The sequence below is a fragment of the Bradyrhizobium sp. dw_78 genome (genome assembly GCF_018449525.1).
Classification (GTDB): domain Bacteria; phylum Pseudomonadota; class Alphaproteobacteria; order Rhizobiales; family Xanthobacteraceae; genus Bradyrhizobium.
Genome location: NZ_JAAVUS010000005.1, coordinates 90,001 through 146,729, shown reverse-complemented (window position 1 = coordinate 146,729; position 56,729 = coordinate 90,001). Strand labels below are relative to the sequence as shown.

The following is a 56,729-nucleotide window of genomic DNA, read 5'->3' as shown; positions in this document are numbered from 1 at the left end:
TCTGGCCCTGGACCTTGCCCCAAAGCTGGAAACCTTCGGGCAGTTCCTGGGTATGCGAGAGATCGGCATTGAAATGCGAGAAGCTCGGCGAGGCATCGAAGCGCTTATTGTCGAACTCGGCCGCGGTGCTGCTCAGCGTGCCGATATTGGACGTCATCGACGCATTGAACTGGGTGGTGAATTTGTCGCCCTGGAAGGTCGCGCCGTAGCTGGCGACGATCGGGTAATAGGTCACCGGTGAAGAGAACGAGTCGGTGCCTAAAGCCACGGTCTGATCGAAGTGCTTGTAGTCGAGACCGACCGACAGCGTGTGGAACAAGCCATCCCGTGTCGGCAGCGTCATCACCGCGCGGCCGCCGATGATCTGGCCGGGGCCGACGATGTTGGTGCCGCCGACGCTGGCGACATTGCTGCTCGACTTGACGCCGTAAACCAGAAGATTGAGCCAATCGACGTCCGGCACGCGCGCGAGATATGAGCCGGAGAACACTTCGGCATCTTCAGGGCGTTCGGGCGCCACTTGGTAACTGAAGCTCAGGGAATGACCGAGCTGCCACAGATCGTCGTAGTGGACCGTCGCATTGATGCGCGTATCGGTCGTGCTCGGCGATTGCCGGTTGTTGTATTCGAGGGTGCCGTGAATCGGCGCCGTGTCCTCGACGTTCAAATCGACGTCGATCGTGCCGGGCGCGACGCCGGCGCGCAGCGCCGGCGTGACCCGCCGGTCCGGCCACTGGTTGAGCGCGACGATGTCCTTGGTGACGTCGTTGAAGTTCGGGACGGAGCCCTCTTTCAGAGAGCCCGCCCTGTCCTTGATCTTGTCGAGGTCGAAATAACGCGAGTTCTTCACCCGCAGCCGGCCTACCTTCAACTCGGTCACCTGCAGCGTAATGACCTTGCCTTGCGAATTCTGCGGCGGCACCGACACGCTGACGGTCTGAAATCCCTTGTCGTGATAGGCCTTCTCCAGCGCAGCGCGCGCCTTCTCGACGTCACCGTCGCTCTTGTTCGGCCCGAGGAACGGGTAGATCGCCTCTTCGATATCGATCTCGGGCAGCTTGTCCGCACCGCGAACCGCGAAATCGTCGATATCAAAACGCTGCGTCGATGCGGGTTTTGGTGGCGGGGTTCCGTTACCACCCTGCGGATTCGGTGTGGCCGTCGTCTGCGCAGGACTCGCAGCGCCGTTCGATGCGGCCGCATTTTCGGTGCGTGCCTGCTTTGCAGCCGACGCCGATGTAGCGGCACTCGCCGCCAGCACCACAACCGCCGCTTTCAGGCAAAGCAATGCCCCACACGCGGACGCAGGTCCGCGATCTTTGTAACCACTTCGATCTTCCACGAACGCCCCGTCGCCTCCAGAAGCCCCAAACGCCAGCGCTGCGAAAATCCGCAACCATGACGTCTCAGTTAGAAGACGACTGACCAAAACCTAACCCGCAAAAATATTTGCGGCAGAAATCTAGAATTTTAACTTTTTGGGTATCCGTACTTGGACGGAGATTCGCCAGCGTCGGCGATTCACCCGAGAAGCACGACGCCGCCAGGCAACGCCGTGATCCGAGCACCGAACAATTGCTCGACCTGGGCGACGAAATTCTCAAGCTTGTCGAGCTGGAACGTGCCATTGACGATGCGGCGCTTGAGGTCGGCATTCGTGATGATGATCTTGCCTGGCCTGTAGCGGTTGACTTCCTCGACAACACTGGCAAGTGGCCGGTCGCGAAAGATCAGTTGTCCGGCCTGCCATGCTGTAACTTGCGCAGAATCCACCGGAATTGCCGCTGCAAGACCTTCGACCGAATAGGATATCTGTTGGTTCTTCTGAAGTCGCACCATCTTGTCGCCATGCGCGACCTCGACAGCACCATCCAAACACGTCACCGCGACGACCGCATCCAGACAACGCGTATTGAAGTTAGCCTGGGTTGCAGTCACGCGACCGTCAGCGGCCAGCATCACAAGTGATTTTGACGATGGAAGCTTTGCAAAGACCGAGGCTTCGCCGGAGATTAATTCGATCTCCGTCCCGCTTGACGACGGTCGCAAAGTCACGCTGGTTTGTGTATTGAGCTCAAGAGATACATCGGTTGCGATGTCAACTTTGCGCTGCTCTCCCTTTGCCGTCCGATAATCTGCAGATAATTCCTGCAGCGAAGGCCATAACGCAAATGGCGGACGAACGATGAGATAACCGGCTGCCGCAGCGGCTGCAGCACCGCCAAAAAACGCACGCCGCGTCAGATGCCGAGATGACGATCTGCGCAAAGGCAACACACCACTGCCGACGGATTGCTCTTGGGCCAGTTCCTGTGCTGCCACGCCGACGTTGCGCAAAAGTCGAGCCGCTTTTTTGAAAGCTTCTTCATGGGCGGGACTCTGGTCACGCCAACGCTGTAGCGCATCAATGTCCATCCGCGTCGGCTCACCAGCCTTCAGCCGCGCGACCCAGTCAAGGGCGTCGTCCAAAAGTGAATCCGGCTCGGTTGGGTCGTTCAGCCCAGTCACAATCTATCGCTCATCCGCCGCGCTCGCCGAATCCAAACCTCTTCCGCGACCGGAGATCGCCGCTGTATAGGCGATTCCCCGCAATAGGAGATACCCGTATCGATGATCGTCAACTCCCAACGGATAGCCTCGTCGGCTCGCGAGCACAATTATTTGCCGATCTCGCCGGCGAAACCAGATGGATCGCTTGATTTGCACCGCTATTCTGAAGCCGGTCACAGCCGATCGCGTCTTTTCCCAGAAGCCCTCCCCACCCGGAGCCTGGCTCGGCCCCATTGCAAGGATCTCTATTCGATAGACGATTGGTATAGGACTATCCCGAAGAAAAAGTCGATCGGACCCGATTTTTGGGAGGCGAGCGCTCCGGCTCAGCTCGCTTCTTATGTGCCAAGGTTGCTTCCGCATACCGGCGAAGTCGAGCAAAGACGCGCATAAACATGCCACGGATTCCGGACCTTCTCGATCAAGATCGCGGACGCGGTCCACCAAGGCGACGGATCATCGTATAGCTCAGACGGTCCGAACAGTGGCCAAGCGCAAGCCTCAGGTCGTTCTCAACGGTCCGAAGGCTAACCTGCAACTGTGCGCTGACCTCATGTGCCGACCTTCCCTCAACCAGAATGCTCTCCAGCACCCTGCGTGGCCGCTCTGGAAGCTCTGACAACGCACGTTTGAATGCCTCGACTTCCGAACGCGCCTCGACGACACGGGCTGGATCCGGTGCCTCGTCGCTGACATCGAGAAGTGTATCGATTTCTGATCGGCTGACCCGATAATTTTGGGCCTTCTGGCGATCCTTGGCGACGTTGATGGCGGTGCGAAAAATATAATCGGCAGGACTACGCACCGGAACAACATCGGTAACCCGGTCCAATCGCAGAAATGTTTCGTGCAGAGCTTCGTGGGCGAAATCCGACGATCCCAAACGGCGCGTCAGCTTTTTTATAAGGGTGTCGTAGTTCTCTACGAGTTGGCTACGTAACCGGACACGATTGATATTCGTCACGTTCCGCCAGTCCCCGCACGCCATCCTCGGAATCTTGAACCTATAGGAATAGGGCGTTCGTAACGGTGCCAGACTACAAATTTATGACAAGGGAATTTGCGGCAAAAGAAGCAATATGGGCAAGTTATGAGGGACCGGAGGCCGTAATCGCCTTACCTTCGCTCAGCCATCTCTCCCAGCATAAGGCTATTCCAACACGCCTTCGCGGTTAAGATGGGTCGAATGCAAGCTGCACCTGAATATTGAGGTGGTCGGGCAACTCAGATGGAATGGACGGTAAAGGCTGCGCCCGTTTGATTGTCTCGATCGCTTCCTTGTCGAGCAAGGTCTGACCGGAGCTCGTTTTGACCCAAACACCCAAAAGACGGCCATCCCGTCCAATTGAAAATAAGGTCTCCACGGCACCTTGTAGCTGTTGCCCGCGTGCAGCGTTTGGATAGCGCTGAAATTTTGCGATGTGTCGCATCAAAGCCTGCTGGAATTTGAGCGTAGCGCTGTTCGAGGACGAATCTGCCTGCGGCAAGACCTTGGCAAGGCTTGGAACGGCAGTTTCGGCTGGCGACCATGCCTTATCCAATGATTCCGTGGCCCCATTGTCAAATGTCGCCGGATCGGGTCGATCGGCGGTTTCCGCGTGAGAGATACGTGCAGGAATTGGCTCGGAGGCGGCATCGACTGGGATCGGCACGGGATCCGGCCTTGGGATCAGATGAACCTGGACGACGGTCGGCTGTTCTTGCCCTGCCGAACCAGAGGATAGTTGAAGCCGAAGCCAATAGACACCGCCAATGAAAAACAGTCCTACCAGCGCGGGCACAAAAATCAGCCGCTGCAGCTCACGGGTCGACCATATGTCCGGTTCGTCGACACGCAAATCCGCAGCCGACCACGTCGGTTGCGGCACTGTATTCTGGCGATGAGCATCATCAAGCATCATTGCACAGGCTTTACCACAATCACCACGCGAACGGGTTGCGGCGTGTTTGGAGGGGTGGGCCGGCTGATCGTCAAGCTACGGAGCACCGATATGACGGCTGAGTCACGCTCAAGATCGCCGGTTGTCTGAAACAGTTCTGCTTTCTGAATCGAACGCGTGGGATCGACCCATAGATCCAGCACGGCGCGATAGTCTCCACGTCGTGTGATCGCGTTGCCGCGAAGCGCCTTTTGAACATCCATTTGCACAGCCTCACTGTAGTCGTGCAAACGCGCCAAATTGTCACCACCACCGGATCCGTGCGCTCGTAGTGTACCGAGCGACAGATCCACCGAGCCAAGCGGCATACTGGGGGGGAGATCGACATTGACCGACGGAAGTGCGATCGTAATCGCGTCGGGTCGAACATATCGCACGCGTAATTCAGTTCCGGCCAACAACAAATTGAGGGCATCTTCGGGCATCAAACTGCCCTCGACGGCGGCTGATTGCCGACCCAAGGCTGAAGAGCTCTCATAGAGTACCTGGACGCCTGTCTTTTCTCCGAAGGCTTGCAACGCGGAGGCCAATGGCTGAGCTGGAATGTCGAAAACCACAGGTCCTGACGTGCGAAAAGCCGGTCCCTCGACCGCCTTTGCAGCGCAGATTCCGACGATCAGCAGGGCAACATATAAAGCAACCGCGACGCGTCGGCGATCACCAGCAATACCGCTCATTTTGCGGATGTTCGCCCTAGTTGTCGCCATTGTCCTGCTCAAAGCTACCTGCCTCTGAACCACACGGCACAATTGGTCCGCCGGGCAATAACCCTCAAGCAATCCACAACTCGACAGTCAAGAGAATGATTATCATCGCTTCTGTATATCTGTAGTGTGACAGGTATCTAACCGCCCAAGGTAGACCGAAAGCCGGGTTCGATGGCAGGTCCGTTTTCCAACAGGATCCCTTCACCCTCGTCGGGTGGGGCTGCTTAGATCAAACCCGTTTGACCGTTGATAGCGGCATCGGTCTGTGCCGTCGGAGGCCCAGAGGGGCAGCCCACTCCTCTGGGATTTCTCGCAGCAGCGTCTGCTCTTTTGACGGTGATGGCGACCGACACGGCTATGACGTAGAGCAACTTCTTCATTCAGCCGACAATGATTGATACGTGCGAACACAAGGGTCGACCCACGACACCTGCGATCGATGAAGATGGGGCACTATTTCTATATGACATTTGTGTTGTGGGGAGTCTCAGTACGACCGACAAGATCGCCATCGACCGTTCTCCGGACGGCTTCTGAACATCAGCCGCGATGGCATGCATTTTCACATTCTACGCAGCGCGTTCACCGATATAACCCCACCTGTGAACTTCAGGCCTAGTCCTCGAACACGGTCTGCGCGCTCGGCAGCACGGAGTTTCAACTCCTGCTCCATCGCGCGCACGAGTTCTTGTTTCACGTCATCCATCCGACGATCGTGCGATGGATGGGGTCGCCGCGACGGTACCGCCATGTCCCACTGCTCCGTCACTCTCTGTTTGTGATGATATCATGACAGAAGCAACAGAGAAACCCCATCCTGCGATTCGACAGATGCGGATAAAGGTTGGCTGCCAACCTGTCACAACCCCAATCCGCGCTGTCGCCCAAGGCTCCAGTCAATGCCACCACCATCACGCATGACGCCGGTGATGTGCTGACCGATACGCCGGTCAAGAATGGGCTGCCACGGCACGAGGCTGAAGCCAAGGCCGCCATCACCGCTGAAAGTCTCGATCATGGCGAAGCGGCCGCTGGCGAGATTGGTGGTGCCAAGCAGCGTGCCGCTGACCTGTCCGCCCGGCTGCTGCGCAGGGACAAAGGTCATGCCGCGGGCGGCCGCCATTTGCGGCCCGACGCGGGCGATCTCCTGCCGCTCCAGGCGGGTGATGAGATCGTGCGGCGCGCGGATGCCGCCGTCGGGCGTGCGCCAGGCGTGGCCCTGTTCGACCAGCACGTCCTTCCTGCGCTCCAACGCCTGCCGGACCTCCCGACCGAGACCTGTATCGGCGAGCGGCGTGCGCTGGCGGGAGAGCAGTTCGCGATCGAGCCAGGTGGCGCCGTCGCTGCCGATCTGCTGCTCCAGGTCGAGCGTGGCCAATGTGCGGACGGCGGTGCTTGCGCCGCGCCGGGCGTCGTAGGCGGCGGCGCGGGCTTCGAAGTCCCGGGGAATGCTCCAATGGTCGGCGTCGATCCGCTCGACGATGCCGCCGCGGCGCAGCGCTTCCAACCGGCGGACATGGCTGCGGACGTAGCTTTCGGTGTCTCCGCCGGGAATGCGGACCGCACCGCTTGCGGCCAGCGCGCGGTGTTCGCTCGGGCGGTACTCCCCGGACTTGCGCGCCAGTTCGGCGATGTTGCGGTCCGATGGGCGCGGACCGGCGGCAGGTGTTGGGCCGATCGTAACGATGCTTCCCATCGCCGGCTGTTCGGCGCTCGCGGTGTCGGTAAGTGCGACATGGTGGACGCGGCCGTCCGTACCGTCGATGACAAGGCCGATGCGCTCGCCCAGCTCGTCGTCGAGCCGTTTGCCGATCACCCGGCCGGTGACGGATTCCGCCGGCGTTCCGCCATGCAGCATGTAGCTGCCGAGCGCGCGTTCCTCGCCGCGCTCCGCCAGCGAGCGATTGATAGCCTTGACGATGTCGCCGCGCTCGCCAAGCTCCCGCAGGGTCGGCTCCAGCCGCTCGGAGAACGACCAGACGCCGGGCTCGATCTCGGATGCCATCCCATATCGTTGCAGCGTTTTCAGCCGGCCGACGATCCGCGTCTGGTCCAGATCGGCTCGAAGCTGGCCGGCCTCGGGCCGCAGGTCGAGCAGCCGTGATGGCACCTCCTCGACCAAGATGCGGTCGAGCCGTGTGAAGCGCTCGGCCGTCATCTCGGCCTCAAGCTTCCGGCGCAGCTCCAGGTCGCTCTCCGGGCCAAGCTCCAGCGTCACCCGCTCCTGGGCGCGCAGGCGCATTCCGTCGGTGATGTAATCCTGGGCGATGATGAGATCCTTGCCGGACTCTTCCTTGCCTCGGATCACGACATGGCTGTGCGGATGGCCGGTGTTGAAGTGGTCGATCGCCACCCAATCGAGCCGGGTGCCGAGGTCTTCCTTCATCTGCCGCATCACGTCCCTGGTGAAGCCGCGCAGATCCTCCAGACGGTCGCCATCCTCGGGTGCGACGATGAACCTGAACTGATGGCGGTCATCGCGGCCGCGGTCGAGGAAGTCCTTGCCGTCCGCCGTGTCGGTGTCCGGTCCGTACAGCGTGCCGCGGGCACCGTCGCGCGTGGTGCCCTCGCGCTGGAGATAGCGCAGGTGGGCGTCCGCCTTGCGGCTGCCGGACCTGAGCTTGACGATCCGCGCTTTCACCACGACGCGACGCAGCCGCTCACCTGGACCGCGCCGCTCCACGGAACGCTTCAACCGATCGGCCGCAGCCTGTCCACGGCCGATGCGGGAACACTTCCCTTTCCGGCCTCGGACCGCGCCAGGACCGCGGCGCCCGCGGCTTGAAAACTGCGCAGGCGTCAACGCGCCGCCATTCGCTTTTGCTGCCGCCTTCAGCACCTGATCGATGAAAGAGCGCGGGCGTCCGCCAGTGCGACTGGCGCGATCACGGATACGGCCGGTGCGGATACGGAAGTTGGAAGTCTCGTCGCTCATGCGAACGAGATTGGGCGCATGAAGTCAGGGCGCAAGATGCCGCGCGCAGCCATCGTTCAAAAGCGTAACATGGCGTGTAATTGGCGGTGTGATGCCGCAACCATCATTGAAAAGAAACGATGAACCAAAAAACGCACATCGCGGCGCGTGCCACGATAACAATTACCACTCTCCAACCAATGTGCAGACCACAGTAATTTGCAAACGGGCACCGAAGGGCACCGGTTGCTTTAATCTTGCCGTCCTCCGCTCATCTGCGGGCATTCTCAGAGACTCCAACCTGATTTACGCTATTGCGCAAGAGAGCATAAAGATGACTGCGAGCGATCAAGGCAGCTTTACGTCTGGGTTCGTCCAACGAACAAACCGCCCGGAAGCGGTGTGAGTGCCGACGGATCGGCAACGTTGCGGTCAGGTTTAACGTGGAAGGATTGCGGCGTAAATGACAGCCTGGTGTCGTCGAATTTGCGCGTCGATCGCAGCACGAACAGCGATGCCCTCTGCCAATGGCGCGTTCCACCGGTCGAAGTGCCGGTATCAGTTGGCAGCGCACCGGACAGCAGCGGCGCCAACGCTGCGACGTAGTTGCGGGTCTCGTCCGGCAGCGGACGGCCGGTTGCCAAATGGTCTTCATAGCCGGCTGGCCCGACATTATACGCGGCGAGGAACCCGGCCGCACCGAGGGGGTCATGCATCTCACGGAGATACGCGGCCCTGGCCAGGATGTTGTCATGCGGATCGGTGGGATCGGCGCCGAGGTCGTAGCGTTCCCGCGGTTCGGCGTAGCTATCGGGCATGATCTGCATCAGCTCGACTGCGCCCTTTGGCGATACGGCCTTGATCTTACCGTTGCTCGCGGTTCGCATCACGGCGCGTATCTATGATGGCGGTATCGCAAAGCGCTCCGCGGCCTCATCGACAAATTGCGACCATGGGTCGACCACATCGGCGACGCGCGCCGGCGCAGTCTCGCTGCGCGCCGTGAAGGAAGTAAGGACCGCGAGCGATATAGCCACGATCATGGGGAGACGCCTCGTCTCGGTGCGCGGCACCATCGCTTTAATCGCGCGGGGCGCGGCATGATGGACGGGTCCAGATCAGATGAAACGAATCGCCGCTGCTCACGACCTGGAACAGATTGGCGCGGATCGGCCGGCCGAATGACGGATCATCGATCGTCAAGGCGAGATAATCGCCAGCCTTGTCGCCGGTGCGCTTCCAGGTGGCGCCGATTTCGACGTCGCCGGCAAGGACGCGATAGTTTGGTGCGTTCTCCGTGTCAATCTCGACGGCCGGCACGATGATGACGACGTCGCGGTTGAGCGTGAGGGTACGGATGGTGCCGGTATATCCGTCCGTGGTGCGCGTGAACATGCCGATTTGAGTCATGGTGCTCTCCTTTACGGGGTGGGTAAAGTGAGGCGTCACTGCATCGCGACGTGCCAGACGAAACGGCAGTCGCCCGCTTCGTCGGTCCAGACCGGCATCGCGCGTGCGATGACGGCGTTGCGTGGCAATGGGCCGAAGTAGCGGCCGTCGAGGCTGTCGAGTTCGTCCCAATTCATGAGGACGACTTCGTCGGTCGCGATGACGCAACAGCCCGCCAGACCGGCAGCGGCTGGCCGCCCAAATCGCGATCGAAGCGGCAGAATTTCAGCCGCTCAGCAATTCGCGGTAGCCGCCCCGCATCCGGCCGACCGCGTCTTTCACAAGACGGATGATCTGCGACCGATAGGATGAGGTCAGCCAGTCGCGCCGGCTTTGGCTCCGCACATCGGGATCAAGCAAGGTGGCGGCGAGCTCGCGGTAGGTCGCTTGTTGCTGATGGCCGTCAAGCGCCCTCAGCATCAAAATCAGCCGGCGGCGCTGCTGCCTGGTCAATGACGCTGCACTCGGCGCCGTCGCAACTCCGGTCAGGCGTTGCCACAGGCGAAGGGTAGTTGCGAGCCGGTCCGGGAGGTGTTGGTCGAAGGGGATGATAGCGGCAACGGAGGCAGTCGCCGTCGCATCCGGCAGGATCCAAATCCGCTGTTCGTCGTGGGCCTCCCGCCACAGGAGGTGGCGGCCGTCGTCGCAGTCCACGGAGAATGCCGGCGACGGCAAGAAATCGAAACGCAGCATGCTTTCGGTGCTGGGTGGCGCCGCCGTGAGCGCCGTTGCGGTCGGGAGCGTATTGAACGCCCACAATGTCAGGGCGCGGTCGCTTGGTTGCTGCGGATCGCACGGGAAAACTCAACCCCCAGCGCTGGGCCAGCGCCAAAGCTGCCTCCAGCGTGGTGGCCGTTCCGCTCGCCACATCCCGGCTCATATCTTCGTAATCGTTGCGGTAGTCCGGGTTACGTCGAAGGAATTCCCAGGCAAAACCCGTGCGTTGCACGCGATCCAGATAGGCGGTCGCATCCTGCGACCGCCAGCTTTCATCATCCGGCATGCGATCACTCCAGCATCACTCGCTCCCCAAGCGAGGCACACCCCTGGCCCGCATCAAGTATTCGGAGCGGCAACGAGACGCAGAAGTTATGCTACCGCAACGGATGTTGCAGCGGCGCGACGGACTGAACGTGATGGAATAGCAGCGCCTATTGAAAAACGTCGCGTGCTCAACTCATTGCAACGGCGGCTTGAGCAGGTCGCGATATCCAGCCTTCGTCATCCACCTTGCGCGAGCAAGATGACTGTTATGCACGCCACGCGCGCGGTCCGGCTCCTGCTCGGCATCAAGGCCGAAAATCACCTTCACCACTTCGCGCCAATCGGCGCCTTCTTCATCGGCGTCGAGCAGCCGGAGGTAGGTTTTGAGGTGCCGCTCGTCGTACGGCGTGACATGCGGCAGGTCTGGGGGACAGTCGTTAAATGCAACAATGGTCATGGCGAGAACCCGCGCCCGTCTTCTGACTTTTTCGGAGCCGAAGCATACGGCGTGCCTGCTTCAGGCTGGTGACAATTGCTGGATAATTAACAGATCGCGGGGTTTTTTCCACGAATAGTCAGGAAGGCTGGGGAGGTTCGCTCGCAATTTGCGCTGCCGTCGCCAGGCCAAAGGCCTGTCGCAGGAGGCCCTGGCGCATGAAGCGATGTCGACCGCACTTATATCAGTTCGCTCGAACGGGGCATTTAGGCCGTAACCATCGACCATGGTCGGCAAGTTCGCCGAGCTGCTCGACGTCGAGCCCGACGAGCTGCTTCGGCGCGGGTCCAAGTCGGTCCGCAGCAAGAGTTAGCTAAGCGACCGTGTCCACCCGGTCACGGTCGGACCGTCCAAGCCGTCGCAACGTCAAGGCTGGACCACAGTGGATGACGTCGGTCGCGCGCCGGACCTTAGCGATCGTTCAAAACCAAGGAGACCGGAGGTCTTCCCTCTTCCTTCGGCGTGACAGTGGCTATAAGCGCGGAAAAGCCCCGCCTCCGAAGAGGCGGGGCGCGTCGATCCGTCTCGATCAGTCGCCGTTGCGGCGCGACCAGATCAGCGTGTGGCTGTCGTCGCCCTCGCCCTTCACCAGCGAGGCGTAGATCGGGGCCGGGAAGCTTGGATCGTCCAGCTTGACCGAGAGATATTCGCGGCTGGTCTCTTTCGCGGTCTTCTTCCAGGCGGCGCCAAACTCGGTATTGCCGGCGAAGATGCGATAGTCGGGCGCCTTGTCGTTATCCTTCTCGGTCGCGACGAACTTCGCCTTGACGTTGAGCGTGAGCGTCTTGACCGATCCGGTGTAACCGTTGTCCGACGTAGTGAAGGTTCCGATGGTAGCCATGGTGGTCTCCGTTCTGTTGTCGGGCCGCGACCATCGCAGCCTCGATGGCGGTCCTTGGCCCGAGGAGCGATCGGCCCGCAGCCGTCAGGCCCGCAGCGCAGCGGAGGACGGCGGCAGACGGCTTTTTTGTTTCGCGAGGAATGCCGCCCCTTCGCGGCAGGGGAAAAAAGCCGGCGGACCCGTTGCGGGAAGGCGATCGAGGCGCAGCCGGCCCTCGGGCCTAATCCGTCCATTCGAGGTCGCGTGGGACGCGCCCATCAAACAACTGATAGAGACCGCTGTCACTGCCATCGTCACCACACGGACACGGCATCGCCGGTCGCACAAGACTGGAGCTCGCGCATCAACAGAAGCAAAGGCGCGAGCCTTTCGAACAACGGAGCACGATTTTGCATCTCTGCGCGACATTGGCGCGCCTCGACCGAAGACCGACAAAGGTCAGTTCGCAATCTCCGCGTCAGGGATGTTCGATACGCCCGTCACACATCTACCCATGCAGATGAACGCCAGGGCGTCGACGCCAGCTTCACGCTGATCTGGTCGCGCCGCAACGGCGACTGGTTCGACTGAATTGATGTACCGCATCGCCTTTCGGACCGGGCTAACGGGCGCGAGTCGTAACTCGCCTTCCCCATCGGCTTTTAGCGGAAAGAGTCTGACGTTCTTGGGCGTGAACCCATAAGTCGGGCAGCCGTCGGACGTCCGCTTTGGTGCGCATTCCGGACTCAAGTCGGTCATTGCGGCACTTCCGAAAAGTGCCAGGAACAGACATAGGCGGCGATATGCACCTAATTCATGCATGGGCTAAGCTGTTGGTAATGTAAGCTCGAAATTTCTGTGCAGAATTCTTGAATTTTGCACCGCGACCAAAGCGGCGCTAGATCCGTTCAGGGTCAGACTACGACGTCACCGGTTGCTTTCTAAAGGTCCGCGTTTTACCGACGAGCGGATATCGTCGGTTCAGTGACTCTCGTCCAAAAAGTGCCAAGAGTGGACAATAGACGCTGTGTTGTCAGGTCCTGACCTAGCTATGATTCTAGATTGTTGGCAGTCTCAAAGGTGGATTCGGCCGTGTGCCTTAAGGCGCGCGGCCGAACATTTCGACAGTTGCATGACAGCAAGCCGGGACCGCCCAAGCGATCCCAGCCACGCTGGTTACTCGGCAGCGTCGGAATAGGCCTCGACATGATTGCCTTCGGCAACACCACCCGCCTGCGGTTGGCCATCGCCCGCTTGCGCGGCGCGCGACGTCCGCATCAGCGCAGGCAGCCAGCCGGTTGCGGCCAGCAACTGCTCGGCGGCTTCCGCCATGTCCTGCTTCTTCATGGCCGCCATGCGGTCAGCGGCCTCGATGCTGACGGCTTCCCGCACGGCATCAAGGATACGCGTCTTGGTGACACGACCGAGATAGGTCCGCACCGTCGGCACCCAATGCGCGGTCATGTCGAGCGACACGGCTTCCGCCAGCCTGTCCGCCGCGGCCATCGCCCGGGGCCTGCGGTCCATCGGCAGCTTCACCGCGTTGACCGTCCATGCGACGCAATGCGCGAACAGCGCCATGCGGCTGTCATGGTCCAACTCCACGACAAAGGCCCACAGATCGGTCACGTCGCACGGCATCTGCGCCGCCCAACGGGCATGATGGTCCGCCCATGCCTTCCCCGCTTTGGTATCCTCGATGCGATCGGCATGGGAGGCCAGCACAGTGCAGACCGGGCGAATATCGAGAACATGGGCGTCCGCGCCGCGATAGAAGATTTGCGCCGACAGCGCGTGGGTCGCGGCAATGATCGCGATTTCCGGGTGCTCGCTCACGGCGAGGCGAAGCCCGAGGGTGCGATGCGCGGTGAGATCGCGGATCAGGATATCCGATAGCGGCTTGGAATCGTCGGCGTCCTCGTCCTCTGCATCTGAGCTCTCACCGCCGGGCTCGCCGTTCCGGATGGTGCCGCCGCCCTCATTGACGGGGTGACCGCCCTCGCCTTCGCCGCTCACGTCATGCGTTTCCGGCTCCGGTTTCTCGTCCTCGGCCAGCATAAAACCGCGCTCAATGCGCAACGTCCCGTCATGATTGAGGATGACAAAGGCCCCGCAACGCGCGATGTCGGCGGAGTCGTAGGCCTGACGCTTGGCCTCCAGCCGCTCGATCTCTGCCTCGAGCTCACTGAGGCGCGCATCGGCCTCATCGGGCAGTTCTTCGGCGCTCGCATGTTGCGCCGTCAGGGTGTCGAACTCGACTTGCGCGGCATCCAGGGCGGCCTGATCTTCCGCCGACAATTTCACGGCTTGCGGATAAGTCCGGCGCAGCCCATGGCTGTGCGGGTAGTCGAGGAAAACCTGCGCCCATTTCCAACCTTCGGCTTCCATCAGGGCGCTGGCTTCGCGTCCAAGCTTCGCCATGACAAGCAGGTCGAGCAGCGCCACGTCCTCAAAATAGCCGCCGCGATCCTCGGTGAAGAGGTCGCGCAGGATCGTGCCGCCCACTTCCGTATATTTTTCCGCACCGACAAAGATCGCGCGGCGATCCGTGGCGGCGACGTTGGCCTCTGTCAGCATGCGGCGGATCGTGCTGGCGTCGCGGTTATAGGATAGCCGCTCATAGGCGGCTTCCTGCCGGGCATGATCCTCGGTAATCGCAAAGGCCATCAACTGGTCGAGCGCCAGATCGCCGTCGCGGTAGATTTGCATCAGTCTGGGCGACACCGCGCCCAAGCGCAGGCGCTGCCGCACCACCAGCGGCGTGACGCCGAACCGGGCGGCGATTTCTTCCGCGCCGTACCCACGTTCTTCCGCCAGCTTCTTGAAGGCCTCGAACTGGTCGGCGGGATGCATGTTCTCGCGGGTGACGTTCTCATCGAGGCTGATTTCGTGGGGATCGTTGGTGGTGTCGATGACACAGCGGATCGGTTCGGTCTTCTTGATTTCCTTGCGCTTGACCCGCAGAAGCTGCGCCAGCCTGCGGCCCTCGCCGATGGTGACGAAATAAAACCCGGTCGCCACGCCGTCCGGATCAAATTCCGGCTCGACGACAAGATTTTGCAGGATGCCTTTGGCGGCGATGCTGGCCGCATAAGCCTCGATCGACGCCTCGCTGTGCGGGGTCTTGCGGGCATTCTTTGGCGATTTCTTGAGCTTGTTGAGCGGAATGAAACTTTCGGTCCCGCTCTCCGTAACGATTTCAACGTGCTTGGCCGACATGATCAATCTCCTTTTGAGGGCATGGGTGCGAGGCGCGCACCTCGCGCCTGCACCCCTGCCCGTCGGCGAGACCGGGGGTAGCAAGTGCCAGGGCGACCCGGGTGGAGGGGGATCGCCCGCCCGCAAGGGCCGCTCGAAGAGCGGGTCTGCACAAGCGTATGGATGGCCGCGACGATTCAAGATGTGAGGAAGCGCGGAAGACCGGGGATACCGCTCGGGTCGGCGCCGGCGTTGGCCGGCGCTTCACCCTGGTGCGCGCGAGGGGCGGAGCTCCATAGTTCTTCAATAAGAAAAAGAAGCGTATGAGCGGAGCGTCAGCGGAGACCACTCGCGGGTCGCGAGACCGATTAACAGGGCAGCCGCAGGCGCGTCAGCATAGCGCCGCCGAAGGCGGGACGCGGGACCGACTGCCCCCGGCGAGTGACTCAAGAGTGAGTTCACGACGCGTTGGTATCAATTTTGCATTTGTGGTATCGTCTTAATGTTGTGCATGTCGATCCACGGCGTGTGCATGTTCACTGAGCCAGTTTTTTTACAGAGGACGACATGGCCAAGAAAGCGAAGAAGGCAAAGAAGACCGCGAAGGCAGCCACCAAGAAGGTGGCAAAGAAGACTTCAAAGAAAAAGAAGTAGTCGCATCCGCGACTGAGAGCTTGCCGCCTCCGGGTCACAGCCCGACGCAGAGCGAAGCCTCTCCAGAGGATCTGGATTGTCCTTTGCAATCGGTCGGCATTGCGGCAAGGCGAGATAAGATCGGACCTTTGTGCAGGTAGCTGCTGCATAAAGGTCCGGTTTTTCGTTTCTGCCCCGGCGACGAGCATGATCTGATCTTGCGCGAAGGATCGATGCCGCAGGCCGCGACGCCCCGGCGGCGCGGTTCACGAGAGCCTGATCCGCGAATGCGGACGCGCCACACTCCTGAATATGGCGTCCGACCCGCGCCATGACTCAACGCCAGGTGTCAATTCTCTCGCGATCGATCAACCTTGCGCGGTCCTTCTCCGCGAGCGGGATTTCGGGCGGCCATGCGTCCATTTTTGCGGCGGTCTCCATGCGACTCGGCGCGGGCGAGACTATTGCCCCCGTCCTGTGTTGCGGATTATTGCGGTGTGAGCATGAGTTGCACCGTCGACTGAATGACCCAGCCGTGCCATTCGGCGGCGGCAACGTTTGAATAGTTCCTGTTGTAGGTGACGCCGAGAGACGTGACGACTGTGCTGGCAGGAGCATATTGCAGCTTTGGTCCAATCTGCAGCAGCATGTCGCTTCGGCCACCCGGAACGCTGTCATAGACCTTGCCGGATATCGCTGTGCCCAGGGCGGCCACGACATCGGTGCCTCTGATGCGGTCGCCCAGGGTCGTCGAAACCCCGAAATTGGTGTTCTCCTGCAGGTGATTGTCGGACGACGTATGGCCTACCGACAGGCTCACGTCGCTGTAGTAGCAGAAGGAGGCCGCGTCAGGCCTCGGGTTCAGCTTCGTCGCGCAGGGTTCACCGCTGCTGAGGGGCAAATTCTGCCAGCTATACACGACGGTCGGCGTCAGCAGGTTGAGGGTTTCGGCCCGGAACGTCGGCGCAAAAGCCGTCGAATTCTGCAATCCGAATGTCAGCGTGTTGAAGCTTACCTGGCCGCTCGGCACCAGCGTGCCGTGGGAGAGATCCAGAGGCTTGCTGTTGCCGTCATATGCGCCGAGAAAGAGCTGATACTGTGCGGTCGTCGTCAGGATGTCGAGGCTGCTGCCTGTCAGGTGAGAGTAGCGGGTCGACGTCGTTCCGGCGGTCACGCCGATGACGTCGAGATTGCGAAAGCCCTGGGTGGTGAGCTGGAATCCGCCGCCGAGCGAAATGGAGCTGTCAGCGTGAGGCAATGCGTCCGATTTGGTCGCATTGGACTCGTAGGTGGGCCCGAGCGGGAAGATGAACTTGACGGTTGTGGGCTGGGTTGGCGCCGTATTTTCTCCCTTGCCGGGTTTGATGTTGGGCGGGGCCAGCAATGCCTTTCGCTTGCCGGGTTTGATGTTGATCGGAAGCCCCAGTGCCTTGATGATCGCCCGCTTGCGAACGATCGGCGTGTCCTCGCTCTGGAGTTCGGTAAGGGGCGTTCGTCACACTTGGCGTCAGGGTGAGCAGCCTCGGCTCGTTCCGGCGCGGCTTGACGAGAGCTTCGACTTCGGCCGCACTAAGACAACGATGGTCCTGCTCGAAGCAGGCAGGCTCATTGACGAACACCCGTCGCATGGGTCCGGGTTCGGGGGGTGCTGCCGGGCCACCGGTCGGCGTGACCGGGATGGGTTGCACCTGGAAGGGCGTCGTGACCGCGTCGATCCTGGACTGGATGTTGAGATCGGCCTGGGCGTTGGCCTTGCCAATCTGCGGCAGCGTCGAAGCGCCGACCGCGAGCACAAAAACTGTTGTAAGCGAAAGCAATCGGCACGAAATATCCATGATGCTCCCCCAAGCACCCCGAGAAAATCGGACGTCCAAATTGGACAAGAGGCATGGCAGTGTCAATCCGTAGTTGTTTCGTTACCTGGTTGGTTGTAATTCTCCTTGCCGCTGTGGGGCCGGCGCAAGCGATCGACCTCGGACCGAACGCCGTCGACATCATTCAGCAGCACCAGTTTCAGCCGGAGTTACCCCCGCCATCGATGGCCCCCAACGCCACGGTATCGGCCGACCGCCCGCCGGTGCGGCACCGCAGATCGACGCAATGCACGCATGCCGGCAAACTGTCCGGGAGAATTCGCAACGCACGAAGGACTAGGTGTCGGTAGTCGGCATCAGTCAGCACGATCGACGCCATGGCGCGCGGGCAGTCCGCGGGATCAGCCTTAATGTGATCCGTCATCGGCGTGAGAGAAGCGATGCGCTGCGTACTTGGTTCCGGCTAGCTATGCTTGAGATGCCGTGCGCCGTCCCAGTCCGGTGTCAGTCGATTTTGTCGGAGCCCTCGACGCGCGGCTTCCATGCGATCGATAGACCGTCCTGCGCAACGGCTTCGAGTCGCACTCGGAATTCTCCCGGATCAGGGCCCAGGCCGCTCAAAACGACGGGTTGACTCCATAAGAACAAAATAGGAACATAGACCCTGATTGGTCAACCTGGAACAGCGTCATGTCCTCTGGTTCACAACCGAACACACAGGAGGCGGACGGACTGGAGGCTGCCGTCGACCAGGCCATCGCGGCATGTGATGGCGACATGCGGTCGACCATCCGCGCGCTGATCGTCGCTAATGACTATTTGGAATTTGAGGTGGGTGAATTGATGAAGGCCGTTTCTCACGCCTTTGTGCGCGGGAGATTTCACACCTATTCCGGCTAGGAGGAAGCCATGGCGGAAGTAACCTACTTCGTGGCGCTGCCTTTCGTCGCTGCCGACGATGGCATTGCGGCCGGCGAGCCAACCGAATGTTTCAATCCTGTCGCGGTCGTCATGCGCGCGGAAGCCTTGTCACGCAAGCCCGGACATGTCGGCGCCGTGGCCTTCAGCCGGACGGGAGATCCCGCCACCGGCGACTTCGGCGATGCAAAGGTCATCAAGAAGTTCGGGGATGTGCCGGAGGATCTAAGCACGTTGTAGAGAAACTTGACCATGGCTGAGGAGGACGAAACGGCGACAGCGCGCTACATCGCCGGCCATGTGTCCACGAAATTGATGCTGAAAATGATGTTGGAGATCATCACCACGATCATGACCGTACCCGCCAATACGCTGCTTGTCGCTATCCAGGACCGTATACCCACGATTCTGAAGAGGGCCGGCATCCCGGATTGGATGGGCGTTGAGGAATATACGCGCGACGTTTTAAAGGCGTGTTCATCCGGACTCTCAGATATGCGGACTTTCGTGCTAATTGTTGAGAAACTCACGAGCACGGGGGTTAATTCTTGGACTTTCAGGACGCAATCCATCTTGAACGTATCGCCAAAGCTCTTCACACAAAGGGAGACGTTGGTCGCGCCGCCGTGATGATCGGAGCAGGTATGAGTGCGAATGCTGTACCGCGAAGCGGGCTCAGCGACGCGCAATTTCCGACGTGGCGGAAGCTTGGCGACGCGTTCATTGCTGGTCTCTATCCTGCCGCCCTATCCGAAGCGCAGCGTCGTGTCGTCTTCGCTCGCGCGACTTCAACGAGCGGTGCCTTGCGGCTCGCGGAGGAATACGAAGCCGCTCACGGTCGGGCTGCGCTCGACCAATTACTCATAGCAACAATCCCAGATAACAGCTTCGACCCCGGTCCACTTCACCGCTTACTCCTGAAATTACCATGGTCCGATGTCTTTACGACAAATTACGATACGCTCCTCGAGCGCGCCTCCCACGATGTTCCCTACCGCCGCTACGACGTCGTGAAGGCACCTTTCGAGTTGGCTACAGCGCGCCGCCCGCGCCTCGTAAAACTGCACGGAAGCTTTCCCTCGTCCGGCCCGTTCGTCGTCACTGAAGAGGATTTTCGGACTTATCCGGTGCGTTCGGCGGCTTTCGTGAATCTCGCGCAGCAGGCCTTCGTCGAGAACACCTTCTGTCTCATAGGATTTTCAGGCGATGATCCCAATTTCCTTAGGTGGTCTGGATGGGCTCGCGATACCCTTGGCAGCAGCGTCGGTCAAATCTACCTCTGCGGCATTCTGGATTTGACGGGTGCGCAGCGCAAGCTTCTGCAGGATCGCCATGTGGTTCCGCTCGATCTTGCACCACTGTTCCCAATCGATGAATGGCCCGACGAGAGCCAACGCCAGGCGGCGGCTACGGAATGGCTGCTGCTCGCGCTCGAGAGTGCTCGCCCCCCGAGCCTCGCGAACTGGCCTATTCAGACGCCTCGACCCGGGACGCCGGCGCTCTTGCCAAGGCTCCCTGCGCTTCCTCGCTTCCCGTCTGAGAGCGACCTTCGACGAGAGGCCGCCGCTCCGGAATTCGTGGAGGCGCCGAAGTGACGGGGGAAGACGAGTCTATACGCGCATCTTACGAAGTGCTCGAGCGTCACGCTGCCCAAAACCGAGGCGAGCCGTTGCGAAGGAAGATCGCCGATCAAGTTGCGATCTGGCGCCATAACCGCAAACTCTATCCGGGTTGGGTCGTGGCTCCGTGGTCGAACCGCGCGCTTCTCTATAATCTAACCTCCGCTTGGGTAGGACGTATCGTCGAGGTTTCAGCCGACGCGCAAGGTGGCGAACAAATCGTCTGGCTTCGCGAACTCACCTGGCGCCTTGATGTCTGCCTGCTGCCTCTTGACGGTCGGCTGGCGCAGGCAGCCGAGGCAGCGCTTGAAAGATGTGGCTTTTCCGATGGGGAAACCCCGACGCATCCGCGGCGCGCGTTGCGCCATGACGTCGAAGTCGACGACTGCATTGCTCTTGCCGCGTCCTTATTGCGGCACTACCGCGAACAGGGAGACGTCGCTGCCTTTGAGAAGCATGAAACGAGGCTTCTACCGATTGCGACCGCTATTCCGGACTTGCGCTCGCATTTGGTCCACGAGCGAATCTTACTGCACCTCGGGAGGCTCGAACATGCGAAAGCAGGTGCTCTACTAGCCGCGTGGCCTCAACCGGTCGGCAGCCCAATCTGGGCGATTCGCAGAGCCGCCCTTATGGCCGAGACCGGAGACCCAGATGGGCCTCGCCTGGTTCAGGCAGCACTCTCGACGGTACAGGATGCGTTGCCAAGGGGCCCGGTCTACGAGGCCAGCGACTTCCATCTTCTGTCATGCGAAGGATGGGCCATAAAAAACATCGTCCACATGGGACCTTCTGTAGGTCTGAGCACCGCATTCGACGGACGGCTCGAAGAACTTGGTGCGGTACACTGCGATCCATTCACAACGCTGGAGCGATTGAACTCTATCCTCGATATGGTCGGTCCCCGCCATCGGCCTCGCAGGTCGATCTTCGACGAACCTTCCGGCTTCGAGTACGCGCTCCAGGCCTGCCGTCTCATCGAAGTTGGTGGACGCATTGTGCGCCTCGGCAACGAGATCATAGGCGGATCGCTCCTTGAAGCCGCAGCATCTTGGATCGTCTTGACGGATCCCGGTCGCGCCATCTCTATCTTGCTACGGATGTGCAACCCCGAGAAGCTGGAAAAAGCACTCGATGCTGATGTCGTTTCGCGCCTGTCGGCTTCTCAGATTGCGCAAACCTTCGGCGTTCTTCGCGCTGCGCTAGCCGAGGCGGCGCCATATATCAATCGCGCACGGGCAACCAAGTCAGACTATCGATCTCCCAGAGCAATCGAGCACAAACGCATAGAGGACCAGGCTCAGACGGCACTCGCCGGGTTGCGTGCCCTGTCTCCTAGACTGTCGGCCAGCGCCTTAGAGGAGATGGTGCGCGATTGCTCCGCGTTATGCCGCAATTGGAGGGGAGGCGCTTGGCAAGTTCGTAAGGCGCTCGACGAGAGCACGAGCGCCGGCCTGCGCTCTATGAGCGCCGACCAGAGATCCGGGCACATCCTCGACCTCATCGAGCAGCCACTCGCCGGCAAGGATCCCGAGATTCCCGCTGTGCTCGGATGGCAGAACGATCCGATCCGCCTTCTGCTGGGCGGACCGAGCGCGGATCGTTCAAGGGAGCCGAAACGATGGCAGGAAGCAGTCGAAAGCCTCATCCACGAGATAGAAACGACGAACAACGATACGGCCCGGGCCGACGGCCTTATGCGGTGCGTAGTTCTGCATCAAACGAACAGTCTTGACGCGCGCGAACGCGATCGTCTGGCAACCGCCATTTGGCGCCCGGAAGGTCTTGTCGCAAAATTTACGTTGCCATCCAGATTCTTGATGGCGCTTCCGGAAGTGCAGACGGGGCAGGCTGCACGGGTCATACGCTCCGATGTTCAAAACCGGCAGCTTCCACGTTTCGCAATGGACATCAACGGAGAGCGCAAATGGCGCATAAGTCCCGGAGTCGAGTACGACCAGTTGATCAATGTTCTGTCGGTCTCGCGTACCCCGTTCGACGGGCGATCGGTGCGGCGACTCGGCCAAATCGAATGGCAGAGCAAGGATGTCGAAGATTTGGTTGGGAAGATAGAAACGTGGTGGCGGGAGGAAGGTAGCGACTTATACGCGCATTTAAGAGAGCCAAGCCCGTTGCCGGGTCCTGGTTGGCGCTTCACCTCCATCATCGAGACGCTTGCTTATGTCGTCATTCCGAACGGGCCAGCACATGCACCGAGAGCAGCCAAGCTACTGAGATTATTTGCTGATGCCGGCGTTGAGGTCGCGTTAGCGTCGCCTCTTCTTGCGCTCGAAGATCCATCAAGGATTATAGAGATCGCCACCACCTTGCGCGATGCGATGGCGTCAAAGAACGATTCGAGCGTCGTTGCTGCATACGGCGGCGCCTTCCTTTGGTTCGAAGACAATGGGACGGCACTACCTCAAATGCCGTTCGACTTTCCAAGAGAGATCAGCTCCACCATCTACGGACGACGGCGCCCCGGACTTGCAACAGCACTCCACTTCGCTGCGTTGCTCATGGAATCGCATGCTACGAGGATCACCGCGGCTTTTCACGAAGATATCCGTATTGGATTGCGTCATTTGCGAAACGAGACAGCATCCGGCAGGCAAAACGCGGACGACGGCGCCGCCAACGAGCGTGCGATCGAACGCTCGCTCGCGATCGACCTTCTTATTGCATATTCTGCGAATGCCAACTCGCGAGACGATACGGTTTGCGCCTGGTTCGACGAAGCCGAATGCGAACCGTTCAATGCTAATAAGGCAAAACTTGTCGCCGCTAAGGACCTATGGGACCGTCGGCATCGCAACAAAAGCCCGTGACGTGCTGTCCCTCTGCGGCTAATTCCGCCATTTGTGGGAAAACAGCGCTTTGCCCACGAACTGAGCCCGCAAGTTGCGCGCTACGGCGCGGCAATATGGAGTGCGGTCGGCTCGATACCTTGGTTTGGTAGACCAGTATGTACGGCTTGATAGCGAGCTACCCGCTCGTCCGAAATTCAAACAGCGGTCAGAATTGCCAACGAGGCGACAACCGCCCACAAAATCACGTAAGCGCTATCGCAAGAAGGCCACCGCGCTAGTAAGTTGGATTTGAATCGCTATGCCTAGCTTCCGATTGAGAGCTCGTACACGGGCCTGCGCCTCGGACAGTATCGCGGTGTTCAACGGCGTAAATCCGGTGCTGGACAGCAGCCATACGAGCGGTACCGCGATCGTCATGCGTGCAAAAAGCAGCACTTAGCCGGAACGCCTTCTCGATCAGGCTCCTTTTCCTTCCACGGCCGTGGTCGCGCCATTGGAAGGAACGATATCGAGCGAGGCTTCTGTCGGCGCCGCGGCCATTTGCGCTTCGTAATATTGCTTTACCTTCGAATGGTCCTTCAAGTTCGGAGGCCGATAGACCGTCTGCTCGTAATAATGCTGAACGCCGTCATTGGCGGCGAAGCGGGCGAGCACGCTCGGATACAAGATGGCTTGGTCCTCGACGTGGCGCAGGCCCTCGGTCCACTTGAAGCGGCCACCGAGATAGCCGGGCTCACGCTCGTCGTGCTGCGGGCCGAGGGGATTCGGATTGAGCTTCAGGTACCGGTCATCCACCTTGATGCCGAATCCGTCCGGCGTCTTTCCGTCGGGAAGGTTCTTCGCCGCATGCACCATCCAGCCGAGCGAGATGTCCGACAGGCGGGCCTCGTTCTCTGGGTAGCTGCCGCCCACGTCGGAATGATTGCCGGCGAACCAGATCTGCTGCAACCAGTCGGGATACTCATTCGGGCGCGCAGGCCCCTTGTTGTGCGCCCCACCCCACGGGACGCGCGCGAAATCAGCCCGGTTCTCGTCAATCGACATCGCGTGACGCGCGTACCAGACAGCATTGTTGAGGTGAAGATCGTAGAACTCCATCTTCGGCGCCACCAGGTGCAACGTTTGCATGAAGGAGTAACCCTCCAGATCGAACGCATATTTCAGATGCGTGGCGACGTAGCCTGCCGCCGCAGCGGCGGCCACGGCGCCGACCGACCAAAGAAACGTTGGCAGAAACGGAAACAGGAACAACGACTGCAGGAAGCTCGCCACCAAGATGAGAAGTGCCCCACCGCCGACCAGCGCGCCCGACAGCAGATAGCTGCCGAGCGACGCGACCGTGTCGAACACCCCGACGAAGAACGGTACCGCGTTGGCAGCCCCGTCGGCGTCGCATCCATACCGACGCCGAAAGCGCAAGGCGAGCGCGTCCCGTTGCGGAAGATAGGCCGTATCCCTTGGCGAACTGACATGCTGATAGACGCGCTTCACAGCCTCGCGCGCAATGCCAGTGGTGGTGCCGACATCGCGCCGCAGCGGGGAACCGTTCGACATCCTGGTAGGCACGCCGCACAGCCCCAGCACCGCGGCAAGACACCGGACCGTGTACGCTCCGCGGCTGAATCCGAACAGGTAGATACGATCTCCCGGCTCCCACATCCGGATGATGGCGGCGTAGCAGTCGATAATGTTCGTGGTGATACCGAGGCCGGTGGCCTGGCTCGCGACGTTGTGGAGCCAGCGGTAGGCGCGCGTCACGAAGAACGCTCCGCCGGGTGGCTGCGAACCGAGACCGGCGTCGTAAAAAGCTAGCTGCTCGTGGGGATCAATGTCGGTATCCGGCCCGCAGCGCGTCGCGCGATAGAGCTTGTAGATGTTGGAGCGATTTTCGTCCGGACGCAGGCCGCCGGCCTGGCCGGTGCCGTCTGAGTAGATGATGATGTTCTTGGCCATGGCGTCCTCGCTCGGTCTATAATCGATGAAACGGTGTAAAGGGATCGACCTCGCGGTCGAAGAAATGGCGGCGCAATTCCGGCAACTGCTCGCGCGCTTCAGTGAAGCCGCGGTCCTTCATCTCGGCAATCCGCGCGGCATCATCCATCGTGTAGCGGCCCGCCGGAGCGATCTGGTCGATGCGCCAGATTGCGCGGTGATCGTGGCCGTCGCCGGTGATGATCTTCGCCGCGCCGAGTGCGCTGTGCGACTGACCCGCCATGAACAGCCGAGCGACCGATGACGCCATCGGCAGCTTGCCCTTCCATTTCGGCTGCGCCCTGACGTCGTTGATGGTACCGATGCTTAATATCTTCAGGCGGTCGGCCGGCCAGCCCAGCAGTCCCACCGACTCGACTGCCGCCACGCCGATCGGATTATTGGCCCAAACGCCTCCATCGACGAGTTCGACGGCCTCGCTGGTGCGATGCGGCTTCAGGAAGGTCGGTGCCGCCGCCGTCGCCATTGCGGCGTCAAGCGCGAGCTCCTTGTAGTCGGTCTCGAGGCGGGGATGATGCGCGGTCTTGTAGAGGTAAACGCGCTCCAGCATCGAATGCCAGGCCGGAATGACGAGACGGGTACGGCTTTCGCCAAGCCGCCGTTGCCCCATGATGCCGGTCAGCGCCGCCTTCAGCGGCTCCGACGAATACTTGGAATCGAACAATTGCCACGCTCCGCGCCAGCGCTGCCGCAACCAGTTTTCGGCTCGCCCGTGCTCTTGGTCGAAAATGGCGGGACCCTGCTCTTCATAAAGCTGCAGGATATCCCGCGCCGATAGTCCCAGCCCGAGTCCGATCGCAATGATGCCGCCGGTGGAGGTGCCGACGATCAGATCGAAATAGGAGCCGATGGGCTGCCCAATGCGGTCTTCCAGCCTGGCGAGAAAGGCGGCGGGGAAAACGCCGCGGATGCCGCCTCCATCCAGGGACAGCACCTTGTAGATCCGGGCGCTTTCCATCGGCCGACCGGTCACGTCACCACGCTCCCGTACGGTGGTCGAATCCCTCGCGGTCGCGACCACGCCGGGTCGGTTCGTCTTCGGCCGGGTGTTTGCCGCCGCCTTTCCATTCGTCGGTAGCGAGCCAATCCTCGAAAAAGTAAAGCCATAAGGACGTCCACGGTACGATCATCTGATCGATACGCATCCACGACTGCCACTCGCCGGTGCCCGGAAGATAGAGACACAGGCGCGGGGGTTTCTGCTGATAGACATGAGGCAGCTTGCGACCCTCGGCCAATTCCACCAGGTCGGGGCGCTCCACGAAAATCTCGGGCGTGCCACCATTGGCGAACTCGATGCGAATACGGTAGATTCTGCTGAGCGGCGCTGGCGATGTCTCATAGCGCCAATGCATTCGGCCGGCGCGCAATTCGCCGGTTCCCGCGCTGAGCGGGTTGCCCCTCAGATTGATGTACTGCTGGGCCGCGGTCAGCGGCTTTCGACGGCCGGGTATCATCGTTCAGCAGTCCCTCCCGAAGAAGGTGTTGGCGCGCACCTGCGTGGAAGCGGATGTCGCTGCCGCGCCGGCGATCAGGCCGGCCGAGCGCGAGACCGAAAGACGGCTGTTCGTGCGCGCAACGTTGACACGATCGGTGAGGGCATCCATGGCCTTCGCAGCGGGAGCGTTGCCGAACACGCCGCCGAGCAGCCGCCTGATCTCGTCGAGCCCTTGGGCGGTGTTCAGCTTCTCGAGATCGGAGAGGGCCTGCCGGTGCCACGCATTGAAGGCGACGGCGCGCCGCGGATCCTTGTTCCACTTCTCGGCGAAGTTTTCGCCTGCGGTCGTCTGATTCCAGAGAAACCAGTTGATCCTGCCGTCAACCACGGCGGTCTGCATCATATCCGGCATGCGGCGGAAGACGTCGCAGACCAGGTCCATCTCGCCGTCGTACTCGAGGTTGGTCACGCAGTATTCGTAGGAGCGCGAGGCCAGCGTCGTGATGATGATCGACAGCGGAGCCAGGCTGGGGTCCTCGTCGATGAAATGGATGTCGCGGTGGCGCTTGGCGATCTGCACGATGCGCCGGAGGATGCCCTTGAAGCCGCCGCTTTCCGGATAGGGCTCGATGTCGGCATCGGCGCGCATACTGTCGGCTGCAAGGCTCTTCGTCAGCCTGAACCGCGGCAGCATCGCAGCGCGCCTGTCGAACTTCGATCGGTAGCCCTTCGGATTCGACGGCTTCCAGCTCTTCAGCGCCTTGTCCGGAACCAGCTCCCCGCCCATGCCGCAGGTTGGATTTGGGATCGACGGCGTAATGTCCATGTGGAATTCATTGGCGTAGTTGAGGCGCCAGCACCGGGGCATTTCCTCCAACAGCGGCGCGTAATGGCCGTTGTCACGCAAACGCGCCCCGATCCGGGCCTTGAGCGAGGCCGGCGAAATCGTGATATCCAGATCCGGCACATGCGCCACCAGATCGACGTCGTGCTCGTTGGTTCCGATCGGTTTCACCGTGGTGCGGATCGCGACCGATCCCTGCAGGCCGATCGAGATCGCGGACAGCAGAGGATCGTCCGACCGGGCGAGCCAGTCACCCACACCTTCGTAGCAGCGCTTGGCCGCCTCCTCTTGCGTGGCGGTTAGCTCCAACCCGGCGCAGACCGTCTCGATGACGCCGACCAGTTGGGTATCTCGCAGATGCGTTGTCGAATTCATGTAGTTCATTGTTCCAACTCCACTTTTCGGCTAGTCTCGGGACGCGCCCGGCGCCGGCGGGTTTGGTGAATCGGCGCTCCGATTCTGTTATGCCCGCGGGCAGGCGCGTTTCGGACTCCGATATTTTTTCGTGTTCCGTTGTTTTTTTGTCCGAATCGGCGGCCCATGCCGGCATGGGATTCTGAGGCCATGGACGACATGAGCGAGTTCTCTATCGTCGAAAACCCGGCGGCGACGGAAAAGCACCTTGCTCCCGAGGAGGTGCTGGAAAAGCTCGATTCCATGTCTGTGGACGACAAGTTGCGGCTCCGGCTCATCGAGCGGCGCCGGCTTGGCGGCACGGATTTTCAGGAAGGCGAGCTCTACAAGGAAGCCGTCTGCCAAGCGGTTGTCGGCGACCGCCTGTGTCCCCGTGACGTCATGTTCATCGCGTTCCTGGCGCAGTCCATGCGCAGCATCGCGTCGCATCGTCGGAAAGCGCGCGCAAGACTGGAGTCGATGACCAATGTCGACAATGCAGGCAACACCGTCGAGATGCAGGTTGCATCGGAACAACTCGATCCGGAAGCTTTCCTCATCGAACAGGAATCCACGGACACCGTCACCGCCATCTACGAATGCTTCGAGGGCGATGACGAGGCGCAGTTGGTGATCTTGGCCATCGCCGGCGGGAACAAGGGAAAGGCATTGCGCGATGAAATCGGCGTCGACCAAGCCGCCTACGACTACATCATGAAGCGCATCAAACGCGTGATGACCAAAAAATATCCGATGGGATGGCCGTCATGACAAAGAAGATTACGGCCACGGAAGAACTCCGAAGTATCGGCGAAGCGTTCGACGACAGCATCCTCGCCGCCTCGCCAGAAGAACTGCGCGAAGAGCTCGCAGCGCAGGGACTCGACGTCGAGAAGGTCGTGGCCGAAATGGATGCCATCAACGCCAGCGCGAAGCTTGCCGGGGCCAAGATGCGCCTGGAGCGGGCAAAAGAAGCGGTGAAGGCGGCCAAAAGCCGGCCGACCGTGGTATCTTCCACCGAAAGAGAATCGGTGCGCGCGCGACTGCACGATATGCGCGCCGGCAAGGGCGGCCACGCATCCGGCTTGATGATAGCCGCACGCAAGGGCGACGGCCTTTCCGAGAGCGATGAAGAAGGTGCCGTCGATGACATGGCGCAGCTTGAGGCGCTCGAAGGGCAGGATCCGGAGACGGACGGCGAATGATTCCGCTTACCCATGCCGAACGGATCCTGCAGGGGTTGGGCATCACGGATCCGAAGGACATCGACCTTGAAGCCATCGCCTGGACGAGAGGGGCCGTCGTCAATTTCCGGCCGCTGGACCGCAGCGAGGCGACCATCATCGGATCCAAGCGCAGAGCCGTGATTACCGTGAACAGCCGAAGTCTGCCCGAACGGAGGAGATTTTCGCTGGCGCACGAACTGGGCCATTGGCACCACCACCGGGGGCAAGTTCTCTTCTGCGCCAATCGCAACGTCGGAAACTTCGCCAATGACGCGCTGAATCCAGAGCGGCAGGCCGATTCGTTTGCGTCGGACCTCATCCTGCCCAATTACCTTGTCGATCCGCGGCTGCGGAAGATGAAGAGGTTGACGCTCGCCGCCGCCCGGGAGCTCGCCGACGAGTTCTGCGCAAGCCTCACCGCGACCTTGTTCAAAATGACGCTTCTGAACAGATTTCCGATGATGATCGTCTGTCACAACAAGACGAAGCGACGATGGTTTGAATCGTCGCTGATGATTCAACCGTGGTGGAAATGGCCCAGCAAGACCCTGGACCGGCAGACGTTCGCCGCGGACATGCTCTTCAACGGAGCTGCCGAACAGAATTTCCCGCGCAAGATGCCGGCGGATGCCTGGTTCGACTTCAAAGGATGCGATCGGCACGAAGTCGAGGAGCAGTCCTTCCTGCTTTCGGACGACGAGATACTTACCGTGCTGAAACTGCCCGACGCGGCGATCACCTGATCCTCAGGTTCCAAATCTTGGTGACGATCATTCTTGGCTCCAATCCGGCGATCAGCCGCAACTTGATCGGGGTGATCGTCGGTACGGTAGATAGATGATCATCGTCGGCGCGATTGTTGGCCCAACGCAGTCGGCTCACGGCAGAGCGTTGAAACGATACCCTGTTTCAACACTTTTGTTAATTTTTTGATGAAACTGTTGAAACCACTGAAATAGCTTGATAAATACCATTTCAACACTTGGATGCAAAACCGAAATGAACTGTTGAAACTATGCAATTTCAAGAGCTTAATAACGATCAGCGCCGCGAAATGGTCAATAGTCAGCAGCGGTTCCAAGCCTTCCGCGATGCCAAAGCGGCTTGGGACGCGCAGCGGGGCTCCCTGACTTGGGTCGTATCCAAAGACCGCGAATACCTGGTGCGGAGCTATTACGACAAGGCTGGCCTGAGGAAGCAAACCTCGCTGGGCGCGCGCTCCCCTGAAACTGAGAAGATGAAATCGGACTTCGAGGCTCGACGCGCCGTGGCCGAAGACCGCTTGAAGAACATGCGTGAGACGATGGAGCGTCAGACCGCCGTCAACCGCGCATTAGGCCTCGGCCGGGTTCCTCTGATAGGGGCGCGCATCATGCGCGCGCTTGATACCTTCGGACTTCTAGGCTCGGGGATCCGAATCCTTGGTACCAACGCCATCTACGCCTATGAGGCCGCGTCCGGAGTGCGGCTGGATCCCGGCTTGGCTACCACCGAAGATATTGACCTGCTTCTCGACGCGCGCGGCGGGTTGACCTTCTTCGCCGATGACGGAGTCTCGGAATCTTCCCTGATGAAGATTCTCAAGCGGGTCGACGCCAGCTTCGATCGATCAAAGGAGACCTTTCGCGCCGTCAACCGCGACGGTTATCTCGTCGACCTGATCAAACCGATGCAAAACCCTCCCTGGAAAGAAGCGCCCGACAAGGTCGGCTCGGATCCGGAGGATTTGAACGCCGTCCAGATTGAAGGTCTCGATTGGCTTCAGAACTCACCGGCCTTCGACGCGGTCGCGATCGACGAGAAGGGAGAGCCCGTGCGTATTGTAGCTCCAGACCCGAGGGTATGGGCAGTCCATAAGCTCTGGTTGTCACGACGGGCCGATCGGCAACCGATCAAGAGACACCGCGATGCTGCCCAAGCCGAGACCGTTGCTGCGCTCGTCGTCAACTATTTGACTCATTTGCCCTTCGATGCCGAACAGTTACGCATGCTCCCTAAAGAGCTCGTTGCCGAGGCCGCGCATTTGTTCGTCAAGAGCACGACATTTCAGCCCTAAAGCTGGAACGACTCGACATGCAGTCAGCGTCCGACGCGACGAGCTCTCCAGCCTGGGCTGTCGGAGGTTCTAGTCGCGAGCCGTTTCAACCCTCCCCCGGAAAGAACAGTCCGGTTCCAGATCGTGCCGCCGAGGCGGCGCGCACGTAATCGATCCCGTCTTTATTTATCTACGCACGCTCAACGGCCGGCCTTCTTCGCCGCGGCCTCGATCCAGTCACCCATATTTTTGTACCCATCATCATTTACCCAATCATAGGTCGGGTACGTGATGACCTTACCTTCGGCATTCTTGAACGTCCACTTATTGAAGGGGTTTGCACCTTTTGTGTCCGTCTTCTTGTCCACATCCTTCAGATTGTGAATGTAGATTCCCAGCATGCCGTTACCTTTCTTGTGGCTCGCCGTAATCTCATAGTCCACATACTCGCGGGTTGATGTTTCCGCACCGATCAAAACGACCGTTACTGATGTTCCCTTCAATTGGTCGTCAATCCACTTGTGTATTGCATCCTCGCCCTTCTTTTTTACCTCCTCCCATTTAGCCTTATCCCAAAAACCTGCCGCGTCGCGATCTTGGGTAACCCAACTATTGCGCACCTGGCCGGCACGCCAAACGTCTCGCTCAAAGTGAAAGCTGAAAAAAGTATGTCGAGCCACGCGCATTACTCCTTTGAAAGAAGATCGATCAATTCAAGAAGTGGTTTAAGTAATTTGTCTGGCGATTTGACCGGCTTTCCGATCGCCTCCATCAACGGACGAATCTTCGTGGAGTTCTTGGGGAAGAACTTCTTGATATCGCCCGCAACTTCATTCCAGAGTTCGGACGCTATCGACCCAGATGATCCAACAGGGACCACGTAAAGCCCCTTGCTTTTTGCGAGTTCAAACTCGGCCCGCATGCCGTCTGCGTTTACAATTTTTCCATCCACCTCCTTGTTTCCCATGATGAAGATCGCAATTCCGGCCTGCGCAACAAGCTCCTCGCGATACCGAGTGAACGTTCTCTGCCTTTCATCCATATTCTTGATTCCGATAGGAAACGGCCTCAGAAGTAACTGCTCATCGACACTGCGCTGGCGTATCGAATAGATTTGCTGGACCGCCCCAGTTACGACCGCGCCACCAATTCCCAACCCAAAACCGCTCGCAATTCGCAAATCTTTATCGATGAGAGCGCGAGCAAACTTCGATACAAATTGTTCAGTCGCTTCCCTCCCCCAGGCGCCGTAGTCGAAAGCGCTTCCTGAGATAAGGACCGTCCGTCGCCGATATCGATTTTGTACGGCTTCCAAAAGCCGGGTAACATCTGAGAACTCATCTACAAAAATTACTTTGATGTTGAAACGCAACAGGTCTTGCATAACAAGAGTCTGTTTGGTCACCGCATACTCAAAATCCTTTTTGCTTTCGTCCTTTAGTCGGGCTCTCTTCCTCATAATGCAGTAGTGCTGCCGCTGATGCTGAGTGAAGCGGACTCGGATACGCGAAAGAATGAAATCCAAATTGGGATCGGTAAAACTGAATCCCAAGAAGAGAAACGTTTTTTCGACCAGATCGCCAGAAAGTGCAGTAATGAACGGGCCATGAGTATCGTGGTAACGTTCGTAATCATCCTTGCTCAGGATTGCCTTGTCAGGATGCTCAATATCGCCATGCATCTTGTAGACGATGGCATCCCGCCCCCGGCGCGTTGTGGCAAGTTGCTCGTTCGTATATTTTGCATCGACCCGTCTTCCCACTGTCTCCAAAGCTTTTTCAATCAGACGGTCGTAGTTCGTAGTCCAATACGTTTGGATCGGTAGCCGCGCGAGCAGCATCTGGTTATCGGTCGGATCCTTTAGATCAGAAAACTCTTCGATGAGGAGTTGATTGAGGTGGTACCGGTGACTCGCGTTTGAGTTCAGGTGGTATTGGGCCACAGCAACGAGATCGGCTTCCCTAGCGACATCGAGACCAAGTGCTTTAGCGATGGGCGCCAATAGGCCCGACCAATCAACATATCCCGCCGCCTTGGATAGGCCTGCGCCGACGAATATGGCGGCATTGTTCTCCCTTAGCTCCTTCAGAAACTTCGTGAGGAAGTCTTCGGTATCTCGGTCCACCATCCCTCACCTCAAAGTCAGCCGCTGCAAGCGCTGTGGTATTAATTCCCCGCAGCCGTCGCCGCTTCTTCTATCCGCTCTGCCAGTCTCTCTTTGTTCAGGTACTTATAGACCTTTGCGCCGGCCGCACTGAGTTTCGCTGGAGTTTTCCCCACTCCATCCGTTTCCCCATTATGATCTTCCAGGTGATGTATTTGAATTCCAACGAGGCCATTTCCTCTTTCAATAGACTTTTCGATCTCATAATTGATGAATTTCCGGCCGGCAGTCTTTGCACCAATGAAGACAACTGTGACGCTGGTATTCTTCAGTCCATCGTCGATCAGTTTCTCAACCGCGGCGTCACTCTTTGATTTTGCTTCTTCCCACAACGACGCGTCCTGAAAGCCGGCAGCTGCCGACCCGGCGATGTTTGGTATGTTTCGAATCTGATTTACTCGCCAGACGTCGCGCTGATAATGAAAACTGAAAAACACCCGACGCGCCATAAGCATTCCCCGTACTCAAATGCACCTCGACCAACCAATCAGTCTTGGTCGTATTTCATTGCGGTAGACATGGAAGCCGCGCTAGCCAATCCAACCGCCAAAGTTGTTAAAACCGTTGTCGTTCACCCAGTCGTATTTGGCGTACCAATTGCTGAGGTTGAAGCCTTTACCCCGGTATTGCTCCGCGACGCCTCCAGTCCTGTAGGATGCGCCCCCATCGATCTCCGAATACTCTTTCCAGTTACCGTTCATTTTCTCCCACAGCGTTCCCGTGTCGCCGCTCTCGGAGAAGGTCACGCCAACGTACTCAAGAGGATTGGGCCCATTGGTTTTGGTCCTTTGGTCTTTTCCCTTGATCGAATTGATCTGCACGGCGAGTAGTGTATTCCCCTTCCGAAAGCTCTTCAGTATTTCATAACGGACCCACGGTCGTTCGTAGGTTTGCGAGCCGACCAACACGCAGGTTACGGAAGTTCCGTCGAGCCCCGAATTAATCAGCCGCTTTAGCGCGACTGATCCCGTGCGCCTCGCGCTTTCCCAAATCGAGGCGTCGAAAAATCCCGCCTCCTCGCGATCTGGCTTCGTCATCCAGTGCTGCCGTACAACATTCGCGCGGAAGTCGATTACATCCTGATAATGAAAACTAAAAAATACCCGCTTTGCCATTCGCCGTCTTTCCGACAGAACCTGCCGCCTTCCTTGCTCTCAAGCGACGACTAAGCACTGCTGTGGCAGCCTCAGCACCGCTTCGAAATAGATATCGTGTCGCAAACTCACATCGATTGTAGTGCGTATAAGTTTCGCGCTCCGCTAGCGGTTCTTGCTTTGTTCGTACGCAGAGTCAAGCCCCCATCCCCAAGCTCAGACGGCTTCATTGTGCGCAACCGAAATACCTATTGGGGATAACCAGCGCCAGGTCGACAGGTGCTGTCGTTATGATCAACCCATGTACAATATAATGTCCCAGCACAAGCTCAACGATCGGGGCCGAATAGCTGCCAAATTCCAGAGCCTCCAGACAAGTTACGGCCGGTCGCATCGATTGACTACCGCAACCAGTAGTTTATATTCCGGGCTTTCGATAACCTATTTTGTGCATGGTAGGGAGCCAAGTCCTGCCGCTTAAATTTGAAGGAGACCGTCCTTCCATGATTAGGTCGACTTTATTCAGTGCCAACTTGGCAATCGGCCCGGCTATCACTATTGCAGCGCTTTTTCTCGGAACACCGTGCTGGTCTGGCACCCCCGAAAAGAAGGTGTGTGCAGAATTGCTGCAGGCAAATCTGGTCGATCGCTGGAGTGACGATAAGTTATTTTATCGAGGGCCAGACCGGAAACTCAAAGCGGTACTGACCAACGACGCACTTCCCCGCTACATCGACCAATTATTTTATTTTACGCGGACGTCGACAAGTCAGGAAAGCGCCAAGAGCGTCCTCAATTGGAAGTTTGTTTACACGACAACCTCTAGGCCAAATAGACAGACGCTCGTCGGCCTTTATAATGACCGATGGACTGCCTCTCAATTGGCACGGAGCAGCGCCGCCTGCTCAAATGTATCCGTAGAAGGCTACGATAATTTCCATTTCTACGGCACGAGCAACATTTGTCTTCGATTCCACTTTCATCAACAAGACCCCGATACACTTGCAACAGCCGGCCTTCGAAGAAGTTTTGCCTTCGGTGACATGATACCCCGAACCGACTCAGACTTCCTGTCAACGATTGGATCATTCTTTTCCAGCCCAGCCAAAGCGTCGGACGCAACGGACAGCTCGACAATTCGCGGCACACTGGCAAAATCCTGGATCAGGAATTTCACTTACGAACCGGATGTAACGTGCGTCACCGTCACTCCTTCTTTCCCCGACAACGCAAAAACTTTACATCTCCAGATCATAAATCACGGCACTCAGTTTGTACCCGAAACCCACGATTGGTTTATTAAATTCTCAGATTGATCTCATGTACCAATGGCTGCAAAAGCCCCTTCAAAAAATACAGTCATACGCGGCTGACTATTTTCAGGCGGTATTCAAGACGAGTATCTTGTTTTGGAAAATGCCGCCCCTTCCGAGCGGGGCAAACATTCTCACCGGCGCATTTGCTGGATTTCTTATCGTCGCATCACGTTTCGAACGCTCGTTGCCAACAGACCATGTGACGCTCCAAATCGTAATATCGCTCGCTTTTGTTTATGTTCTTTTTGTCAGCGGGATCGCACTATGGTCCGATCCCGGACTTCCGAACCGCATCGCCACCTGGAGACAGCTCGTGTCTGTCGTTTCTATAGCTATAAGTCTCGGGTGTGGACTTGTTGCGTTCGCCTGGATCGTCGACTGGACATTACCACTCGACAGCTTGTCGAATCTAATGATGTTTTCGGATGTCGGCGCCAACAGAATATTAGCGGCTGTTTCTGGCGCGCTGGTATCTGCAATCCTTTTTGCAAATTCCGCAGTTAACGCAGGGGGCGTTCCAGCTTTATTAAAGAGCCGCCGTACGGTGATCTGGAGCATGGTGTTCTTCTGTATCGTGTCTCTGGGCATTAGTTTGGTGCTGATCACGCTTCCCTCGTAGCCGGCCCGCAGCCTACTGCCTCTGCGTTGTCAGCAATTTTCATTAACCGATCAGTCAACGCACGTTTTGAGGATACCCACGATGAAGCGGATCATTGTTTGCTGTGACGGAACATGGAACGCCGATGATTCTCAGACGAACGACACAAATGTCGCCATCCTGGCGCGGGCTATCCACGGCTCGCAGCAGACCGGCGGCGTCTTTCAAATCGTCCTTTACCTGCGTGGCGTCGGCACGACCGGGCTGAAGCTCGAGACCTGGATTGAAGGCGCTACCGGCGTCGGCGTCGACGACAATATCCGCTCTGCTTACCAGTTCATCTCGCAGAATTATCTGCCCGGTGACGAGATCTATCTGTTCGGGTTCTCCCGTGGGGCCTTTACCGCCCGGAGCCTCGCCGGTCTCATCACGGCCTGCGGCCTCCTCTTTCGTCAGTCGCTGGGCGCGCTGCCCGATGCGTGGGTCTATTACCGCAGTCCAAAGCCTCACCAGCCGGCGGCATTCGCAGCCAAATACGAGGTGGAATGCCACCTCGATCCTTCCATCACCTTTCTTGGCGTATGGGATACCGTGGGAAGTCTCGGCATCCCGGGCAGCCTGCTCGCAGCCGGTAACAAGGAAAAGTTTGCGTTTCACGATACGAGCCCGTCGCCGCTTGTGAAGCGCGCCGCACAGGCCCTCGCAATCGATGAGCACCGGCACGACTTTACGCCCACGTTCTGGACCGGCGTCGTTCCGCCGGGTGTCGTTATCCAGCAAGTATGGTTTGCCGGTGCCCACGCTGATGTCGGCGGCGGCTACAAGACCCGCAGCCTGGCTGACATTCCGCTCGTATGGATGGCAAAGCAGGCCGAGGCGGCGGGGCTGGCGCTTGACTGGACATGTCTTCCCGACCCAACGAAACTTGACATCAGCGCGCCCGCGCACGATTCGTCATCGGGACTGTTTGCTCTGGACCGATATCATCCGACCTTGCGCGAGATGGGAATGAAGAAGTGTACCGTCAAGCTCAACGAGAGTCTTTACGAAGCTTTGGATGAGAACGGTAAGCCGGTTTTGACAATCAACGAAGGCATTCACCGTAGCGTGGTTGCGCGCTACGCCGGTTCGGCACAGGTGTGTTCCGACGATGACAAGGGCACATGCAGTCTCGCGCCCTACAAGCCGGAAACCTTGACGCCGTTCTTCACTAGCGGCTCGTTCGCGGGATTGCCTGTCGTCGGCTAAGGATTACGATTTCGGGTTCCGAGCATACGGCCATGTGAGGCCAAAGGGACTCCGCTAGCGCGGACACTTTCGAATGCGCACGAAGCAGGAGACTTATACATCGCGTTGCCGACAGAGGCATCCGACACCATCGTGGGTCGATCGCTGATCGTGGAAAAACAGATGCGGAAGCACAAACCGGATCCGATGGTCTTCGTCATCGCGGAAGCGTCACGACATACTGCGGACCCAGTGACGGCGGGCGACCTCTCACGATGGCCAAAGTGGGACGACTTCGACAGCTGGATATCCGCGATGATGAATAGGATCGGCGGCAGGTTTAGCGGTAGCGATTAGCCTCAGCGGCTCAGCTCGAAATGCCCCGTCGTTCGCCGGCTCGTGAAGTAGTTTCCGCTCAATCGGTCGAAGCTTGAGGTCGAAATCTTCAAGATTGCGGACCCCTCGTATGAGGCGCCTGCATCGACTTTTATGTTCTTCGGCACCACGCGATAGACGTAATACAGGATCGGCCTCCCGGATTCGGAATCTCGTTTGGGAAGAGCAATCAATGTTTCGGAATCCGAGTCACGCGAGAAAACCTCCATGCTAATCCGCAGAAGATTCTGCTTGATCTGAGCCTTCGCGGTAACAAATCCGTTCTTCTCCGCATTCTGCCAATGGATGCTCATATTCCATGAGCCGTTCAGGTCGGGAAAGACGAGCCGATTAAGTCCCGGAAACATCGACCATATCCGCTTCCAACCAAAATAAATCAGGAAGAACAGCAGAGCGTTCAACGTGGTCCCACCTGAAATGGCAATGCCCACGCTGGACCAAAGGGTAGGGTAGTCGCCGAATTTCCCAATCAGGACGACGACGAACGCGACGCAGGCACCGTACGAAATGGCGACAATTCCAATGATGCGGGTAATTGGCAGGATACTTATCACTCTTGGTCCCCGAAGAAGACTTCCCCACAGGCTTGAAAGATCGCGATGCCGAAACCCTCGCTGGCAATCCCGGACAGCCGGACTTCGGGAATCGCGGATCCGTAGAGCGCCGCCAAATATCGTCCTCCGAAGCGCTTGGAACGATCGATGGCGGCATCCGGGATAATCGGAGGCGAAAAGTACTGAGCCACCCTTGTCAGCCGTCCCGCTTCGGAAATGATGTGAAACCCGTCGTGATGGTCGCTTCTTCGCGAGGAGATCGCCACTAGTTGCGAGATCAAATGTTCCGTGTCGAGCCTAGGGCTCGACCTAACCAGTGGCACGATGGGCAAGCTCTCGGGCGAGTCGCAAACGATCACCCCGACGCCCGAAAAATCGGGCGTTCGCAGCTTCATTACACCCCGCAGCGTGTCGCGTAGCCATTCGATCGAGGCATCGCTGGACATGCTCTCAGCTACCTTGTTCGACCGAGCCACGCTTGTTGGTGTCAGTCCCGGATTCCGGCGCGACGAAGCAATCAATCTTTCCGGCATCCCCTCGTCTCGCACTCTTCACCCGACAATCATAACCTACCCCGCGGGACATGGAACCCGGCTTTATAGAAGCGATCGCCAAGGGTTTACCTCGTGACTATTCTCCGTGATCCCGACCGTTTTCCCTTCCTGCGCGAGCCCACAAATCCCATGTGTGCATGGTTCGAAGCCTGCGAGGAAGGGGTTGCATCTTGTCCTGATTTGGACTATATCCAAATTTGACAAGGGGCAGCCGATGTCAAATAACCCCGCGCCGGGCCCGGCCAAGGCCATAACAGGACCTCAGCGCCTGGACAGCTCACGATTTGCGCCGGCCAACCGGAGACGGCTCAGCGCGCCAGCTTTGCGGACCTTCCTCGCCATCGCGGATCTATGGGGATTGACCGAAGAACAACGCCTCCTGATCCTCGGATATCCATCCCGGTCCACCTACCATAACTGGTGCAAGCAGGCGCGTGAGCACGGCGCTTTCACGCTTGACGTGGACGTTCTCACGCGCATTTCAGCGGTATTCGGCATCCACCAGGCGCTTGGGATCCTCTTTCCGCAAGAACGACTCGGCATCGAGTGGCTGCGAAGCCCCCACAGCGGCGTGGTATTCGGAGGACACCCACCGCTCGACCTTATTACGAATGGCTCTCAAGATGGGTTGCTGTCGGTGCGTCGCTTTCTCGACGGCGCGCGTGGCGGCCTCTACATGCAGCCGAACACGATAGACGAAGCCTTCACGCCTTACGACGACACGGAGATCGTCTTCCGGTGACGGACGTTTTCGCACCCTCGCCGCGGCCTGCGCATCGCCTGATCCCCTCACAATTTCCTCCGATTGGGCTGTTCGATACGGTCGCGACAGCGGCCGATCTTTCGGCGGTGATGGAGCTCGTCGGTTGGACGAACGACCGCCTGGTGGCAGAACGTATCAATCGGCTGCCACAGAGCGAATGGGTGTATGGCGCTCCCAACTCCAGCATCGTCATGGCGGCCTTTCTCCACGTCGCCCCCGGCGGAATGAGATTCAACGGACCGGAGCTTGGCGCCTGGTACGCGGCTGACGATATTCGTACGGCGGCTGCTGAGGTCGGTCATCACCTGCGGCGCGAAGCGGTTGCTCGAAACGCGGCCACGATGAGCCGGACCTACAGGGCATACACCGCGACGCTTCTCGGGGATTATCTCGACATCAAAGGGCAGCAACTCACACGCCCCGACGTGTATGCAAGCGAACGTTATGAAGCTTCGCAGAAGCTTAGCGAGGATATTCGCACGGCAGGTGGCGCAGGACTGCTCTACGACAGCCTGCGGCGTCGCACCGGCATCAACGTCGTCGCGCATCGGCCGCGCAATATCTTGGATATCGTGCAAACGGACCATTTCGAAATCACGGTCCAAGCAACAGCACGCATGATTGACGTCCGACAACTATCTAAATGAGTGGTACGTCTAACCGAGTTGAACGCACGACCTATATCGCCATTCTGGTATGATCTGATGACGCAATCGTTACCTCCCAATCAAGCCGAAGCGCGCAAGTTTTCGCGCGACGCCAGAATGCGATCCAGTACGCCAAAGGCCGAAGTCGTGCGCTCGAAGACGCCGGCTCTATCCGGAGCCTGGCGTGGAGTTTTTGTTGTTGTTGATCATACTGTTGATGCTCGGGATTATCACGGCGCAACCGACGGTCAATGGCATGACGATAAAAGGCGCTGCTGTTCAAAAGCGCAAAGGTATCGCCCGGCGCAGCGAACCGGAACTGACGCTTGCGCCCGAGGGCGGCAGCGCGCCCGATCCACGCCTTGTCGAATTCGTGCGACTTCTGGCTCGCCATGCGGCGCGGCAGTGGTACGATCAAGCCGAGAAGGAGCAAGGTTCGAAACGCTCCTGATTCCACCGGAGGCCGTTTCATGAAGGTCGCGCTTTACGCCCGCTACTCCAGTGACAACCAACGCGACGCATCGATCGCGGACCAGTTCCGCGTCTGCCGTGCCTATGCCGAAAAGCAGGGTTGGCGAATCGTTGAGGAATATTCCGACCACGCGATTTCGGGTGCGTCACTGCTGCGCGCCGGTGTCCAAGCGCTTATTGCCGACGCCTTGCGCGGGCGGTTTCAGATAGTCCTGGCGGAGGCGATGGATCGCCTCTCTCGCGACCAGGAAGACATCGCCGGCGTGTTCAAGCGCATGGCCTATGCCAACGTAAAGATCGTTACCCTGTCCGAGGGAGAGGTTACGCATCTGCATGTCGGCCTCAAGGGCACGATGAACGCGCTCTTTCTGAAGGACCTCGCCGACAAGACGCGCCGCGGGCTGCGTGGCCGTGTCGAGCTTGGCAAGTCGGGCGGCGGAAATTCTTATGGCTATGACGTCGTCAAGCAATTCCAGACAAATGGCGAGCCGATCCGCGGCGACCGCGTGATTAATTCTGAGCAAGCCGAAGTGGTTCGCCGCATCTTTCGCGACTATGTCGTTGGCAAATCGGCGAAGCGGATCGCTGCCGAGCTTAACAAGGATGGTATCCCGGCGCCTGGCGGTGGCGATTGGGGCTTCAGCACCATCAACGGCAACGCCAAGCGCGCCAATGGTATCCTGAACAACGAAATGTATATCGGCCGGATCGTCTGGAACCGGCAGCGGTTCATCAAGGACCCCGAGACCGGCAAGCGCCAGGCGCGGCCCAATCCAGCGGCCGATTGGATCATTCAAGATGTGCCGGAGTTGCGCATCATCGACGATGAACTCTGGAACACCACAAAGGCACGACAAGCTGCCGTCAAGACCAAACGTGGTGACGATGGGAGCAAGGTCCAAAACAGCTTCCGCGACCGTCGGCGTCCGAAATACATATTTTCGGGGTTGATAAAGTGCGCATGCTGCGGTGGCGGATACGCCATGATCTCGGCTGACCTAATCGGCTGCTCAACGGCAAGGAACAAGGGGACTTGCGAGAATCGGAAGAGCATCCCGCGCGACCGGCTGGAGACACGCGTGCTGAACGCACTACGATATCATCTGATGGACCCTGCGCTGTTCAAGGAGTTCTGCGACGAGTTCACGCGCGAGATGAACCGCCTTCGGATGGAAGGCTCGGCGTCGATCGAGGCGGCGCGGTCGGAAGTGAAACGGATCGATCGCGAGCTAGATAAACTGCTCGATCTGATCCTCAAGGGCGGAGCGGCGGACAGAATTAACGCCAAGATGGTCCAGCTTGAGGGCCGGAAAGCCGAGCTTGAGCAGCAGCTCGCCGAGGCAGAGGTGCCACCGCCCCTTCTTCATCCCGAGATGGCGACGTTCTACCGCGAACAGGTCGGCGCCCTTCACGAAGCGCTACAGGACGATACCGAGGCAACCCGGCTAAAGGCCGGCGAGATTCTGCGTTCCCTCGTGAAGGCGATCATCCTCACGCCCGAGGCCGGCGAATTGAAGATCGACGTCAGGGGCGATCTGGCTGGAATCTTGGCGATTTCTCTCAAAACGAAAACCCCAGCCACTGGGGCTGGGGTTTCGCAAGTTGAGATGGTTGCGGGGATAGGATTTGAACCTATGACCTTCAGGTTATGAGCCTGACGAGCTACCGGGCTACTCCATTCCGCGATAAACCGTGCAAGCCTTTCGGTGAACACGACCGAAGCCGGCCAACGCCTTTGGGCGTCGACCGATCCCGGACGCGCCTCATTCCTTCCACGCATCCCTGAAGCCGTCATTGACGCCGATCGCGGTGGAAACCAGGTTCTTGACGTTGCAGCGGTAGATCGTCGTGAAGTCCATCTCGAGCTGCCATAACACCGGCACCTCGTCGGCCAGAAGTTGCTGCACCTTGGTGTAGAGCTCTTGCCGGGCTGCATCGGACGGCGCTATCGACGCATCGGCGAAGAGCTTGTCTACCTCGGGATTCACGTAGCCACCCTGGTTGCCGAAAGGGTTTCCCTTGACGATGTTGGTTGAGATGTAGCTTCGCGCGACCCCAATCGCAGGATCGCCGAGTTGATAGAGATAATTGAAGGTCAGGTCGAATTCGCCATTGCTGGCTTTCTGAGTCCAGCCCGGCACGTCGGTTGTTTCGATGTCGATGTTGATGCCGGCTTCGGTCAGGTTTTGCTTGACCGCCTCGGCCCAGCGATTCCAGACCTCGCCATACGGGAGAGCCAGCAGTTTTATCGGCTCACCCTTGTAACCGGAGGCCTTGATAAGCTCCTTTGCCTTGGCGACATCGTAGGTATATTTCGGCACATCCGCCGAATAGAACCTGGTCTTGGATGAGATCGGCCCGGTTGCTATTTTTCCCAACCCGCTCCAGACGACATCCTTAGCCAAATCGCGATCGAGCGCGAACATCATCCCCTGGCGGAACTGCTTGTTAGCGAGCGGTCCGCCGCGCGCGATATTCGGCGTCAGCCACGCATGAGGCGCAAACATCTCCCAGCCCTTGGTGGTCGCGCAGCTGTTGGGCAACTTCGACAGGCGGGCGATGTCGTAAATATCGACTGAGCCGCCGGTCAGTACATCGATCTTGCCGGTTTCATAGGCAATCGCGCGAGAGGAGGCATCCGGGATGATCTCCCAATAGATCTCATCGAGATACGGCTTGCCCTTCTGCCAATAATCAGGATTTTTGACGAGCCGGATGTACGAACCTTTTTTCCACTCCGCGAACTTGAACGGCCCCGTCCCGATCGGAGTATTATTCATCGGGTTGGTGCGATAATCCGTCCCTTCATAGATATGCTTGGGAACGATCGGCGCACTCGCCACCTCCTGGGATAGCAGCAACGGACCGAATGGCTGCTTCAACGTGATCCTCACGGTCAGATCGTCGACCTTCTCGATTTTATCCACTTGCCCGTTCACGATCGGACGCCAGCGCGGATGCACTTCACGAAGAAACTTGTCGAGTGAAAAAACTACGTCATCGGCGGAAAACGGCTTTCCGTCATGCCAGGTCACACCCTCTTGCAGCTTGAAGGTGTAAACTTTCCCGTCCGCGGATGTTTCCCAGCTTTTGGCAAGCGATGGCTGCGGATTCAGCTTCTCATCGTAGCGCAGCAGCGACTCATAGATATTGCCCGCGACCATGTTAGTCGGGCCGTTCTGGTTCAAGCCCTGCATCAGCATCGGAGGCTCTGGCGTGAGTGCGACGTACACGGTTCCGCCCGGCTTGGGACTTTGCGCCGAAGCCGCCGAAAGTCCGATCACACCGATGAGAATTGCGGTCGCAACTGATTTTTTCATAAAATGCCCCGTGAACGAGATTCGATGGCCGTTTGACGGTCGAGTGTAGTCACAGGATGCATGTCTTGTGCCGGATTTATCCTGTTCACGGCATCTGATTAAATGCCGACAAACCCGGCATCTCAGATGCCTCGATCGATAATTTTTGGATGTGGTCGTCAACCGGCGTTCAAATTTGCCCCCTCACCGGCGTCCAATTTTGACCTCTCTGCGCGACGAGTTTTGCTGGTAGCGCCCGTCTCGTCGGAGCCGGCAGGGGTTGCGGAGACGGGATAAGCGCGGTTATGTGATCGTCGTCGCGGCTTTTGAATCACCAGCTGTCGTTATCGGTCTCGACGATGTCGCAGCGGTGGGTCAACCGGTCGAGGTTCAAGAGATGAGATGGGACGTCACCGTCTCGCAAGATCCTTAAATATCATTAGATCAAGTTCGTAGATTTTCAAAACAGGCGCGCCCCACGATCTTCTTGGCCATGTTGCACCCATAGCGTATAGAACGCAGCGCCCGAAATTAGCGCGACCACAAAGAAGCGCCATTAGTCCCAGGAACAATTCGCCCGTAAGGCCCGCAACCAGGCCCGGTGCAGGCTGAGCATGACTTCAAGGAACCAATCATCTTCGCTAAACAATTTCGATTGCCTCAGCCCCTCACCCGTATGGGCATCGAATTTGATCCAATGCGACAAACTTCGGTCTGCGACACAGGCGGCCCAGGACGACGCCATGTAAACCATGATCCGGGGCTCGTCATCATCGATAAATATCGATCCGATGACCTGTCCTGGATAAAGCCTGCGTGCAGTCTTGGCGACACTGTCAAGGCTGACAATCGGTGCCCCCTCGGGCACCGAAGCATAAGGTGGATCGTGATCTAACCAAGACCCGATTTCATCCCGGAATACAAGCGGAAGCCCCGTAACACAAAGCAGCAGGAGGAAAGCGGTGCATACGAGGCTTGACCACTTATGCACCCAGAACCAGCGCCGAACTGCAAGACGGGACATATATGGGAGTTACCACTTATACCTGAGGGTGGCCAAGACTTGGCGGCGTAATCCATACCAACAGTTGGCGTCCTGACACCATGTCACATAGGTCTTGTCGAACAGGTTCGTTGCGTTGACTTGCAGGAAATAACCCTTGAACTGAGGCTCGAGCGCAGAAAAGTCATAGTGCATGGCCGCGTCGAACAGCGTTACTGCAGGTACGTCCAGGACGGTCGGGCCGGTGAGATTCCCTGGGGTATCGCCAACATAGCGCACGCCACCGGCCACGCCGAAACCATCAAGCCGGCCACCGTGGAATGTATAATCCGCCCAGAGCGACGCCGAGTTCATCGGAATGCCGACTGCGCGTCGTCCGGCCTCAAAGGCCACATTGCTCCGGGTAATGACGTCGTCAATGTAAGTGTAGGATGCCAACAGCGATAGGCTACGGTCGATCTGGGTCTTGCCCTCCAATTCAAGGCCCCGCGAACGGATTTCGCCGGTCTGGACACTAAAATTGGGATGCGCAGGATTGGGATCTGGTGTCAGCACATTCTGCTGTAACAGATTGAAGATCGCCATCGTATACAGCGACTTCTCGTTCGGCTGATACTTGATGCCGGCCTCCTCCTGTTGGCCGGTTGTCGGCACAAAGGGACTACCGCCGAAAGCGACGCCGGTCTGCGGCTGGAAGGATTCCGTATACTGAATATACGGTGCGATGCCGCTATCGAACTTGTAGAGCAATGCACCGCGCTTCGTCACCGCATCGTTCGACAATTGCGTGGTCGTTGCAGCGCCTGTCGCAAGCGCCGTGGTTTGTGTGGTCGAATCCGCCCGGTCCCAACGGACGCCAAGCAACGCAACCCAATGGTCGAACTTAATCTGGTCCTGCGCATAGAGGCCGATCTGATTAAAATTCTGATTGGCTGCCGACGTAGCTACCATTGGGACGGGCGTATTGTAGTTAGGATTTGTGATGCTGATTGTGGGAACTGCGAAGCCGGCCGGTGCGCCGCCCGAGGTGTAGTCTAACGTGTCGTTTTGGTAATCGACGCCGAACAAGGTGGTATGCGTGAAGGGACCAGCTGCGAATTTCGCTTCGGCCTGATTGTCGAGAGTGAATGCGCGTCCTCTATCGTTTTCAAAGAAGGCCGATCTCGCCAAGCTGTTCGGATCGGTCGCTGAAACGCCAGTCGGGAAAACCGTCGAAATCGTACTGGTTTCGTCGCTGTATCGAAGGTTTGCCTGACAGTCCAGACATTGTCGAAATGGTGCTCGGCCACATAGCCGATCTGTCCCAACTCACGACTCATCTGGTCCTGGCTGGGCACGCCAGGATAGAAGCTAGTGGGAATGAACTGGCCATTCGCTAGTGGAGACAGCGTTCCGTAGCCCTTCGCTGGCAGCGTGTTGTAGAAGCCGGCCTTCGGGTCGTTCTGGTAGGTCCCAAGAAAGGTGATTGTCGTATCATTGTCGGGGCGCCACGTGAGAGACGGCGCGATTGAGACGCGCTCGTATCGCGTAAAGTCTACTTGGCTGCCCACATCGAACCCGGATGCGGTGAAACGGTAGAGCCATTCCTTATTCTGATCAATCGGTCCACTCAGGTCCACGCCGCCCTGGATACGTCCGTAGCTGCCGGTCGACAGGAACATCTCGTGATACGGATCCTCCGTCGGGCGCTTGCTGACCATGTCGAGCAGACCGCCGGGCGATGCTTGACCGTAGAGCACTGAGGCCGGACCATGTAGAACCTCGACGCGTTCGAGATTGTATGGTTCGATAATCGGATAGGCGAAACCGAGGTTGAACAGTTTCATTCCATCCAGATACTGATCGGCCAGAAAGCCGCGCACGTAGATATTATTGAAACGCATATCGGCGCCGGCCTGCTCAGCCGTGACGCCCGGCACGTATCGCACCGCCTGAGAAATGCTTTGTGCGCCCTGCGCCTGTATCTGGTCTTGCGTCACGACGGAAATCGCCGCCGGGGTTTCGACCAACGGGGTATCGGTCTTGGTGCCGGTGCCGCTTCGTGTCGCGACATAACCTTCGACATGTCCCCAAGCCGACTCGGCCCGCCGCGTCCCGGCGCCAGGCCCGGCCGACGGTGATGCAGTGTCGCTGTACCCCTGAGAGGTATGCGCGTTTCGGGCCGCGACCCTGCTATGGCTTGTTGCTTGAACGACCTTAGGCTTGGCTCGTTTTACTTTCGGGGCATCTACCGTCACCGGAGGCAGCGTCTGCGCAGTCTGGGCGTGAGCTGCGGTGTTTATGTGATTTGAAGCGATTAGGACGAGGCCGCTTGAGACACCGAGCCACGCAGCCTTCTTAAAAGTCTTATTGGACATCCGAAATTCCCATTCCCATCGGCAGTGATCAGCGCTGCCGCCCGGAACGCTTTGCAGCGTCTCCATCGGAATTGCATCGGACGCACGGTTTGAAAGTGTCTAAAATGAGCGATCGGGAAACGAGGTGTTGTTCGGGGACAACAAAACTGGCCCAGTCTCGATAGCTATCGACCTGATCAAATAAGACGTTCTACAGAAAGATAGCGGCCATCGGACGATCAACATCTCTTTCCGGAAATGCAAAGATCGATATCTACGGGCGCAGATGCAATTTGAATACTGACCCCAACATCCCATCCGGCGCCCTCCCTGATGTACCGCGTTAGCGCGGCGTCTGACGGATGATCCGTTGCCGGGAACCTATGGCAGCACTATTCCCGCGCGGCAAACTTGCCGCGAGTGGCGACGTTGCGAGAAAGTATCTCGATTTGGTTGTCATTGCGGAATGGTCTGTGTTGCTTGCGCGGACAGGCTGCCCTGTGCAAAGTCATGCGTTCATCAAGCTAGGACAAAAACCAATGGTGATGCGTCCTGTCGCCGATGTTGGGTAGACTTATTATCTGGGTAGGCCGGTGGTTGGAGCAGTTGATATTCGCAGAGTGGAGCACACCCCGCGGCCTGTCATTGCGTTTGGCCACCTTTTTCGAAATGGGTTTCTGATTCAGTGGCATCAACATAGGCGCGGACAACTGATTGTTGGGGCGACCGGATTGATCGTGCTCTCGACTTCTAGGGGCACATGGGTAATGCCACCGCAGCGAGGCATGTGGATACCACCAGCGACCATTCATCAGGTGCAGATGGTAAGGGACGTCTTTTTGCTCAGCCTTTACGTCGAACCGGACGCAATCGAGGGTATGCCGAGCGATTGCCAGGTTGTGAGCATCTCCCCCTTCTTGCGCACCCTTATTAAAGAAGCGGCGGAACTGCCTCTCGAATACGAGCTTGCAGGGCGCTCGGGCGCGTTGATGGAGTTGGTTCAACATGAGATGCGCCAATCGCCGGTACTACCGCCGTCGCTGCATTTTCCAACGGAAGGACGCCTTTCGGAGCTTTGTCGTCAGTTTGTGGAGCGACCGAACATCCACGAGACGGTGGATTCATGGGCCGCGGCGCTCGGCATGAGCCGCCGATCTTTCACTCGGCTGTTCACGCGTGAAACCGGAACAAGTTTCATGGCTTGGCGTCAGCAGGCTTGCTTGATGTGTGCGATGCCACGCTTGGCCGCAGGGGAGCCCGTTGCCACGGTTGCATGTGAGCTTGGTTATGAGAGCCCGGCGGCCTTCACTCTGATGTTCCGGCGCGCTTTCGGCAGTCCTCCCCTCGCTTATCTGGGGCTCCGCTGATCGGCTCATTTCAGTATCTATGAGGCAACGCTCTTGTTGAGATATTAACCAGCCGGACCCGGCTTACCCTGGAAATGGGTAGCAAGGAGGGACTCGAATCCTGGCTCTCAAGGCTACCCTCCGTCAAGCTTCTGCAGATTGATTGCGGGAGCCGGATTTGAACCAGCGACCTCAAGGTTATGAGCCTTGCGAGCTACCAGGCTGTTCCATCCCGCGGCCCGAGAGGTGACCGATATGCTCGCCTCTCTCTAAAGTTGTAAGATAATAATTTTGCACGTATTGGCTGCACCTGCGGTTGCGCCAATTTGGCCGTAACTCACAACTGACAGCGTGAATTCTTCCAACGAGACCTTCGGGGGGCGCATTGGGGTTGGAATCTGCCCGAAACGAAGCCCGCTTTGTGCCTTGGAGTTTTTTGTAACGGCTGCCAAACGACTGCGGAATCCGCCTAACTGATTGGGAGAAAAAGGGTTTTTCAGACACTGTCTGGAAAGGGCTTGTAAGGCATGAAAAAGCCCGCCAGAGGCGGGCCAATCCACTGATATTGCTATCAAATCTTGGTTGCGGGGATAGGATTTGAACCTATGACCTTCAGGTTATGAGCCTGACGAGCTACCGGGCTGCTCCACCCCGCGATAAACTGTTTCGTGCCTTCCAAAGCCGGAGCCGAAATGAACCGCCCACGCCCGAAGGCGCCGATCAATCCCGTCCCGAGACTTCCTGAGAAGGCAACCCGGGCGAACGCCCCTGGGTCGCGAGGTATGTATCAACGCATGGGCGCTTTGGAAAGGGCCGAAACACCATTTTCCGGGATTTTATGACAGGCAGACTACAGGAAATCGGGCCAAAAGGATCGCTTTGATCGAAGTTCCGCAAAAGTTCGCACAGGCCGCGCAAGGACACTGGATTGCCTCGTCGCGGAGCCCGTCATCGGGCGGCGCCTTGCAATGGCAGGCGGAGAAATCCCTGCGTCACGTCAGCAAGAACCCGCCATCGATGGTCACGACGCTGCCGGTCATGTAGCGCGAGGCATTTGACGCCAACAGCAGGATCGCGCCGTCGAGGTCGGACTCGGCGCCGACGCGGCGCTGCGGAATCCGTTTCGCCAGCCGTTCGCCGGCCGGCGTCGACCAGAACTCGTGATTGATGTCGGTGTCGATATAGCCGGGCGCCAGCGCGTTGACGCGGATATTGTTGGCGGCGAGCTCCAGCGCCATCGCCTTGGTGGCCTGCAGCAGCCCGGCCTTGGAAATCGCATAGGGCGAAACAGATTTCATCACGCCTAAGCCGAGCACGGAAGCGACATTGACGATGTTGCCTTGCCGCCTTTGCGCAATCATCCGCCGCGCCACCTCCGTCGTGACGAAATATGCACCCTTGAGGTTGGCATTGATCACGGCGTCGAAATCGGCCTCGGTCTGATCGACCGCGAGCTTTTCCACCGCGATGCCGGCGTTGTTGATGAGCACGCTGATGGGCCCAAGCGCGGCCTCGGCGCTGTCGATCGCTTTGCTGATCGATGCCGTATCGGTTACGTCCATCTCGACCGCGGCAGCGCGGCCGCCGCGCCCGCGGATTTCCTGTTCCAGGCTTTGCAATTTGGCGGTCTGGCGCGCCGCCAGCACCACGGCGGCGCCGTGTGCGGACAGCACCCGCGCGAACTGCCTGCCCAGCCCCTGCGAGGCGCCGGTGACCAGAACGACCTCCTGGCTGACGTCGAATAGGTCTGGCATGACGAACCTCCCGGAGATACCAACATCGTGATAGTCGCGATTTTCGCGATCGCAAATTGTTGGGAATCCCTTATCACGGCCGCCCGACTTGGCTAAAGTGGGAGACCGGACTATCGCAAATCATCCGACGTAACGGGAGTGAGACTGTGGATCTTGGAATCAAAGGCCGCCGCGCCATCGTATGCGCATCCAGCAAGGGCTTGGGACGGGCCTGCGCCATCGCGCTTGCCGCCGAAGGCGTGCATGTCACGTTGACCGCGCGCGGCGCCGAGGCGCTGGCGAAAACCGCCGCAGAAATCCGCAAGAGCTATCCCGGCGTTACCGTGACGGAAGTCGCGGGCGACATCACCACGCCGGCCGGCCGCGAAGCGGCGCTGAAGGCCTGTCCGGATCCGGATATCCTGATCAACAATGCCGGCGGCCCGCCGCCCGGCGATTTCCGCAACTGGACCCGCGACGACTGGATCAAGGCGATCGACGCCAACATGCTGACGCCGATCGAGCTGATCAAGGCGACGGTGGACGGCATGATGGGGCGCAAGTTCGGCCGCATCGTCAACATCACGTCCGCCGCGGTGAAAGCGCCGATCGAAATCCTCGGCCTCTCCAACGGCGCGCGTGCCGGCCTCACCGGCTTTGTCGCCGGCCTTTCGCGCAAGACGGTGATCAACAATGTCACCATCAACGGCCTGTTGCCGGGCCCGTTCGAAACCGATCGCCTGCTTGGCACGGCGAAGGGCGAAGCCGACAAGCGCGGCATTACGCCGGACCAGGTGCTCGCTGAACGCGCCAAGCTTAACCCGGCCGGCCGCTTCGGCGATCCCGAGGAATTCGGCCTGGCCTGCGCCTTCCTGTGCGGCGCCAAGGCCGGCTTCATCACCGGCCAGAACATCCTGCTCGACGGCGGCGCCTATCCGGGCACGCTCTGAACGAAAGTAAAAAGAAGACCCTCGCCCGGATCGCTTCGGCGCTCCCGGCGAGGGATTACAGGCCGGATACAGCCGTAGAGCATGATCGGTTCCGATTGAATCAGAACCGAAACTGTAGGTTGTTGTTTTGATGCGTTTTCTTCACGCGAACCGGCATCCACTTCGCTCGAAAACGCTCTAATCCCCCAAGCGGCCCTACTGGATCGGCGTGGTCCGCTCGTCGCTCCAGGACAGGCCGAACGCGTCGAGCCCCTCGGCCAGAAAATCGCCCAGCATCGGCTCGCCCAACAGATAATCCGCGGTGCGGCCATTGCGGCCGTCCGCCGCTTCCCGGCGCAGATCCGTCCAATCCTCGATGGTGCCGTCGCCACGGCCGAGCCGCATCAGAGCGACGAGATCGATCTGCTCGTCCTCGGTCAGCGCGTTGATGAAGCCCGTGATCTCGCGCACCACCGGGTCCCGCCCGTTATCCTCGAGCACATCGATCATGCCGTCATCGGCGCCGTTCGATCCGGAATCCGGATCGGAAACCCCTTCCTTGACGTCGAATTCCCGCGCCTTCTCGATCAGAAAGCCGACTTTCTCCGACGAAATCCCGAGTTCTGGCATCGCACGCTCCTTGTCTGGCACCCCGATAACGCCCGGTGTTGCGAGATGATCCATTGCACAGAAAAGCGGAAAACAGCATCCTTTGCCACCAGAGCGGGATGACTTTTCTTCGAATCGTCATCCAGCTCCAACGTTCTGTTTGAGCATGATCTTCCTGCGCAAAGGCGTTCGGCGTTGGTCGCGAGGGAAAACCGGTTTCCACTTTGCGCTAACGCGGCCCTCCGGGTTCGGATCATGCTCTGGAAAATCAGCACCGAAGGAAGCGCCGGATGCACTGGACGATCGGCAGGGTCAAAATCACCAAAATCGTCGAACTGGAGACCGTCGGCAGCACCCGATTCATCCTGCCCCTGGCCGGCAACGAGGAAATCCAGAAATTGCCCTGGCTCATCCCGCATTTCGCCACCGGCGAAGGCCGCCTCAAGATGTCGATCCATTCGCTGGTGGTCGAGACGCCGTCGCGCCGCATCGTGGTCGATACCGGACTTGGCAACGACAAGGAAGGCCGCAAGGTGCCGGGCTGGAATCATCGCAACGGGCCTTTCCTCGACCGGCTCACGGCTGCCGGCTTTCCCGCTGACAGCATCGACACCGTGCTATGCACGCATCTGCACGTTGACCATGTCGGCTGGAATACGAAACTGGCCGGCGGCCGATGGGTGCCGACCTTCCCCAACGCGCGCTACGTTTTCGGCAAGACCGAATATGAGCACTGGCGCGACCACAGCGACGAGCCCGACAAGCGCGCCATCTTCAACGATTCCGTGAAGCCGGTCGCCGATGCCGGCAAGGTCGACCTCGTCGCCAGCGATGCCAGAATCTGTGATGAAATCACCCTGATATCGACCCCCGGCCACAGCCCGGGACATCTGAGCCTGCACATCGCATCGGACGGCGAGGAGGGGCTGCTGACCGGCGATGCCGCCCATCATCCCTGCCAGATGGCGCATCTGGACTGGTCGTCGACCGCGGATTCCGATCCCCTGCAATCGGCGGTGACGCGGCGCGAATTATTCGCCCGTTTTGCCGACACGCCGACGCTGGTGATCGGGGGCCATTTTGACGCCGGCCATATCAGGCGGGATGGCGATGCCTTTAAATTTGATGCCTTTAAATTTATCGGCTGACAGGCCCGAACGGCAGCCCCGGCAGTTGAATTTCGCCCCGCGCTGTTCCATGAAGCGTGTCAGGCGAGGAAAACCCCAAGAAAACCCTCAAAGGGAGTGACTGAAATGAAGCTTGTTCGTTACGGTGCGTTGGGTGCGGAAAAGCCCGGCCTGGTCGATAAATCCGGCCAATTGCGCGATCTCTCGGCGCATGTGAAGGACCTCGACGGCGCGGCCTATGCGCCGGCCTCGCTGGCCAAGCTCGCCGCCCTCGACCCCTCCAAGCTTCCCGCCGTCGACGGCAAACCGCGGCTCGGCGCGCCGGTCTCCGGTATCTCCAAATTCGTCGCGATCGGCCTGAATTACGTCGACCACGCCAAGGAAACCGGCAACCCGATTCCGCCGGAGCCGATCTTCTTCCTGAAGGCCAATACCAGCCTTTGCGGCCCGAACGACGCCGTGGAGAAGCCGCGCGGCTCGACCAAACTCGACTGGGAAGTCGAGATCGCCGCCATCATCGGCACCCGCGCCAAATATGTTTCCGAAGCCGACGCGCTCAATCATGTCGCCGGCTATTGCGTCTGCAACGACGTGTCGGAGCGCAACTTCCAGATGGAACGTGGTGGCACCTGGACCAAGGGTAAGTCGCACGACACCTTCGGGCCGGTCGGCCCTTGGCTGGTGACCAGAGATGAAATTCCGGACGTGCAGAAGCTTTCGATGTGGCTCGACGTCAACGGCAAGCGCTGCCAGACCGGATCGACCTCGACCATGATCTTTTCCATGGCCAAGTGCATTTCCTATGTCTCGCAATTCCTGACATTGCTGCCCGGCGACATCATCACCACGGGCACGCCGCCCGGCGTCGGCATCGGCATGAAACCGCCGAAATTCCTCAATGTCGGCGATGTCGTCACGCTCGGCATCGAGGGACTGGGCGAGCAGCGCCAGGAGATCATCGAAGCGCAAGCGTGAGCCTGCGCATCATCCCTGCAACTCCCGCTTTGGCCAGACCAACGCGCGAAACGCATGTTGGCGCTGGACATCCCCGGCACCAGGCTCCCCGGCCTCCACGTCCTTCCGCCGATCAGGCTTTTAGGACGTGGATGTCCGGGACGGGGCAAGCGGAAGTGGCGCCGCCCTGCGGACGGCCATGACCGCATCCGGCCAAGTCAGAAAATTTCAGGAAGCGCTTCGAATGAAACTCACCTTTTCCCCGGCCTCGCCATTCGCCCGCAAGGTGCGCATTGCCGCGATCGAACTCGGCCTGATCGACAAAATCGAATTCGTGCCGACGACCGTGGCGCCGGGCCAGCCCAACGAGCCATATTCGCACGACATCAACCCGCTGAAGAAACTGCCGGTGCTGTTGCTCGACAATGGCGACATCATCCTCGATTCCTACGTGATCGTTGAATATCTCGACGAGCTCGCCGGCGGGGGAAAACTCATTCCGGCATCCGGCCCGGCGCGATGGAAGGTCAAGAGCGACCATTCGCTGCTGCAGGGCATGCTGGATTCGATGCTGCTCTGCCGCTACGAAAATATCGTGCGACCACAGCCGCTGCGCTGGCAGGCATGGTCGGACGATCACTGGCACCGGGCATGGCTGGGCATGGCGCATTTTGAAGCGCAACCGGACGTCCTGTCACGGACGTTCGACATCGCACAGATCGGCCTTGTTTGCGTGCTGGATTACGCCGATTTCCGCTTTCCCGATTGCGGCTGGCGCAAGGCCTACCCAAAACTCGACGCTTTCCACCAGAAGATGCTGGAGCGGCCTTCGGTGAACATCTCGTTGCCGCCGCCGGCCTAAAGCGGCTTTGAGCGAAAGCCTGTCCCGGACTTGATCCGGGATGGATTCCGGTTCGCGTGAAAAAACGCGTCACGACAACAATCCAGAGCGTCGGTTCTGATTCAATCAGAACCGATCATGCTAGGTCCGGGACAACCCTTCGCTCAGAAGTGCTATCGCTTAATCGAACAGGCTCGGCGTGTAATTGACGACGGCGCCTTCGATCTCGAGCATCTTGAGTTTTGTCACCACGCCGCCATTGGCGGAAAATCCGCCGGGCTTGTCGCCGGCGGCAAGCACGCGATGGCAGGGCACTACGATCGGACAGGGGTTGCGCCCGAGCGCCTGGCCGACGTCGCGCGATAATTCCACGCCGCCGAGCCGCTTGGCTATATCGCCATAGGTCATGGTCTTGCCCGGCGGGATGGTGCGCGCGATGTCGTAGACGCCGCGGTGAAACTCGGGAACCTCGGCGAGGTCGAGCACGACATCTTTGAGATCGTTGGGTTTGCCGGAAAGCAGTTCCGCCATGCCGTCGATCGCGCCTTGCACTTCTGCCGGCGGCGCGGCTTCGGCGATGTCACCGTAACGCTGGAGGATACGGCCGCGAGTCTTGTCCTCGCTTCCCATCGGCAGTTGCACCGCGCTGATACCGCGCTCTCCCCACACGACGCCGCAGCGGCCGATCGCGCTATCGAAAATCGCAAAGCGGAAATTGCTCATTGGCTGGCCCGGCTCTTGTTTGCCTGCGAATCTAGGTACGAAAGCGGTTGCGGTCCACCCGAATTCCGGGGCAATTTGCCGGACAATCACCCATCATTTGGCGCGGCCCTTCTCATGCAGACCCTTCACGTCAACGGATACGACATGGCCTATCTCGACATCGGCCAGGGTCTGCCGCTGGTTTGCGTGCATGGTTCGCTGTGCGATTTCCGGATCTGGTCATGCATATTCGGGCCGCTGTCGATGCGACATCGCGTGATCGCGGTGAGCCTGCGGCATTTCTTTCCCGAACATTGGGACGGCGTCGGCGACACCTATTCGATCGCTCAGCATGTCGACGACGTGATCGCCTTCATCGAGGGGCTGGATGCGGGGCCCGTTCACCTGATGGGCCATTCGCGCGGCGGCCACGTCTCGTTCCGGGTGGCGCAGCGGCGGCCTGATTTGCTGCGCCGATTGATCCTCGCCGAGCCCGGCGGAGAACTCGACGCCACGCTCGATCCGGCATTCAAGCCCGGTCCCTCGCCGCTCGCAGCGCGGATTGCGGCGTCGGCCGAGATCATCGGCAACGGCGACATCGAGGGAGGCCTGACGCTTTTCATCGATGCGCTGGAAGGCCCCGGAGCCTGGAAACGACTGCCGGCAGCGGCAAAACAGCTCTTGCGCGACAACGCGACGACCTTGATCGGGCAGACCCGCGACCAGCGCCCGCCCTTTTCCAGGGCCGATGCGGAGGCGATCAAGGTCCCCACGCTGTTCATCGGCGGCGCCAACACCAAAGGCGCACTGCCGCAAGTGCTGCATGCGCTGGCGGCGCATGTCCCGGATTCACGGACCGCGATGATTCCGGGCGCGACCCATCCGATGTTCGAACAGGCCCCGCAGAGATATTGCGAGAGCGTGCTGGAGTTCCTTGCCTACGATCTGGAGAAGTGAGAACCGGTTTTCCCTCGCCACAAAGGCGGAACGCGTTTGCGCTGGAAGATCATGTTCAAACAGACAGACGAGATCACGGTCCGGTTCGATCGAATCGGATCGTGATCCAGAGCTTCCGTTCTGATTGAATCAGAACCGAAGCTCTGGATTGTTGTTTTAACGCGTTTTCTTCACGCCAACCGGCATCCACTTCGCTCAAAAACGCTCCAACGGCCGGACTGCGGCACCCGGGCCCTCCACGAAAAACGCGGAAGACGGGGCCCTTCTGCTTACTGATCGCCACCGCCCATCGAAGCCGCGAGCTGATCGTAATATTTCGACACGAGGTC

General features: G+C 59.1%; 55 protein-coding genes, 3 tRNA genes and 5 pseudogenes (2 of these 63 only partly in view). 24 read left to right on the top strand and 39 right to left on the bottom strand.

Annotated elements, in window-relative coordinates; translation table 11 throughout:
* The 12 genes and pseudogenes from HB630_RS15085 to HB630_RS15035 all read right to left on the bottom strand — a co-directional run.
* Positions 1-1,342: the 5' portion of a ShlB/FhaC/HecB family hemolysin secretion/activation protein gene (locus tag HB630_RS15085; protein WP_213773052.1), read on the bottom strand. Its footprint begins 428 nt before the window's first position; the window shows 1,342 of its 1,770 coding nt (coding positions 1-1,342); its start codon is at positions 1,340-1,342; the stop codon falls past the left edge of the window.
* Positions 1,343-1,521: 179 nt separating this feature from the next.
* Positions 1,522-2,469 (bottom strand): DUF4880 domain-containing protein, encoded by a 948-nt coding sequence (locus HB630_RS15080; protein WP_249780867.1) that lies wholly within the window; start codon positions 2,467-2,469, stop codon positions 1,522-1,524.
* Between the two features lie 502 nt (positions 2,470-2,971).
* Positions 2,972-3,514: a sigma-70 family RNA polymerase sigma factor gene (locus HB630_RS15075; protein ID WP_213773051.1), complete on the bottom strand. Its 543-nt coding sequence runs from the start codon at positions 3,512-3,514 to the stop codon at positions 2,972-2,974.
* Between the two features lie 208 nt (positions 3,515-3,722).
* A complete protein-coding gene (locus HB630_RS15070) occupies positions 3,723-4,451 on the bottom strand; it encodes an energy transducer TonB (RefSeq protein ID WP_213773050.1) in 729 nt (242 codons plus the stop codon).
* The gene (locus tag HB630_RS15065) at positions 4,448-5,167 is read right to left on the bottom strand and encodes an STN domain-containing protein (RefSeq protein ID WP_213773049.1); all 720 of its coding nucleotides are present in this window, start codon (positions 5,165-5,167) and stop codon (positions 4,448-4,450) included. Before HB630_RS15065 ends, HB630_RS15070 begins: the two co-directional genes overlap by 4 nt.
* An 889-nt stretch (positions 5,168-6,056) precedes the next feature.
* Complete coding sequence (locus tag HB630_RS15060) at positions 6,057-7,892, bottom strand: DUF3363 domain-containing protein (RefSeq protein ID WP_249780866.1); 1,836 nt, start codon at positions 7,890-7,892, stop codon at positions 6,057-6,059.
* 578 nt (positions 7,893-8,470) lie between these two features.
* Positions 8,471-8,998 carry a lytic transglycosylase domain-containing protein gene (locus HB630_RS15055; RefSeq protein WP_249780884.1) on the bottom strand — a complete coding sequence of 176 codons (528 nt, stop codon included), beginning with the start codon at positions 8,996-8,998 and terminating at the stop codon, positions 8,471-8,473.
* A gap of 12 nt (positions 8,999-9,010) precedes the next feature.
* Positions 9,011-9,154, bottom strand: coding sequence for a hypothetical protein (locus HB630_RS28400; protein ID WP_249780865.1), 144 nt, complete (start codon positions 9,152-9,154; stop codon positions 9,011-9,013).
* Positions 9,155-9,191: 37 nt separating this feature from the next.
* Entirely contained in the window at positions 9,192-9,521 is a 330-nt protein-coding gene (locus HB630_RS15050; protein WP_213773047.1) for a DUF736 domain-containing protein, read from the bottom strand.
* Between the two features lie 35 nt (positions 9,522-9,556).
* A pseudogene (locus tag HB630_RS15045) lies at positions 9,557-9,771 on the bottom strand (S26 family signal peptidase); the annotation flags it as partial.
* Between the two features lie 14 nt (positions 9,772-9,785).
* Positions 9,786-10,253 carry a DUF2285 domain-containing protein gene (locus tag HB630_RS15040; RefSeq protein WP_213773046.1) on the bottom strand — a complete coding sequence of 156 codons (468 nt, stop codon included), beginning with the start codon at positions 10,251-10,253 and terminating at the stop codon, positions 9,786-9,788.
* Positions 10,254-10,737: 484 nt separating this feature from the next.
* Entirely contained in the window at positions 10,738-11,001 is a 264-nt protein-coding gene (locus tag HB630_RS15035; RefSeq protein ID WP_213773045.1) for a DUF2285 domain-containing protein, read from the bottom strand.
* 127 nt (positions 11,002-11,128) lie between these two features.
* Here HB630_RS15035 and HB630_RS28395 point away from each other — a divergent pair.
* Positions 11,129-11,353, top strand: a pseudogene (locus HB630_RS28395) (helix-turn-helix transcriptional regulator).
* Between the two features lie 216 nt (positions 11,354-11,569).
* On the opposite strand, the gene HB630_RS15030 reads toward HB630_RS28395, so the two are convergent.
* The 4 genes from HB630_RS15030 to HB630_RS15015 form a co-directional block, all read right to left on the bottom strand.
* Entirely contained in the window at positions 11,570-11,881 is a 312-nt protein-coding gene (locus tag HB630_RS15030) for a DUF736 domain-containing protein (RefSeq protein ID WP_213773044.1), read from the bottom strand.
* Between the two features lie 1,155 nt (positions 11,882-13,036).
* Entirely contained in the window at positions 13,037-15,079 is a 2,043-nt protein-coding gene (locus HB630_RS15025; protein WP_213773043.1) for a ParB/RepB/Spo0J family partition protein, read from the bottom strand.
* Between the two features lie 515 nt (positions 15,080-15,594).
* Complete coding sequence (locus HB630_RS15020) at positions 15,595-15,900, bottom strand: hypothetical protein (protein WP_213773042.1); 306 nt, start codon at positions 15,898-15,900, stop codon at positions 15,595-15,597.
* A 278-nt stretch (positions 15,901-16,178) separates the two neighbouring features.
* Positions 16,179-17,075: a hypothetical protein gene (locus HB630_RS15015; protein WP_213773041.1), complete on the bottom strand. Its 897-nt coding sequence runs from the start codon at positions 17,073-17,075 to the stop codon at positions 16,179-16,181.
* A gap of 1,120 nt (positions 17,076-18,195) precedes the next feature.
* On the opposite strand from HB630_RS15015, the gene HB630_RS15010 reads away from it, so the two are divergent.
* The 5 genes from HB630_RS15010 to HB630_RS14990 are packed head-to-tail and all read left to right on the top strand — an operon-like array spanning position 18,196 to position 22,870.
* A complete protein-coding gene (locus tag HB630_RS15010; RefSeq protein WP_213773040.1) occupies positions 18,196-18,405 on the top strand; it encodes a hypothetical protein in 210 nt (69 codons plus the stop codon).
* Positions 18,406-18,414: 9 nt separating this feature from the next.
* Positions 18,415-18,663, top strand: coding sequence for a hypothetical protein (locus HB630_RS15005; RefSeq protein WP_213773039.1), 249 nt, complete (start codon positions 18,415-18,417; stop codon positions 18,661-18,663).
* Positions 18,664-18,675: 12 nt separating this feature from the next.
* Positions 18,676-19,053 carry a hypothetical protein gene (locus HB630_RS15000; RefSeq protein ID WP_213773038.1) on the top strand — a complete coding sequence of 126 codons (378 nt, stop codon included), beginning with the start codon at positions 18,676-18,678 and terminating at the stop codon, positions 19,051-19,053.
* 14 nt (positions 19,054-19,067) lie between these two features.
* Complete coding sequence (locus HB630_RS14995) at positions 19,068-20,018, top strand: SIR2 family protein (protein WP_213773037.1); 951 nt, start codon at positions 19,068-19,070, stop codon at positions 20,016-20,018.
* On the top strand, positions 20,015-22,870 hold the full coding sequence (locus HB630_RS14990; RefSeq protein WP_213773036.1) for a hypothetical protein: 2,856 nt from the start codon (positions 20,015-20,017) through the stop codon (positions 22,868-22,870). Before HB630_RS14995 ends, HB630_RS14990 begins: the two co-directional genes overlap by 4 nt.
* A gap of 438 nt (positions 22,871-23,308) precedes the next feature.
* On the opposite strand, the gene HB630_RS14985 is transcribed toward HB630_RS14990, so the two are convergent.
* Genes HB630_RS14985 through HB630_RS14970 form a run of 4 tightly spaced genes read right to left on the bottom strand, consistent with a single transcriptional unit; the run spans position 23,309 to position 27,510 of the window.
* A complete protein-coding gene (locus HB630_RS14985) occupies positions 23,309-24,805 on the bottom strand; it encodes a DUF2235 domain-containing protein (RefSeq protein ID WP_213773035.1) in 1,497 nt (498 codons plus the stop codon).
* 16 nt (positions 24,806-24,821) lie between these two features.
* Complete coding sequence (locus tag HB630_RS14980; RefSeq protein WP_346656094.1) at positions 24,822-25,817, bottom strand: CBASS cGAMP-activated phospholipase; 996 nt, start codon at positions 25,815-25,817, stop codon at positions 24,822-24,824.
* 1 nt (position 25,818) lies between these two features.
* Positions 25,819-26,301: a hypothetical protein gene (locus tag HB630_RS14975; protein ID WP_213773034.1), complete on the bottom strand. Its 483-nt coding sequence runs from the start codon at positions 26,299-26,301 to the stop codon at positions 25,819-25,821.
* A gap of 3 nt (positions 26,302-26,304) precedes the next feature.
* Positions 26,305-27,510, bottom strand: a complete 1,206-nt coding sequence (locus tag HB630_RS14970) for a nucleotidyltransferase (RefSeq protein ID WP_213773033.1) — start codon at positions 27,508-27,510, stop codon at positions 26,305-26,307.
* Positions 27,511-27,690: 180 nt separating this feature from the next.
* On the opposite strand from HB630_RS14970, the gene HB630_RS14965 reads away from it, so the two are divergent.
* The 4 genes from HB630_RS14965 (at position 27,691) to HB630_RS14950 (ending at position 30,801) form a co-directional block, all read left to right on the top strand.
* Positions 27,691-28,290 (top strand): sigma-70 family RNA polymerase sigma factor, encoded by a 600-nt coding sequence (locus HB630_RS14965; RefSeq protein WP_249780864.1) that lies wholly within the window; start codon positions 27,691-27,693, stop codon positions 28,288-28,290.
* On the top strand, positions 28,287-28,724 hold the full coding sequence (locus tag HB630_RS14960) for a hypothetical protein (protein WP_213773032.1): 438 nt from the start codon (positions 28,287-28,289) through the stop codon (positions 28,722-28,724). The genes HB630_RS14965 and HB630_RS14960 overlap by 4 nt, the downstream gene beginning before the upstream one ends.
* On the top strand, positions 28,721-29,488 hold the full coding sequence (locus HB630_RS14955) for an ImmA/IrrE family metallo-endopeptidase (protein ID WP_213773031.1): 768 nt from the start codon (positions 28,721-28,723) through the stop codon (positions 29,486-29,488). The genes HB630_RS14960 and HB630_RS14955 overlap by 4 nt, the downstream gene beginning before the upstream one ends.
* Positions 29,489-29,760: 272 nt before the next feature.
* Positions 29,761-30,801, top strand: coding sequence for a nucleotidyltransferase domain-containing protein (locus HB630_RS14950; protein WP_213773030.1), 1,041 nt, complete (start codon positions 29,761-29,763; stop codon positions 30,799-30,801).
* Between the two features lie 179 nt (positions 30,802-30,980).
* On the opposite strand, the gene HB630_RS14945 is transcribed toward HB630_RS14950, so the two are convergent.
* The 4 genes from HB630_RS14945 to HB630_RS14930 all read right to left on the bottom strand — a co-directional run bounded on the left by HB630_RS14945 (position 30,981) and on the right by HB630_RS14930 (position 34,059).
* Complete coding sequence (locus HB630_RS14945) at positions 30,981-31,466, bottom strand: TIR domain-containing protein (RefSeq protein WP_218626126.1); 486 nt, start codon at positions 31,464-31,466, stop codon at positions 30,981-30,983.
* Complete coding sequence (locus tag HB630_RS14940; protein ID WP_346656093.1) at positions 31,466-32,905, bottom strand: SIR2 family protein; 1,440 nt, start codon at positions 32,903-32,905, stop codon at positions 31,466-31,468. The genes HB630_RS14945 and HB630_RS14940 overlap by 1 nt, the downstream gene beginning before the upstream one ends.
* A 41-nt stretch (positions 32,906-32,946) precedes the next feature.
* Positions 32,947-33,393 (bottom strand): TIR domain-containing protein, encoded by a 447-nt coding sequence (locus HB630_RS14935; protein WP_213773027.1) that lies wholly within the window; start codon positions 33,391-33,393, stop codon positions 32,947-32,949.
* 81 nt (positions 33,394-33,474) lie between these two features.
* Positions 33,475-34,059, bottom strand: coding sequence for a TIR domain-containing protein (locus HB630_RS14930; protein WP_213773026.1), 585 nt, complete (start codon positions 34,057-34,059; stop codon positions 33,475-33,477).
* A 482-nt stretch (positions 34,060-34,541) separates the two neighbouring features.
* Here HB630_RS14930 and HB630_RS14925 point away from each other — a divergent pair, with 482 nt between their 5' ends.
* The 3 genes from HB630_RS14925 (at position 34,542) to HB630_RS14915 (ending at position 37,200) form a co-directional block, all read left to right on the top strand.
* On the top strand, positions 34,542-35,354 hold the full coding sequence (locus HB630_RS14925) for a hypothetical protein (RefSeq protein WP_213773025.1): 813 nt from the start codon (positions 34,542-34,544) through the stop codon (positions 35,352-35,354).
* A 4-nt stretch (positions 35,355-35,358) separates the two neighbouring features.
* Complete coding sequence (locus HB630_RS14920; protein ID WP_213773024.1) at positions 35,359-35,973, top strand: hypothetical protein; 615 nt, start codon at positions 35,359-35,361, stop codon at positions 35,971-35,973.
* An 81-nt stretch (positions 35,974-36,054) separates the two neighbouring features.
* A complete protein-coding gene (locus tag HB630_RS14915; protein WP_213773023.1) occupies positions 36,055-37,200 on the top strand; it encodes a DUF2235 domain-containing protein in 1,146 nt (381 codons plus the stop codon).
* A 338-nt stretch (positions 37,201-37,538) separates the two neighbouring features.
* Here the strand turns inward: HB630_RS14915 and HB630_RS14910 are convergent, their stop codons facing one another.
* Both HB630_RS14910 and HB630_RS14905 read right to left on the bottom strand, forming a co-directional pair.
* On the bottom strand, positions 37,539-38,129 hold the full coding sequence (locus tag HB630_RS14910) for a hypothetical protein (RefSeq protein ID WP_213773022.1): 591 nt from the start codon (positions 38,127-38,129) through the stop codon (positions 37,539-37,541).
* A complete protein-coding gene (locus HB630_RS14905) occupies positions 38,126-38,575 on the bottom strand; it encodes a hypothetical protein (RefSeq protein WP_213773021.1) in 450 nt (149 codons plus the stop codon). Before HB630_RS14905 ends, HB630_RS14910 begins: the two co-directional genes overlap by 4 nt.
* 322 nt (positions 38,576-38,897) lie before the next feature.
* On the opposite strand from HB630_RS14905, the gene HB630_RS14900 reads away from it, so the two are divergent.
* The 4 genes and pseudogenes from HB630_RS14900 to HB630_RS14885 form a co-directional block, all read left to right on the top strand.
* Positions 38,898-39,425 carry an MbcA/ParS/Xre antitoxin family protein gene (locus tag HB630_RS14900; protein WP_213773020.1) on the top strand — a complete coding sequence of 176 codons (528 nt, stop codon included), beginning with the start codon at positions 38,898-38,900 and terminating at the stop codon, positions 39,423-39,425.
* Entirely contained in the window at positions 39,422-40,093 is a 672-nt protein-coding gene (locus HB630_RS14895) for an RES domain-containing protein (RefSeq protein WP_213773019.1), read from the top strand. The genes HB630_RS14900 and HB630_RS14895 overlap by 4 nt, the downstream gene beginning before the upstream one ends.
* A 184-nt stretch (positions 40,094-40,277) precedes the next feature.
* Positions 40,278-40,544: a hypothetical protein gene (locus HB630_RS14890; protein WP_213773018.1), complete on the top strand. Its 267-nt coding sequence runs from the start codon at positions 40,278-40,280 to the stop codon at positions 40,542-40,544.
* A pseudogene (locus tag HB630_RS14885) lies at positions 40,486-41,649 on the top strand (recombinase family protein); the annotation flags it as partial. The gene HB630_RS14890 and the pseudogene HB630_RS14885, both read left to right, overlap by 59 nt.
* 144 nt (positions 41,650-41,793) lie before the next feature.
* Here the strand turns inward: HB630_RS14885 and HB630_RS28775 are convergent.
* The 7 genes and pseudogenes from HB630_RS28775 to HB630_RS28385 form a co-directional block, all read right to left on the bottom strand.
* Positions 41,794-41,976: a hypothetical protein gene (locus tag HB630_RS28775; protein WP_346656092.1), complete on the bottom strand. Its 183-nt coding sequence runs from the start codon at positions 41,974-41,976 to the stop codon at positions 41,794-41,796.
* A gap of 196 nt (positions 41,977-42,172) precedes the next feature.
* Positions 42,173-42,249, bottom strand: a tRNA-Met gene (locus tag HB630_RS14880).
* 78 nt (positions 42,250-42,327) lie between these two features.
* Positions 42,328-43,884, bottom strand: a complete 1,557-nt coding sequence (locus HB630_RS14875; protein ID WP_213773282.1) for an ABC transporter substrate-binding protein — start codon at positions 43,882-43,884, stop codon at positions 42,328-42,330.
* Between the two features lie 158 nt (positions 43,885-44,042).
* Positions 44,043-44,251, bottom strand: a pseudogene (locus HB630_RS28770) (IS21-like element helper ATPase IstB); the annotation flags it as partial.
* A 168-nt stretch (positions 44,252-44,419) separates the two neighbouring features.
* Positions 44,420-44,887: a PepSY domain-containing protein gene (locus HB630_RS14870; RefSeq protein WP_249780863.1), complete on the bottom strand. Its 468-nt coding sequence runs from the start codon at positions 44,885-44,887 to the stop codon at positions 44,420-44,422.
* A 9-nt stretch (positions 44,888-44,896) separates the two neighbouring features.
* Positions 44,897-46,084 carry a TonB-dependent receptor gene (locus HB630_RS28390; protein WP_346656102.1) on the bottom strand — a complete coding sequence of 396 codons (1,188 nt, stop codon included), beginning with the start codon at positions 46,082-46,084 and terminating at the stop codon, positions 44,897-44,899.
* A gap of 551 nt (positions 46,085-46,635) precedes the next feature.
* Positions 46,636-47,223: pseudogene (locus tag HB630_RS28385) on the bottom strand (TonB-dependent receptor plug domain-containing protein); the annotation flags it as partial.
* Between the two features lie 362 nt (positions 47,224-47,585).
* Between HB630_RS28385 and HB630_RS14860 the strand changes: the two are divergent.
* Both HB630_RS14860 and HB630_RS14855 read left to right on the top strand, forming a co-directional pair.
* Entirely contained in the window at positions 47,586-47,774 is a 189-nt protein-coding gene (locus HB630_RS14860; protein ID WP_213773017.1) for a hypothetical protein, read from the top strand.
* 21 nt (positions 47,775-47,795) lie between these two features.
* Positions 47,796-48,569, top strand: a complete 774-nt coding sequence (locus tag HB630_RS14855) for a helix-turn-helix transcriptional regulator (protein ID WP_346656091.1) — start codon at positions 47,796-47,798, stop codon at positions 48,567-48,569.
* Positions 48,570-48,711: 142 nt separating this feature from the next.
* On the opposite strand, the gene HB630_RS14850 is transcribed toward HB630_RS14855, so the two are convergent.
* The 3 genes from HB630_RS14850 to HB630_RS14840 all read right to left on the bottom strand — a co-directional run bounded on the left by HB630_RS14850 (position 48,712) and on the right by HB630_RS14840 (position 50,302).
* A tRNA-Met gene (locus tag HB630_RS14850) sits at positions 48,712-48,785 on the bottom strand.
* A gap of 342 nt (positions 48,786-49,127) precedes the next feature.
* Positions 49,128-49,204 (bottom strand) — tRNA-Met (locus tag HB630_RS14845).
* Between the two features lie 336 nt (positions 49,205-49,540).
* A complete protein-coding gene (locus HB630_RS14840) occupies positions 49,541-50,302 on the bottom strand; it encodes an SDR family NAD(P)-dependent oxidoreductase (protein WP_213773016.1) in 762 nt (253 codons plus the stop codon).
* A 146-nt stretch (positions 50,303-50,448) separates the two neighbouring features.
* On the opposite strand from HB630_RS14840, the gene HB630_RS14835 reads away from it, so the two are divergent.
* Positions 50,449-51,231 carry an SDR family oxidoreductase gene (locus tag HB630_RS14835; RefSeq protein ID WP_213773015.1) on the top strand — a complete coding sequence of 261 codons (783 nt, stop codon included), beginning with the start codon at positions 50,449-50,451 and terminating at the stop codon, positions 51,229-51,231.
* A gap of 195 nt (positions 51,232-51,426) precedes the next feature.
* On the opposite strand, the gene HB630_RS14830 is transcribed toward HB630_RS14835, so the two are convergent.
* Positions 51,427-51,840 (bottom strand): DUF3775 domain-containing protein, encoded by a 414-nt coding sequence (locus HB630_RS14830; RefSeq protein WP_213773014.1) that lies wholly within the window; start codon positions 51,838-51,840, stop codon positions 51,427-51,429.
* A 269-nt stretch (positions 51,841-52,109) separates the two neighbouring features.
* Here HB630_RS14830 and HB630_RS14825 point away from each other — a divergent pair, with 269 nt between their 5' ends.
* From HB630_RS14825 to HB630_RS14815, 3 genes are all read left to right on the top strand, one after another.
* A complete protein-coding gene (locus tag HB630_RS14825; protein WP_213773013.1) occupies positions 52,110-52,967 on the top strand; it encodes an MBL fold metallo-hydrolase in 858 nt (285 codons plus the stop codon).
* Positions 52,968-53,072: 105 nt separating this feature from the next.
* Positions 53,073-53,921: a fumarylacetoacetate hydrolase family protein gene (locus HB630_RS14820; RefSeq protein WP_213773012.1), complete on the top strand. Its 849-nt coding sequence runs from the start codon at positions 53,073-53,075 to the stop codon at positions 53,919-53,921.
* 223 nt (positions 53,922-54,144) lie between these two features.
* Positions 54,145-54,762: a glutathione S-transferase family protein gene (locus HB630_RS14815; RefSeq protein WP_213773011.1), complete on the top strand. Its 618-nt coding sequence runs from the start codon at positions 54,145-54,147 to the stop codon at positions 54,760-54,762.
* Positions 54,763-54,921: 159 nt separating this feature from the next.
* On the opposite strand, the gene HB630_RS14810 is transcribed toward HB630_RS14815, so the two are convergent.
* Positions 54,922-55,464 (bottom strand): methylated-DNA--[protein]-cysteine S-methyltransferase, encoded by a 543-nt coding sequence (locus HB630_RS14810; protein ID WP_213773010.1) that lies wholly within the window; start codon positions 55,462-55,464, stop codon positions 54,922-54,924.
* 114 nt (positions 55,465-55,578) lie between these two features.
* Here HB630_RS14810 and HB630_RS14805 point away from each other — a divergent pair, with 114 nt between their 5' ends.
* Positions 55,579-56,400: an alpha/beta hydrolase gene (locus HB630_RS14805; protein ID WP_213773009.1), complete on the top strand. Its 822-nt coding sequence runs from the start codon at positions 55,579-55,581 to the stop codon at positions 56,398-56,400.
* Between the two features lie 269 nt (positions 56,401-56,669).
* On the opposite strand, the gene HB630_RS14800 is transcribed toward HB630_RS14805, so the two are convergent.
* Positions 56,670-56,729 carry the 3' portion of a hypothetical protein gene (locus tag HB630_RS14800; RefSeq protein WP_213773008.1) on the bottom strand. It continues 528 nt past the right edge of the window, so 60 of the gene's 588 nt are visible here — the last part of the coding sequence; its start codon lies off the right edge, out of view; the stop codon is at positions 56,670-56,672.

Excerpts from the sequence above, each read along its gene's own strand:
- HB630_RS15040 (WP_213773046.1), bottom strand. The coding sequence starts at position 10,253 with ATGCTGCGTTTCGATTTCTTGCCGTCGCCGGCATTCTCCGTGGACTGC.
- HB630_RS14875 (WP_213773282.1), bottom strand. The coding sequence starts at position 43,884 with ATGAAAAAATCAGTTGCGACCGCAATTCTCATCGGTGTGATCGGACTT.
- HB630_RS14960 (WP_213773032.1), top strand. The coding sequence starts at position 28,287 with ATGACAAAGAAGATTACGGCCACGGAAGAACTCCGAAGTATCGGCGAA.
- HB630_RS14825 (WP_213773013.1), top strand. The coding sequence starts at position 52,110 with ATGCACTGGACGATCGGCAGGGTCAAAATCACCAAAATCGTCGAACTG.
- HB630_RS14805 (WP_213773009.1), top strand. The coding sequence starts at position 55,579 with ATGCAGACCCTTCACGTCAACGGATACGACATGGCCTATCTCGACATC.
- HB630_RS15005 (WP_213773039.1), top strand. The coding sequence starts at position 18,415 with ATGGCGGAAGTAACCTACTTCGTGGCGCTGCCTTTCGTCGCTGCCGAC.
- HB630_RS14925 (WP_213773025.1), top strand. The coding sequence starts at position 34,542 with ATGATTAGGTCGACTTTATTCAGTGCCAACTTGGCAATCGGCCCGGCT.
- HB630_RS14995 (WP_213773037.1), top strand. The coding sequence starts at position 19,068 with ATGAGTGCGAATGCTGTACCGCGAAGCGGGCTCAGCGACGCGCAATTT.
- HB630_RS14955 (WP_213773031.1), top strand. The coding sequence starts at position 28,721 with ATGATTCCGCTTACCCATGCCGAACGGATCCTGCAGGGGTTGGGCATC.
- HB630_RS14905 (WP_213773021.1), bottom strand. The coding sequence starts at position 38,575 with ATGTCCAGCGATGCCTCGATCGAATGGCTACGCGACACGCTGCGGGGT.
- HB630_RS15010 (WP_213773040.1), top strand. The coding sequence starts at position 18,196 with ATGTCCTCTGGTTCACAACCGAACACACAGGAGGCGGACGGACTGGAG.
- HB630_RS15025 (WP_213773043.1), bottom strand. The coding sequence starts at position 15,079 with ATGTCGGCCAAGCACGTTGAAATCGTTACGGAGAGCGGGACCGAAAGT.
- HB630_RS15030 (WP_213773044.1), bottom strand. The coding sequence starts at position 11,881 with ATGGCTACCATCGGAACCTTCACTACGTCGGACAACGGTTACACCGGA.
- HB630_RS14930 (WP_213773026.1), bottom strand. The coding sequence starts at position 34,059 with ATGGCAAAGCGGGTATTTTTTAGTTTTCATTATCAGGATGTAATCGAC.
- HB630_RS15070 (WP_213773050.1), bottom strand. The coding sequence starts at position 4,451 with ATGATGCTTGATGATGCTCATCGCCAGAATACAGTGCCGCAACCGACG.
- HB630_RS14870 (WP_249780863.1), bottom strand. The coding sequence starts at position 44,887 with ATGTCCCGTCTTGCAGTTCGGCGCTGGTTCTGGGTGCATAAGTGGTCA.
- HB630_RS14810 (WP_213773010.1), bottom strand. The coding sequence starts at position 55,464 with ATGAGCAATTTCCGCTTTGCGATTTTCGATAGCGCGATCGGCCGCTGC.
- HB630_RS14945 (WP_218626126.1), bottom strand. The coding sequence starts at position 31,466 with ATGCGCGTGGCTCGACATACTTTTTTCAGCTTTCACTTTGAGCGAGAC.
- HB630_RS14935 (WP_213773027.1), bottom strand. The coding sequence starts at position 33,393 with ATGGCGCGTCGGGTGTTTTTCAGTTTTCATTATCAGCGCGACGTCTGG.
- HB630_RS14860 (WP_213773017.1), top strand. The coding sequence starts at position 47,586 with ATGGCAGCACTATTCCCGCGCGGCAAACTTGCCGCGAGTGGCGACGTT.
- HB630_RS15000 (WP_213773038.1), top strand. The coding sequence starts at position 18,676 with ATGGCTGAGGAGGACGAAACGGCGACAGCGCGCTACATCGCCGGCCAT.
- HB630_RS15035 (WP_213773045.1), bottom strand. The coding sequence starts at position 11,001 with ATGACCATTGTTGCATTTAACGACTGTCCCCCAGACCTGCCGCATGTC.
- HB630_RS14920 (WP_213773024.1), top strand. The coding sequence starts at position 35,359 with ATGTACCAATGGCTGCAAAAGCCCCTTCAAAAAATACAGTCATACGCG.
- HB630_RS14975 (WP_213773034.1), bottom strand. The coding sequence starts at position 26,301 with ATGATACCCGGCCGTCGAAAGCCGCTGACCGCGGCCCAGCAGTACATC.
- HB630_RS14970 (WP_213773033.1), bottom strand. The coding sequence starts at position 27,510 with ATGAACTACATGAATTCGACAACGCATCTGCGAGATACCCAACTGGTC.
- HB630_RS14820 (WP_213773012.1), top strand. The coding sequence starts at position 53,073 with ATGAAGCTTGTTCGTTACGGTGCGTTGGGTGCGGAAAAGCCCGGCCTG.
- HB630_RS15065 (WP_213773049.1), bottom strand. The coding sequence starts at position 5,167 with ATGAGCGGTATTGCTGGTGATCGCCGACGCGTCGCGGTTGCTTTATAT.
- HB630_RS15020 (WP_213773042.1), bottom strand. The coding sequence starts at position 15,900 with ATGCTCGTCGCCGGGGCAGAAACGAAAAACCGGACCTTTATGCAGCAG.
- HB630_RS14985 (WP_213773035.1), bottom strand. The coding sequence starts at position 24,805 with ATGGCCAAGAACATCATCATCTACTCAGACGGCACCGGCCAGGCCGGC.
- HB630_RS14815 (WP_213773011.1), top strand. The coding sequence starts at position 54,145 with ATGAAACTCACCTTTTCCCCGGCCTCGCCATTCGCCCGCAAGGTGCGC.
- HB630_RS14840 (WP_213773016.1), bottom strand. The coding sequence starts at position 50,302 with ATGCCAGACCTATTCGACGTCAGCCAGGAGGTCGTTCTGGTCACCGGC.
- HB630_RS14950 (WP_213773030.1), top strand. The coding sequence starts at position 29,761 with ATGCAATTTCAAGAGCTTAATAACGATCAGCGCCGCGAAATGGTCAAT.
- HB630_RS15050 (WP_213773047.1), bottom strand. The coding sequence starts at position 9,521 with ATGACTCAAATCGGCATGTTCACGCGCACCACGGACGGATATACCGGC.
- HB630_RS15055 (WP_249780884.1), bottom strand. The coding sequence starts at position 8,998 with ATGCGAACCGCGAGCAACGGTAAGATCAAGGCCGTATCGCCAAAGGGC.
- HB630_RS14915 (WP_213773023.1), top strand. The coding sequence starts at position 36,055 with ATGAAGCGGATCATTGTTTGCTGTGACGGAACATGGAACGCCGATGAT.
- HB630_RS14965 (WP_249780864.1), top strand. The coding sequence starts at position 27,691 with ATGGACGACATGAGCGAGTTCTCTATCGTCGAAAACCCGGCGGCGACG.
- HB630_RS28400 (WP_249780865.1), bottom strand. The coding sequence starts at position 9,154 with ATGATCGTGGCTATATCGCTCGCGGTCCTTACTTCCTTCACGGCGCGC.
- HB630_RS14900 (WP_213773020.1), top strand. The coding sequence starts at position 38,898 with ATGTCAAATAACCCCGCGCCGGGCCCGGCCAAGGCCATAACAGGACCT.
- HB630_RS14830 (WP_213773014.1), bottom strand. The coding sequence starts at position 51,840 with ATGCCAGAACTCGGGATTTCGTCGGAGAAAGTCGGCTTTCTGATCGAG.